Here is a 56,567-nt window from a genome sequence, read left to right as displayed (position 1 = left end):
GGCGTAGAGCAGGCGCAGGTAGTCGTAGACCTCGGTGATGGTGCCGACGGTCGAGCGCGGGTTACGCGAGGTGGACTTCTGGTCGATCGAGACGGCCGGGCTCAGGCCCTCGATGAAGTCGACGTCTGGCTTGTCCATCTGGCCGAGGAACTGCCGGGCGTACGACGAGAGCGACTCGACGTAGCGGCGCTGCCCCTCGGCGAAGATCGTGTCGAAGGCCAGGCTCGACTTGCCCGACCCGGACAGCCCGGTGAACACGATGAGTGCGTCCCGGGGCAGGTCGAGACTGACGTCACGCAGGTTGTGCTCGCGCGCGCCACGGATGATCAGTCGGTCGGCCACGGTGCGTGTACTCCCGGGATAAGACGAAGCGAAGGATGTGTCCCGCTCTGGGCGGTCTTGAGCGGTCGTGCGGGCGCGGAAAACACGCCTCGGCAACTCTAGCCCCGAGGTATGACAGTTTCCCTCGCCCGCACATTCCCCCAGCTCAGCCCGGTCGGCCGCGCCGCCCACAAGCCCCCGGCCACCCGAAGCCCGGGGCACCCGAACACCCCGGGCGCCAGCGCGTCGGCGGGCGCCCGGTCAGAAGCCGCCGGGCGCCGGCGGACGAGCCGCCCGACGTCGGGCCGAACGCCACCCGCCGCGCCGCTCCGCCGCCACCCGGGCCTCCCGCCGTCGGCTCTCGTGGGTCAGCTCGCCCTGCAGCCGCCGCCAACTCTCCCACCGGCGGGTGGAGAGTTCGCCTGTGTGCAGCGCCTCCCGGACCGCGCAGGCGGGCTCGCCGTCGTGGCCGCAGTCGGCGTACCGGCAGCCCTCGGCCAGCCCGACGATGTCGGCGAACGCCCGGTCGAGCCCGGCCGCGCCGTCCAGCAGGCCGACCGCCCGCACCCCGGGCGTGTCGATCACCGCGCCGCCACCAGGGATCGGTACGAGGGCCCGCCAGGTGGTGGTGTGTCGACCCTTGCCGTCGACGCGTCGGATCGACTGGGTGGGCATCATCACCGCCCCGACGAGGGCGTTGACCAGGCTCGACTTGCCAGCACCCGACGGGCCGAGCAGGCCGAGCGTGCGGCCGGGCGTCACCTCGGCGCGCAGCGGGTCCAACCCGAGGCCACCTTCGGCGCTGACCGGTAGCACAGGCACCCCGGGGGCGACCGCGGCCAACTGACGGGCCAACGCGGCCGGATCGGCCGCCAGGTCCGCCTTGGTCAGCACGACAAGTGGCCGGGCGCCGGACTCGTGGACCAGGGCGAGCAGCCGCTCGATCCGGCCCACATCCGGCTCGGGGTGCACCGGCTCCACCACGGCGGCGGCATCGAGGTTGGCGGCCAGCACCTGGCCGCTGGCGTCCTTGCCGGCGGTACGCCTGATCAGTGCGGCTCGCCGCGGCAGCACCGCCTCCACGGTGACGCGGCGGTCCGGCCAGTGGGTGAGCAGCACCCAGTCCCCGGCGCAGGGCAGCGCGGACGGGTCCCGTGCGGCGGCGTTCAGCACCGCCCCACCCAGGCTGGCCCGGACCGGGCCGAGCGCGGTGAGCACCGTGCAGACCCCCCGGTCCACCCGGGCCACCCGGCCCGGCTGGTGCTCGCCGCGGCGCGCGGCGTACGCCGTCCGCTCGGCGTCCCAGCCGAGGGCGGTCAGATCGATCGTCATGGCATCCTCATCGGTGTAGAAGCTGGTGATGGCGGAACACGCGTGCCACGTCCGGCATGATCACCACCTCCGTCCGATGTCCCGGTGCCGCGTCTGCCGCTGACGGTAGGTCGCGCGTCGACGCGCCGAAAGCGATTTCCCCGGCGACGGCGCGACGGCGGACCGCTAGGGTCGACGGGTGACCACGGATCCGCTGCTGCTGATGGGCGAGGTGGACGCGGCCACGAGCCGACTACTCCGTACCGCCGCTTCTTTCGACGCCGCGGACCTGGCGGCGGCGTCGCTGCTGCCCGGCTGGACGCGCGGCCACGTGCTGGCGCATCTGGCGCGTAACGCCGACGGCTTCGTCAATTTGCTCACCGCGGCCCGCACCGGGGAGGCGCTACCGATGTACGCCTCGCTCCAGGCCCGCACGGCGGACATCGAAGCCGGTTCGCGCCGGCCACCGGCCGCACACCTGGACGACCTGCGACGCACCGCGGACCTGTTCTCCGAGGCGGTGGCGGCGATGCCGGCCGAGGCCTGGGCGGCGACGGTGCAGGCGCGGAAGGGACCGTGGCCGGCCGCGCTGCTGGTCTGGGGCCGGCTGCGCGAGATCGAGGTGCACCACCTCGATCTGGCCGCCGACTACCGGGCGGCGGACTGGTCGGAGACGTTCGCCCACCGCCTGCTGCGCGAGGCGGCCAGCCATCACGCCACGGGGCCGACACCGCCGTCGGTGGTGCTCCGCCTCGACGGCAGTGGGCACGAGGTGGTGATCGGGGAGCGGGTCGGTGCCCCGATCGTCGCCGGTCCCGCCCCCGACCTCGCCGCCTGGCTGATCGGCCGAGCCGACGGCGCCCCGCTCTCCGTCACCCCCGACGGTCCCCTGCCTACTCCACCGGAATGGATATAGAAACGTCATGACATACAGCGGAGACGTCACGCACGGCGGCGCACCTGCGGTTCGGGAGCTGGACGGGCTGACCATCAGCAAGCTGTCGGTGGGCCCGATGGACAACAACGCCTACCTGCTGCGCTGCACGGGCACCGGTGACCAGGTGCTGATCGACGCCGCCAACGAGGCGCCCCGGCTGCTCGACCTGATTGGTGACGGCGGCCTCACCGCCGTGGTGACGACCCACCAGCACATGGATCACTGGGTGGCGTTGGAGGAGGTCGTCGCCAAGACCGGCGCCCGGGTGCTGGTGCACGCCGATGACGCGGCGGGGCTGCCGATCGAGGCGGAACGGCTGGCCGACGGCGACACCGTGGCGGTCGGTGACTGCGCGCTGGAGGTCATCCACATCAACGGGCACACCCCGGGTTCGATCGCGCTGCTCTACCGCGACCCGGCCGGCACCCCGCACCTGTTCACCGGCGACAGTCTCTTCCCCGGTGGCGTGGGCAACACCGACAAGGACCCGGAGCGCTTCGCGGCGCTGATCGGCGACGTCGAGCAGAAGCTGTTCGACCAACTGCCGGACGACACCTGGTTCTATCCGGGCCACGGCAAGGACAGCACCCTGGGCGCCGAACGCCCCGCCCTCCCCCAGTGGAAAGCAAGAGGCTGGTAACCCCACCACCAGACAGACGACCCAACGTCGACCAAGAACCACCAAGATCATAACCAAACCGACGGCGGCGGCACCCCCACGCAAACCGGAACCACGACGGGGGCGGGGCCCGCCGTGCCGGCGCAGGGATCAAGCCTGACCGCCCGGAGCCGGGCACGGCGGGCCCCCGCCCCCACCCACCGCAACCCGGCCCCAGCGCCCCCACGCCCCCGTGCCCCCCCGGGCACGAAGACAACTCAGCCAACGACGGAGAACAACCGCCGCCGCGCCCCCAGCACCGCGACGGAGGCCAGCACCAGACCGACGCCCATCGTGACCAGCAGCGGGCTGGGGTCGCCCGGCAGCAGCGCGGCCATCGACCGTGACGCGGTGCCCAGGGCGAGGTAGAGACCGGCCCAGGCCGCCGCGCCGATCGTCGCGCAGCCGAGAAACCGGCGGTACGACATCCGCAGCCCGCCGGCGGCCAGTGGCAGCAGCGCGTTGAAGACGGGCAGGAACGGCGCCACGACCATCATCCGGCCGCCGCCGCGGCGCAGGATCCCTTCCGCCGCCGCCCACCGGGTCTCGCCGATCCAGCCGCCGACGCGGCTGCGGCGCAGTCGGTCGGAGTAGCGCCGGCCGATCAGGAAGCTCAGCGACCAGCCGGCCAGGCAGCCGACCAGCACCGCGGTGAAGGTGGCCAACCCGGTGCTCGGGCGGCCGACCCCGACCGCGGCGAGGATCGCCACGTCGCCGGGGATGAGGACACCCAGCAGGGGTACGGCGTCGAAGAGCATGACGAGCCCGAGCGCACCCATCAGCAGCAGAACCGGTAGTTCTCCGATCTGGGCCAGCCATTGCGTCATGCGTCGACGCTATGGCCGACGTGCCACTTCGGACATCGGGCCGTAGCCCCCAGTGACCCCTGGTATCCGTCTCAGGGTCGCCCCTGACGTGGGACCCCGGCTCAGGCGGGGCGCAGCACCTGCACGTGGCGCAGCGACGAGTCGACCGACGGTTCGGTGGTGGGCACCGGGTAGTCGGCCAGCACGGTCAGGCGGTCCGCCGGCAGGTGTCCGCGGCCGGGGTCACCGACCAGCACGTCGGTGCCCGCGGCCGCGGCCCGCTGCAGGAACGGCAGCATCCGGTCGGCCATCGCGCGGTCGTAGAAGACGTCTCCGGCGACCACCAGGTCGACCTTCGGCTCGGTGCTGTCGAGCAGGTCGTCCCCGGTGGCGTCGACGGCGACGTGGTTGGCCCGCGCGTTGACGGTGACGGCGGCGACGGCGTAGGGGTCGATGTCGTTGGCGATCACCTCCGAGGCGCCGGCCAGCGCGGCGGCGATGGCCACCAGCCCGGACCCGGCGGCGAGGTCGAGCACCCGGCGACCGGCGACCAGCTCCGGGTGGTCCAGGAGGTGGCGGGCCAGGGCCTGCCCTCCGGCCCAGGCGGACGCCCAGTACGGCGCCGGCAGCGCGTGCCCGGCGGCGGCCTCCATCCGGGCCCACCAGACGATCGCGTCCTCGGCCAGGTGCAACCGCACCTCGGGGACGAACGGGGTGGGCATCAACCGGAGCCGGTCCAGACCGGCGCCGGGCGCGTGAATCTCGCGTTCCAGCTCGGTCAGCGCGTCGGCTGCGGCATCCTTCATCGGCGCAAGCATGCCCCAGCGGCGGTTGGTCGGGGCGGGTTTCGCATGCCGCCGCGCAGAGTTCACCCGAGTTCAGTCAAATACCTACGGCACTTCGGCCAGCGGATCGGGGTTTTGCCCGTTACTGTCGAACAGGTACGGGCGATCATCGGCCAGAGGCCGAGGGTCAGCCGCTTTGAACAGGGAGAGATGCATGGCAACCGGCACGGTTAAGTGGTTCAACTCGGAAAAGGGCTTCGGCTTCATCGAGCAGGACGGTGGAGGGCCGGACGTGTTCGTCCACTACTCCGCCATCGCTTCGAGCGGCTACCGGGAGCTCAACGAGGGCCAGAAGGTCGAGTTCGAGGTGACCCAGGGGCAGAAGGGTCCGCAGGCGGACAACGTCCGCCCGATGTAGCTCCGTGCCGGTGACGGCGGTCGGTCTCCGGCCGCCGTCGCAGCGCACTCAAGACGCCGCCGGGGCGGCGGGCAGGTCCCGCCGCCTCCGGATTGGCCCGACGAACAGAATCAACGGGGTGAGCGCCAGCCAGGCGGTCATCACGACAATTGCCGTCCCGACGCCGTAACGTGCGCCGATGGCACCGGCCAGCACGGCCGCCAGCGGGATCGTGCCGTAGTTGAGCAGATGCATGCTCACCGTCACCCGGCCCAGCAGGTGGTGCGGCGTGTAGGTCTGCCGGAAGGCACCCTTGACCACGTTGCCGATGGCCACCCCCAGACCGATCAGCAGGCCGCCGAGGGCTGGCCAGGCCAGCCCGACGCCGGGTGCGGCGAGCGGGATGAGCAGCGCGGGCGGGCCGGTCAACGCCGCCGCGATCAGCAGCGCCCGTGCGGTGCCGCAGCGCCGGGCCACGGTGGTGGCGAGCAACGCGCCGATGATCCCGCCGGCGCTCATCACCCCGACGAGCCCGCCCACCAGGCCCGGTTCGAGACGCAGTTCGCGGACCAGGAAGACCACCAGGACGGCCTGGTAGCCGGTCAGCCCGATGTTGCTGGCCGCGCCGAAGAGCGTGAGCACCCGCAGGTACGGGTCCCTGATGACGAAGCTCAGCCCCTCGGCGATGTCGCGGCGCAGTGAGCGGGACTGGTCCACTCGGCGAACGCGCGGTTCGACGGTGCGGATCCGCAGCAGGCACACCGCGGAGACCAGGAAGCTGATCGCGTCCAGCAGCAGAGCGGTGACCGCACCGATGAGCTGGGCGATCAGACCTGCGACACCGGGGCCGACGACATAGCTCGCGGTCTGGGCGGCGTGCAGCTTCGCGTTGCCCTCCGGCAGTTGCTCGGGTCGCAGCAGCACCGGCAGGTACACCTGGTCGGCTGTTTCGAAGAAGACCCGGGCGACGCCGGCGCTGAGCGCCACCAGGAGCAGGTGCCAGACGGTGAGCCGGTCGAGTGCGGCGGCGAGCGGCACGCTGAGGAAGAGCAGGACGCGGAACAGGTCGCATGCCACCATCACGGGCCGGCGGGGCAGCCGATCCACCCACGCGCCGGCCGGCAGGCCGATCAGCAGCCAGGGCAGCCAGGCCGCGGCGGTGAGCACCGCCACCTGGAAGGTGCCGGCGTCCAGGACGGCGACCGCGACCAGCGGAAGTGCGACAGTGGTGACGTTGCTGCCGACGCTGCTGACCGTCTGGCCGGTCCAGAGCAGCCGGAAGTCGCGGTGCCGCAGCAGGCCACCGGCCTGGCGCACGGGGGTCGGGTCGCTGCGGGTGGCGGTGGTCACGGTCGGGCCGGCACGCCGTGGACGAACACGAAGACCGGTCTGCGGTCGGCGTCGTCGTCGGGCAGGTCGCGGTCGGCCCAGCGCCTGAGAAGGTCGATCATCTCGTGGCTCAGCTCGGCCAGTTCTTCGGGTGTGAGGCGCAGCCAGTGGTCGGTGGAGAACGCGGCGTCGTTCCAGGAGGCCTGCTCGGTCTCGTCGGCGGCGTGCCAGGCCCGGGCCAGGGCGACGTGCCGGTCCAGGTTGAGCGAGGTGGCGGCGTCGGCGACCGCTCGGGCGGCCGGGTCGGCGTCGAAGTCGACGTTGGACCAGCGCAGCGCCCGGGTGACCAGGCGCCACCACCGCTCGCGACGGTCCCGGGCCAACTCGGGCGCCTCGGTGACCAGGTCGGCGGCGGCGAGGACCTTGAGGTGGTGGCTGACGTTCGCGGGGGCCTGGTCGGTGCGCTCGGCGAGCAGCCCGACGGTGGAGGGCCCGTGGACCTTGAACACGTCCATCAGCCGGCGCCGAAGCGGATGGGACATGGCGGCCAGCACCCGGGAGTCGGTGATCTGGCGTACGTCGGAGCTGTCCATGCCGACAGGATCACATTCGCAACGGCTCTTGCGCAATGTTTATTGCTCAACAGCCGTTGCAGAATGCGTCAAGAGGGGCGGCCCGGCGGCCTCGGGCCGCCCCTCGCTCAGGCGACCAGCCGGCGGGCCAACTCGTCGGCGACCTGCTTGGCCACGGCGGGCGGGATGGCTGCGGCGATCCTCTCCGGCGTCAGCGACGCCAGGACCCCCTGGACGATCGCCGGCTCGTCGGTGAGGTCCCGGTTGGACAGCGCGGTCAGCGCCGCCTGCAACGCGCTCAACTGGGCGCCGAGCGACTCCAGCGTCGGGTGCACCGAGACGAAGTTCGGGACTGTGGCATCCTCACCCATCGCCATCCGGGTGTAGATCTGCCCGATCGGGTTGCGGCCGTCGAGCACCGTGAGGTTCTTGTGGACGGTGGCCAGCCAGTTGTGTTCTTCGGGGGTCATGTCGTCGTCCTCCAGGAGTCCGATGGAGCTGAGGTAGCGGCGGAACAGGGGCCGCTGGTCGCGGCCCGCCTTGGTGGCGTCACGAAAGAAGCTGAAGTGGGTGTGCCAGCGGTGTGAGCTGTCGCCGCTGGTGCGCTTGCCGAGGCGATCCCACCGCTTCACAGTGCTGCCGTCGGGGCTGTAGATGATCTCCCGGATGTCCCGGGTGTCGGCGGCGTTCGCGGCGCACTGCGCGACGCACCAGACCGAGAAGCTGGCCAGGGTGTTCGTCCGACCGCCGGAGCGAACATCGAACTGGCCGACGTCCAGCGCCGCCGCGTCGAGGGTCAGCCCGGCCCGGTCCCGGGGCGACTCGACCACCGAGTAGTCGTTGGGAACGACCCGGTCCGATCCGCAGTGGTAGCCACCCAGGTGGGCCGAGTCGCCGACGATGCCGACCTCGCCGGGATCCAGGTCGTCCGGCCCAGGGGCGTTGTCGAGGTGAGTGAGAAGGAGGCTTCGGACGGCCAGAAGATTAGCTGGGGCCCGGGTCATGGGGTCCCCCTTTCCGAACGGCGGGGACCGGGCACGACATCACACCGCGTACGCGGTGTTGGGCTTTGGACGAACCCGGCCTACTGATGCACGGCACCGGGCGTTGACTCCACCATAGCCCGCGTTTCCGACAAACGCCCAGCTCAGGATGGGTTTGTTCAGAATGGAGACTCAGGCGGGGCAGAGGGGACGATCGGCAGCAGCAGCGCCGAGGGGTAATCCGGGTCGTGCAGGATCTGCCGCCGACCGGCACGCAGCGTCACCGCCGTGCCGAGCGGCTCCCCGGTGCCGGGGTTGCGGGCCCACCGTGGATGGGCACCACCGGAGACCTGCACCCGCAGTCGGTGCCCGGCGGCGAAGCGGTACGCGGTCGGCCAGAGCGGCACCGGAATCCGCAGCACCCCGAAAGGGTCGGCCGGAAAGCGGTCGGGTGCGACCCGCACCAGACCGTCGCACACGTTCCACGAGCGACCCCGGCGGTCCACGTCGCACAGACGGACGAAGACGTCCAGGTACGGCAGGTCGCTGTGGACGTGGATCTCGGCGCGGACCGGGCCGATCACCTCGACCGGCCCGGTCAGCGGGGCGCTGGTGTAGGTCAGCACGTCGGGGCGCGCCTCGACGCGCCGGTTGTCCACCGGGCCGGCCCGCTGGCCGACGAGCAGTGGCCCGCCCAGCGACGGGGTGGGGTCGGCGGGGTCGTAGCGGAACGCGTCCGGAGTCGACACGACAGGCGGGCGCGCCGCCAACTCGCCACCGGGTTGCAGGTGCCAGGCGGTCTCGACCGCCGGTGGTGGCCACTCCGGCAGGTCCCGCCAGCCACCGCCAGTACCGCTGACGTGCAGCCGGACGGGCGCCATGGCAGGTCGCGCCCGTCCGCGCGGTCGAGGCCCGGCCGGCAGGTGCTCGTCGAGCCAGGCCATCCCCTCGCGCAGCGCGGCCACGAACAGTCCGGGGCTGCCGTGCGTCCACGGGCCGATCACCAGGCGCGGCGGTGTGCCGGCGGCGCGCAACACGGCGTGGTCGTCGAGCTGGGCGGGCAGGAAGATGTCGTGCCAACCGCTGACCATGACCACCGGCGCCCGCACCTTCGCGACCTGGTCGGCGAAGACCCTCCTCCGCCAGTACGCGGCCTGCGGGGTGTGGTGGCGCAGCCACTCCTGGAAGAACGGGATGGTCACGCCGGTGGCCACCCGGTCGGCGTCGGCCAGGGGGAGGTGCTCCAGCGCGGCGGCCAACCGGGGCTGCCCGCGCTTGAGCTCCCACTGCCGGGCCAACCACGGCACGGTCTGCGCGTGCAGCAGCTCCGCCCAGGTCAGCACGGTGTCCAGGGCGAAGGACTCCCCCGCGTACGTCGAGTCCCGGGTGGCCGAGGCGGTCACCACGGCGACCATCGCTCGCAGCTCCTCGCCGGCGTCGGCGGCCAGCGCCCACTGCGCGAAGCCCTGGTAGCTGACCCCGAACATGCCGAGGCGCCCGGACCACCAGGGTTGGCGGCGCAGCCAGTCCAGGGTGTCCACGCCGTCGTCGCGTTCGTGCACCAGCGGAGCGAAGGTCCCACCGGAGCCGCCGGTGCCCCGGCAGGACTGGATCACCGCGTGGCGACCCCGCGTGGCGAGCAGCCGACCGAGCAGCCGCAGCGGTCCGCCCCGCCCGTAGGGGGTGCGGATCAGCACGGTCGGCGCGCCACGGACGCCCGGGGCGTAGTGATCGGTGCGCAGCACCACACCGTCGCGGGCCCGCACCGGGAGGTCACGGCTGACCCGCACCGGGCCGGTACGGGTGGGAGGCAGGCGCAGCGCGGCGCTGGCGAGGCGGGTGACGAGCCGGGCCGGCACCGGTCAGCCCGTCGGGCGGCGGGGTGGTTCCGGCCGGGCGGCGCGCACCGCGTCCCGGTGCCCCCGCAGCGACTCGCTCATCTCCGCCATGAACCGGTGCACGACCTCCAGCTCGTCCTCGCTGAAGCGGGCCATCACCGTGTCGGTACGGGCGCCCAGCGGCTGGAAGAACTCCATGGCCAGGGCGGCGCCCTGGTCGGCGTAGTGCAGCAGCACCTTGCGCCGGTCGACGGTGTCCCGGTCCCGGCGGATGTGCCCGGCCCGTTCCAGCCTGTCGATCAGGGCGGTGACCGAGCCGGAGGAGAGGTTCAGCTGCGCACCGAGGCGGCCGGGGGTGATCGGGTCACCGAGCAGCTCGGCGTCCATCACCGCGATCAACGCCTGCAGGTCGGTCGGGTTGAGGCCGTGCAGGTTGGCGAAGGCGTGGCCGACCTGTTGGGCGTCCACCGCGTACCGCCGAAGGTTGTTGGTGATCTCCGCGACCAGCTGCTCGCGGCGCGTGTCGCGCCGTCGGTACATGCCGTGAGTCGCCACCTCGCGCCGCTCTTCCCGTCGTCGGTCCCCCGGGTTGCAGCATAGAACAGCTCCCGATAATCTCGGCAATCAAGATACTCGACTGACGAAAGACCTTGGGGTCCCCTGATGTCCGTGTTCACCAGAGTCGCTCGCGGCCGGCTGGCCGCCTGGCTCACCGTGGCCGCCGCGATCGTCGTGGGCGCGGCCGTCTTCGGAACGCCCCAGCCGGACAACCCGGCGCCGGTCTCCGCCACCGGCCTGTCCGTGCGCTGGCAGTCGACCCAGGTGCAACGTCTCCAGGACCAACTGCCGTCGCGTGACGTGCAGCCGGCCGTCGTGGTGGTCAGCCGGGGCGACGGCGGCGCGCTGAGCGACGCCGACCGGGCCACCGTCGGCGCCCGCGCCAACGACCTGCGCCGCTTCGCGGTGGGCGGGCAGGTCAGCCCCGCCCAGGTCTCGCCGGACGGCGCGGTGGCCCTCGTCGCCGTGCCGCTGGACACCGCCAGCGGGCAGGAGGTCGTCACCGACACGGTGACCCAGCTACGCGCCGCCCTCGCGGACCTGCCCGACGGGCTGACCGCCGAGGTGACCGGTGCCCCGGCCTTCACCGCCGACCTGTCCTCGGTGTTCGACGGCGCCGACGTCACCCTGCTCGCGGTGACCGCCGCCGTGGTCGCGCTGCTCCTGCTGATCACCTACCGCAGCCCGTTCCTGTGGATCGTGCCGCTGGCCGTGGTCGCCGCGACCGAGCAGCTCACCCTGCGCGCGGTGGACGTCATCGTGCCGGGCGTCGGCATCAACCTCCAGCAGGGTCAGGTCACCGGCATCGCCAGCGTGCTGGTCTTCGGGGCCGCCACCGACTACGCGCTGCTGCTCATCGCCCGCTACCGGGAGGAGTTGCGCCGCGAGCAGGACCGGTACGCGGCGATGCGCGCAGCGCTGCGCCGCACCGCGGAGCCCATCCTGGCCAGCGGCGGCACCGTCGTGCTCGGCGTCCTCACCCTGCTGCTCAGTGAGCAGGAGACCAACCGGGCGCTGGCGGTGGCCTGCGCCACCGGCGTGGTCTTCGCCATCCTCTCGGCCCTGTTCGTGCTCCCCGCCGTGCTGGTGCTCCTCGGTCGCGGCCTGTTCTGGCCGTTCGTACCCCGGGTCGGCGGCCCGGCCCGCGAGGGCCGGCTCTGGGGTCGACTCGGCGCCGCCGTGCAACGCCGCCCGGTGGTGGTCGCGACGCTGGCCACCCTGCTGCTCGGCGGCCTGGCACTGGGTGGGCTGGGCATCCGCACCGGCCTGTCCGAGACCGAACAGTTCCGGGCCGAGCCCGAGGCGGTGACCGGGGCGCAGACCCTGGCGCGGGCCTTCCCGGCCGGCAGCACCCAACCCGTCGCCGTGATCACCACCCCGGCGGCGGTGCGGGCCGTCACCGACGCCGCCACCGCCGTACCCGGTGTCGCCTCGGCACGCCCCGGCGACGCCGGCGCGGCCGTCGCCCAGGTCGACGTGGTCCTCGACGCCGAACCCGGCACCACCGCCTCGGACCGGGCGATCGAGGCGCTGCGCGCGGCCGTCGCCGCCGTGCCCGACTCCGCGCCGCCGGCCGCCGCCGGTGCCGACGCCCCGTCCGGGGCGATCGTCGGTGGCTCCGTGGCCGCCACCTACGACTCCGACGAGGCCAACGACCGGGACCTGCGCCTCATCCTGCCGATCATCCTGCTGCTGGTCGGCGGCGTGCTCGTGCTCCTGCTGCGTGGCCTGCTCGCTCCGCTGCTGCTGGTGCTCACCGTGATCGCGTCGTTCTTCGCCAGCCTCGGCGCGGCCTGGCTGCTCTTCGACCACGTGCTGGGCTTCCCCGCCCTGGACAGCGGTGTGCTGCTGCTCGCCTTCGTGTTCCTGGTGGCGCTCGGGGTGGACTACAACATCTTCCTGGTCACCCGGGCCCGGGAGGACGCCCGCACCGCAGGCACCCGCGCCGGGATGCTGTCCGCCCTGCGGGTCACCGGCGGCGTGATCACCAGCGCCGGAGTCCTGCTCGCCGCGGTCTTCGCCGTGCTCGGCGTGCTGCCGCTGATCACCCTGACCCAGATCGGCATCATCGTCTGCATCGGTGTCCTGCTCGACACCCTGCTGGTCCGCACGGTCCTGGTGCCGGCGCTGGCGTTCCTGCTCGGCGACCGCTTCTGGTGGCCGGGCCGCGTCGCCCGCGACCCGGTGACGGCCACCCCGAGATCGCCCGAGCCGGTCGCCGCAAACGACTGACCGACGCGTCGGGGCCGTGGCGTGTCCGTCACGGCCCCGTCGAGGTCAGTACGACAGGCAGACGCACTCGCTCATCAGCGCCCGCACGTTGCGCACGTAGGACGGGTTGGGGATGGTCAGCGGCTTGCCCTCCTGCGCCACCGCGCCGTGCCCGAAGTTGTACGCGGCGATGACCGCGTTGAGCAGGCAGGAATTCAGCGCGCTCGTGCACAGCGCCGGGTCGAGACGGAAGTCGGACTCGAAGTACATGTCGCCGATGTACTTCGTCGCCCAGGCCAGGTAGGTGGCGCCGAGGTAGGCGTTGTCCTGGTAGTCGTCGATCTTGTAGCTCTTCTCGAACCGCTGGTTCATCCAGCTCGCCGTGTCCGGCATCACCTGCAACAGCCCGACCCCACCGTCGCAGGCGTAGATGTTGGACTGCCAGCCGCTCTCCTGCCAGGCGGTGGCCTTGAGCAGGGTGAGCGGGATCTTGATGTCCGGCGCCGAGACCGGCCAGTAGGTGCGGTCGGCCGCGTCGGTCAGCGCCGCCTTCACCTCGGCCCGGGTCGCCTTGGTGCCCTTGTAGGTCGGCTTGCAGGAACTCGGCGCCGGCTTCGGGGGCGCCGGCGGGACCTCGGTCTCGGTGGGCGGCTTCGGCACCGCGCGCGGTTTCGGTGCCTGGGTCGGCTTCTTCGTCGGCTTCGGCTTGGGGGTCGCGCCACGACTCGGCGCGGCGCCCATCGACTCCACGGCGCTCACCGACGGGCTCGGTTCCCCGCTGACCTCGTCGGACGGGGCTCCCGTCGGCCCGTCGGTGACGGCGACCGGCGCGGCCACGTCCTGCGGGCTCTCCCCCTTGCCGGCGCAGCCGACCAGCGTGCTCGCCAGCAGGAGCCCGGCGAGCACCGCGGCGCCCAGCCGATCGGTCCGTCGAACCATGCCGTTGCCTCCCCCGGTGTGATTGTCGCCGCACCCTAACAAGGCTCGACCGGTCGGCGGTGCCCCTGCGACGGCTCCCGGGACTGGTCCACCGGCGGCTGACGATCCCCCACCGCCCGGTCCCGGGTCGCCCAGGCGACCATGAACACCACAGTCCAGAGCACCCCGAGCAGCACCGCCGCGGCGGTGCCGCTCGCCGTTTCCAGCCCGAGGTAGAGCCGCGCGCCGCCGATGCCGAGCACCCCCGCCGCGGCGGTGGTCCAGGCGGCCACGGCCACCGGCCAGTGGGCGCTGCGCGACACCAGCCAGGCCAGGGTGCAGAAGCTCGCCGCGACCACGGCGTTCTGGGTCGAGAACGGGGCCGCCTCACCGCCGCCCGGGGCGGTCCCGTTCGGGCCGGTCAGCTCGGCCACCACGGCCAGCACCACCAACGGCACGAACGCGCCTACCGTGCCGACCACGCTGAGCAGATCCGCCCGCCAGGGTCGGTTGCGCCACGCCAGCACCGCCGCCACCACGGCCACCAGGAGGATCAGCACCGATCCCCGTACCACCGACACCACGACCAGCGTGGCGTCGGCGGCGTCCGGGGTACGCCGGGCGGCGAACCACCCCGCGATGGCGCCGTCCAGCGCGGCCAACCCGCTGTTGCGGACCGCCACCGCGAGCAGACCGGCGATGGCGAGCCCGGCGGCGAACAGCAACAGCAGCCCGGCGGCCAGATTGAGCAGCAGCGTCCAGGCCGGGCCGATCCGCATGGCCACCAGGAAGAACAGCACCCCGTAGCGGGCGGTGAGCCACCGCACCGGGGGCACCGCGCCCGCCCGGGACAGCAGCGCACGCACCGGGTCGGGGTTACGCCCCAGCCACCGACCGACGAGCACCACACCCACCAAGCCGGCCAGCAGCAGGAGCGCCACCCCGGTGGCCCGACCGAGCAGCCGGGAGACCGTGTCGTACGACTCACCGGCGAGGTGACCGAGCAGCACCGAGCCGCCCACCCAGGTCGCCGCCCCGGCCAGGTTCCACAGGGCGAACCGCCGGTACGGCATGCCGGCCGCACCGGCCAGCCGCGGGACCAGGGTGCGGGCGAAAGCCACCCATCGGGCGGCGAACACCCCCCGCCCACCGAGGCGGGCGAGCATGGCGTCGGCGCGGGCCCACCGCGCGGGCCCGACCCGGTGACCCAGGCCGGCGCGCAGCCGAGGCCCGTACCGCCGCCCGGCGCGAAAGGCCAGCCCATCGCCGAGGACCGCCGCGACGATCATCGCGAGCAACGCCGGCCCGAGCCGCAAGGTACCGTTGTAGGTGAGGAAGCCGACGAGCAGCAGGGTAGCCTCACCCGGCACGAGCAGGCCGAAGATCACCGCGGTCTCGCCCGCCACGATCAGCGCGGCGACCAGGTAGATCCACAGGGTGGGCAGACCCTGCACCCAGGTCAGCAGGTCGTGCACTCAGGCCCCCGGGACACGGGAGCCAGCATGCCAGCCGGACGAACCACCGGCACAGCGGTTTCACCATAGATCAGGGGCACCTGGGGGTGACCCCGACGCAGCCTGCGCGAGCGCAGGCGGAAGGATAGAGGGTATGCAGCTTCGCACCGACCTCCGCAACGTCGCCATCATCGCTCACGTCGACCACGGCAAGACCACCCTGGTCGACGCCATGTTGCGGCAGGCCGGCGCGTACGGCGCCCGCGGCGAGAACACCGAGCGGGTGATGGACTCCGGAGACCTGGAGCGGGAAAAGGGCATCACGATCCTGGCCAAGAACACCGGCGTGCGCTACCTGCCGGCGGACGGCTCCGACCCGGTCACCATCAACATCATCGACACCCCCGGCCACGCCGACTTCGGTGGCGAGGTGGAGCGCGGCCTGACCATGGTCGACGGCGTGGTGCTGCTCGTCGACGCCAGCGAGGGCCCGCTGCCGCAGACCCGCTTCGTGCTGCGCAAGGCGCTGCGGGCCCGGATGCCGATCATCCTGGTGATCAACAAGGTGGACCGTGCCGACGCCCGGATCAAGGAGGTCGTGGACGACACCTACGAGCTCTTCCTCGACCTGGACGCCGACGAGGAGCAGATCGACTTCCCGATCGTCTACGCGTGCGCCCGCGACGGCATCGCCTCGCTGACCCAGCCCGCCGACGGCTCGGTGCCCGATGACAGCACCTCCCTGGAGCCGCTGTTCCGCACCCTGCTGGACACCATCCCGGCACCCTCGTACGAGGACGGCGCGCCGCTGCAGGCCCACGTCACCAACCTCGACGCCTCGCCGTTCCTCGGCCGGCTCGCGCTGTGCCGGGTCCGCCAGGGCACCATCAACAAGGGTCAGACGGTGGCCTGGTGCCGCACCGACGGCAGCACCCAGCGGGTCCGCATCTCCGAGATGCTGATGACCGAGGGCCTGGAGCGCACGTCGGCCGAGACCGCCGGCCCGGGCGACATCATCGCCGTCGCCGGCATCCCGGAGATCATGATCGGTGAGACCCTCGCCGACGTCGAGAACCCGGTCGCGCTGCCACTGATCACCGTCGACGAGCCGGCCATCTCGATGACCATCGGCACCAACACCTCGCCGCTTGTCGGTCGGGTCAAGGGCGCCAAGGTCACCGCGCGGATGGTCAAGGACCGGCTCGACAAGGAGCTGATCGGCAACGTGTCGCTGCGGGTACTGCCCACCGAGCGCCCGGACGCCTGGGAGGTCCAGGGCCGCGGCGAGCTGGCGCTGGCCATCCTGGTCGAGCAGATGCGCCGGGAGAGCTACGAGCTGACCGTCGGCAAGCCGCAGGTTGTCACCAAGGAGATCGACGGCAAGGTCTGCGAGCCGGTCGAGCGGCTGACCATCGACGCCCCGGAGGAATACCTGGGCGCGATCACCCAACTCCTCGCCACCCGCAAGGGCCGGATGGAGCAGCTGGTCAACCACGGCACCGGCTGGATCCGGATGGAGTGGCTGGTGCCGGCGCGCGGCCTGATCGGCTTCCGCACCGAGTTCCTCACCGACACCCGGGGCACCGGCATCCTGCACCACGTCTTCGAGTCCTACGAGCCGTGGTTCGGTGAGCTGCGTACCCGTAACAACGGCTCGCTGGTCGCCGACCGGGCCGGCGCGGTCACCGCCTTCGCGATGACCAACCTGCAGGAGCGCGGTCAGCTCTTCGTCGAGCCGACCACCGAGGTGTACGAGGGCATGATCGTCGGGGAGAATTCCCGCTCCGACGACATGGACGTCAACATCACCAAGGAGAAGAAGCTCACCAACATGCGGCAGTCGACCTCCGACGAGACCGAGAAGCTGGTCCCGCCGCGCAAGCTCACCCTGGAGCAGGCGCTGGAGTTCTGCCGTGAGGACGAGTGCGTCGAGGTCACCCCGGCCACGGTGCGCATCCGCAAGGTGGTGCTCGACCAGCAGCTGCGGGGCCGGGCCACCGCCCGCCGCAAGCACGCCGGCTGACCCCACCAGCACCCGACACCGGGCGCGTCGGCCGCTTGCGGCCGGCGCGCCCGTCCGCTTTCCCACGACGGGTACGCGAGCCCGCTCACCCGTGATCGGCTACGGTCACCGGCATGACCTGGGATGATCTCGACGCGCACCTGGACCGGGTGCCCGGCACCGTCTCGGCGTACGTGGGGCGGCTCCACGCGCCCCCGACCTGGACCCGCCACGCGGACGCCAGCCACTACGCGGCGAGCACCATGAAGGTGGCGGTGCTCGCCGCGCTGCACCGCGCCGCCGAGGCCGGCACCCTGGACCTGGACGCCCCGGTTCCGGTCGTCAACGACTTCGCCTCCGCCCAGCCCGGCGCACCCCGCTTCGCCAACGCGCAGCCCTACGACAACGACGACGCGGTCTGGGACCGCCGCGGGGGCACCGCGACGCTGCGCTGGCTGGCCGACCGGATGATCGTGCGTTCCAGCAACCTCGCCACCAACCTCGTCCTCAGCCACGTCGGGCTGCCCGCGGTCGCCGAGGTCTGGGCGCTCGCCGGTGCCCGCAACAGCGTCACCGGCCGCGGCATCGAGGACTTCGCCGCCCGCGAGGCCGGCATCACCAACACCGTCACCGCCGCCGACCTGGCCGCCCTGCTCGGCGCCCTGGCCACCGGGACGGACACCCCCGGCCCACTCGCCTCACCGGCCGCCTGCACCACGATGCTGGACGTCCTGCTCGCCCAGGAACACCGCGAGGACCTGGCCGCCGGCCTGCCCGAGGGCACCCGCATCGCGCACAAGAACGGTTGGGTGAGCGGTGTCCGCCACGGCGCCGGCGTCGTCCTGCCCGACGACGCCCCGCCGTACCTGATCGCCGTCTGCACCACCACCGACCTGGCCGGCGGCGACGACCAGGTCGAGGACGACGCCTGCCTGCTGCTCGCGCACATCTCGGCGCAGGTCTGGGCCGCCCGCCACCAGCTCTGACCCCCAGCCTCGGCGGCGAGGCCAGCGCCCCCGACTCCGGTTAGGCTGCTCGCACCCCACCCCGGAGCCGCCGATGCCCCGCAGTCGCACCGTGCTGATCGCCTTCCTCGTCGTGACGGCGGCGAACCTGCTGGCCAACGCCACCGGAGGCGGCGTGGCCTTCCTGCTCACCAAACCTCTGCTGATGCCGCTGCTCGCCGCGTATCTCTGGCGAGCCGGCGCCGAACGCGCGGCCCGACCGGACCGGCTGGTCCTCGCCGGGTTGGCCTTCGCCACCGGCGGCGACATCGCCCTCATGATCGACGGCACCTACTGGTTCCTGGCCGGCATGGCCTGCTTCCTCGGCACCCACCTCTGCTACCTCGCGGCCTTCACCCGACACGGCGCCGCGGCCGCGCTGCGCCGCGCGCCGCTGGTCGCCGTCCCCCTGGGGTACGCGGTGCTCACCATCGTCGCCCTGAGCTGGATGTGGGCGGGGCTCACCGACGCCGGCCTGGCCGTGCCGGTGGCCGGCTACGCGCTCGCGCTGGCCGCGATGGCAAGCACCGCCGCCACCCAGGGCTGGCGGGTCGGTCTCGGCGCCGCGCTGTTCCTCGGCTCCGACCTGCTGATCGCCGCCGGGGTGGCCGAGGTGGCCCAGCCACCCGGCGCGCCAGTGCTGGTCATGGCGACCTACGCCGCCGGCCAGGCGCTGATCGTGACCGGCCGCGCCGCCCGCGTCGGCACACCCACCGGCGCACCTGTCACTCCAGCAGTTGCGCCCGCAACGCCCTGAGGTCGGAGTCGGCGAGCCCCAGCCCGTCGCGCAGGTACGCGTCGAACGAGCCGTGCACCCGACGCACCTCGGCGTACGCGGCGTCGAGATACTCGGCGCGAACCTCCAGCACCGGCAGCACCGCGTCCACGTCCAGCTCGGGATTCCGCCGGCGCATCGCCTCGACGATCACCGCCCGCAGGCTGTCGGTCAGCTCGTCGTTGCGCAGGTACTCGGCGCGGATCGCCGCCTCGTCCACCCCGAGCGCCGTCAACAGGATGACGGTCAGCCAACCGGTGCGGTCCTTGCCGGCGGAGCAGTGGTAGAGCAGGGGCAGATTCTCCGGCCGGGCGGCCAGCCGGACCGCATCGGCGAAACCGACCCGGGCCGACTCACCCGTGACGAACCAGCGGTAGATCGCCGCCATCGCCCCCGCGGTGCCCTGCCGAGCCAGCTCCGCGTACGCGTCCAGGTCGTGACCGAGCAGCACCGCCGAGACGTACGTGAAGACCGGGTGCTCCGGATCGTGCACCGGAAGGCGCACCACCCGTGGCTCACCGGCCAACCGGTCCTCCGGGGCGACCTCGATCTCCGTGATGGCGCGCAGGTCGACCACACACGCCGGCCCCAGCTTCGCCAACACCGGTAGGTCCTCGTCGGTCAGCCGACCCAGCGCCGGAGTGCGGATCAGCTGGCCGACGCGGACCCGTCGCCCGTCCGCGCCCACCAGCCCACCCAGGTCACGCGCGTTCGGTGCACCCACCAGCTCCCAGCCCTGCCCGGTCATCCGGTCTCCCCTCCCATCGTGAACCTCCGTATAGGGTGCCTGACATGACGATCTCGGCGGTACGCACCCACCGGGTTTCCGCCCCCTTACACACCCCGTTCGTCACCGCGCTACGCCGCACCACCACAGTGGACACCCTGGTCGTCGAACTCGTCGACAGCGACGGCCGCTCCGGCTTCGGCGAGGCGCCCCAGGTCTGGCAGGTCACCGGCGCGTCGGTCACCGGCGCACAGGCGTGCGTCCGCGAGTTGCTCGGCCCGCAGCTGATCGGCCGTGACCCGGACGACCTGGTGACCCGTTGCGCCGAGGTGCAGCGCGCGGTGGTCGGCAACGAGGCCGCGAAGGCGGCGGTGGACGTCGCTCTGCACGACCTCGCCGCGCGGCGGCTGGGCGTGCCCCTGGTGCGGTTGCTCGGGGGCACCACGCTGCGGGTCCCGACGGACGTCACCCTCGCCGCGGGCGACGCGGTGGACCTGGCGGCCGCGGCGCGGCAGCGGCAGGCCGACGGCTTCGGCGTACTCAAGATGAAGGTCGGCACCGACGCGGCAGGCGACCTGGACCGGGTACGAGCGGTGCGGGCGGCCGTCGGCCCGGGCATCCGGATCCGGCTGGACGCCAACCAGGGCTGGACGCCCCGGGAGGCGGTCCGGGTGATCCGCGGCATCGAGGACGCCGGGCTCGACGTGGAGCTGGTCGAGCAGCCGGTGATCCGCTGGGACCTGGACGGGCTGGCCTGGGTCAGCGACCGGGTGTCGGTGCCGATCATGGCCGACGAGGCGGTCTTCGGGGTCCGTGACCTGGTGGAGGTGATCCGTCGCCGGGCCGCCGACCTGGTAAACGTCAAGCTGGCCAAGTGCGGTGGGCTGCACCCGGCCCGTACCCTCCTCGACCTGGCCACCGCCCACGGGCTCGGCACGGTGGTCGGCTCGATGATGGAGAGTCAGGTCGGCCTCGGGGCGGCGGCGAGCCTGGTCGCCGCGTACGGCACCACGGCGGTCGCCGACCTGGACGCCGCCTGGTGGCTCGCCTGGTCACCGGTGCAGGGCGGGATACGCTACGACGGGGCGACCGTGGTGCTGCCGGACGCCCCTGGCCTGGGCATCTCCGGCCTCGCTGAAGCAAAAGTGCAGGCTGGTGGTTGATGACCGGCGGTTTCTTTCATAGAGTTCGCCCTCGACAGCCGACACGATCTGGGGGTTGACGTGGAGCTGCAACCGGGCCGCGAGGCCATCGTCCGGGTCGCCGTGGCGACGCTGTGGACCTCTCCCGAGGCAGTCCGCCCGGTCGACTGCCCAGCGCTGACCGCCGGCGTCGACATCCCGACCTGGGTCTCCGGAATGGACACCGACCAGCAGGTCGGCGACTGCGTGCTGAGCCAACTCCTGCTCGGCGAACGGGTCCTCGTCAGCGAGCTACGCCCGGACGGCTGGGCCCGGGTCGTCGCCGTCGAACAACCAGCCGCCAAGCTGGACCCCCGCGGCTACCCGGGCTGGCTCCCCGCCGGGCAGTTGGCCGTACCCCACCCGGCCCACACCAGCGCCGACCACCCACTGGTGGTGGACGCCACGATCACCGAACTGCACGCCGCCCCGAACGGGCCGGTGGTGCTGCCCGGCGTCGTCGTCGGCACCCGCCTCGTGCCGGCCGGTCCCCCGCGCGGCGACTGGCGGCCGGTGCACGTCCCCGGTCAGGCCACCCCCCGCTGGCTGCCCGACGCCCACCTGGTCCCGGCGCCGGCCGCGTCGCCGACCGCCGAGCAGGCGCTCGCGGTGGCACAGCGACTGCTGGACGTGGTCTACATCTGGGGCGGTCTCTCCGCGCACGGCATCGACTGCTCGGGGCTGGTGCACCTGGCCTGGCGGCGGTTCGGGGTGCTGCTGCCCCGCGACGCGGACGACCAGGCAGTGGCCACCACCCCACTGCCGTTGGGCGCGGAACGGCCCGGCGATCTCTACTTCTTCGCCCGCCCCGGCCGCAAGATCCACCACATCGGCATCGTCACCGCCCCGCCCGGCGACGGCGGCCAGCGCCGGATGCTGCACGCCTGTTACCGACGGCGGCGGGTCATCGAGGAGCCACTGCCGGCCGACCGGACCGCCACGCTGGTGGGCGCCCACCGGGTCTAGGGCATGTTGTGGACGTGTCGGTCGACCAGCACTTCCGCAACACGCCTTCACCGGCCGGGCGCGTGTCCGCACCCGGCCGGCGACAGGTCAACGCCGGGCGTCGGCTAACTCGCGACGCCGGTCCCGGGAAGACTTGACCAGGCTGGCGGCGGTGGCGATGCCCAGGGTGCCGATGATGACCAGCAGCGACAACCAGATCGGGATGTGCGGCGCCCAGCCGACGTGCTCGCCACCGTTGATGAACGGCAGGTTGTTGTCGGCAAGCGCCTCCAGCACCAACTTGACCCCGATGAAGCCGAGCACGACCGCCAGGCCGTAGCTCAGGTAGATCAGCCGGTCGAGCAGGCCACCGAGCAGGAAGTAGAGCTGACGAAGGCCCATCAGCGCGAAGACGTTCGCGGTGAAGACCAGGTACGGCTCCTGGGTGATGCCGAAGATCGCGGGGATCGAGTCCAGTGCGAAGATCAGATCGGTGGTGCCGATCGCGATCATCACGATCAGCATCGGGGTGAACAGCCGCCGGCCGGTGGCGTGGGTGGTGAGCTTCGCGCCGTCGTAGTCCTTCGAGATCGGCAGCGCCTTGCGGCTCCACCGGATCAGCACGTTCTCGGAGAACTCGTCCTCGTCCGGTTCACCCTGCCGGGCCAGGTTCACCGCGGTGTAGATCAGGAACGCGCCGAAGATGTAGAAGACCCAGGAGAACTGCGTGATCAGCGCCGCGCCGGCGGCGATGAAGCCGCCGCGCATCACCAACGCCAGCACTATCCCGACGAGCAGCACCTTCTGCTGGTACTGCCGAGGCACCCCGAAGCGGGCCATGATGATCACGAAGACGAAGAGGTTGTCCACCGAGAGGCTGTACTCGGTGAGCCAGCCGGTGTAGAACTGGCCGGCCGCGCTGGCCCCGGAGGTCAGCCAGACCCCCGCGCCGAAGATCAGCGCAAGGCCGACGTAGAAGGCGACCCAGAGGCTCGACTCCCGCACACTCGGCTCATGCGGGCGCCGACCAATGATCAACAGGTCGACGAGCAGGACCGCAGTCAGTGCGACAAGCGTCCCCGCCCACACCAATCCGGACACGTCCAACGTTCATTCCTCCGGCAGACACGCGGCGTCGGGCACACCGTACGCCCCCGGAAGGGCCGGCGTGCCGCTGTCGCTCACTCTGGTGACTGTCGGAGGTCTCTTCCGCCGTCGCCCCGTGCGGGGCGGCGACCTACGGGGCCGGGTCGGGCCGCCGTGGTTCCGGCGATCGACCGTGCTGACGACTCCGTTGCGGGGGAATACTCCCCTCCTCGGTGACCATTGTTGCCCACCACGCCCCGTGATCACACCCCGGGCAGCCGGTGGCGCCGGACACCCGCCCGACGTCACACCCGCTGGGGCTTCCTAGGAGGCTAGTGCAGGTCGGGTGCGGGGATCGATCGGGTCGGCGAGGCCGTCACCGGAACAGACCCCGCGACGCCGACTGCCCCGACCGCCATGGGAGGCTGTCCGACATGGTGCTTGAGGTCGCGCTGATCGATGTACTCCCCGGACACGAGGACGCGTTCGCCGCCGCGTACGCCGAGGGTCACCCGGTGCTCGCCGGGGCGACCGGCTGCCGGTCCGTGCGGATGACCCGAGGAATCGAGTCGCCAACCCGCTTCGTGCTGCTCGTCGAATGGGACTCGGTCGAGGCGCACGAGGAGAACTTCCGGGCCACCGAACGGTTCGCGCAGTGGCGGGCGTTGATCGGACCCCACTTCGCGGGACCGCCCGTGGTCGAACACTTCCTCGACGTACCGGCCTGAGCCGAGCTGTCGTACCCCGCGGTTATCGTGCCGTGCGCACGCGCCGGCCGCCGGTCCCGACGGGCTCGGGGGCGCCGGGCCCGGTGGCCGCGCGGCGCGTCACCCTGGGCACCCGCAACCGTCACTCGCCGGCGCGGCGGGCCAACACGGTGATCGTCTCCTCCGCTGACAGCGCCGCAGCCAGCAGCGCCTCGGTCATCCGCTCGTAGCGGTCGACGTCGAGCACGGTGGCCAACCGGACATCGGTGGTCAACGCCTCGAGCATCACCGTCCGCGGGTCCGCCGGGTCGGGAAAGGCATAGCAGGAGTACGGGGTGAGCGGGTGCAGCCCGCCACCGGCCGCCCCGCGTGGCAACAGCCGCACCGTGACGTGGGTGAGCCCGGTCACGGCGACCAGGTGCCGCAACTGTTCCCGCCAGACCGCCGCCGGTAGGTCGCCCGGGTCGCAGACGGCCTCGGCGAGCACGGCCGTGTAGCGCGGCGGATAGGCCCGCCGCAGCACCTCCTGCCGCAGCGCCCGGGCGCGCACCTCGGCCTCCACGTCGACCTCCGGCGTGAGCTGGGCGCCGGCCGCGACCAGCACCCGGGCGTACGCGGGCGTCTGGAGCAGCCCCGGCACGACCGACGGCTGATACTCGACGATGTCGGCGGCGCCCGCCTCCAACTCGGCGTACGTGCGCTGCCGTTCGCTCATCTCGCCCAGCGTCTTCCACCAGCCGCGACTGGTCGCCGCGTCCCGGGCGATGACGATCAGCGCCTCCCGGGCGGGCGTCGGCACCTTGTAGACGTCCAGCAGGTCGAGCACGTCGGCAAGGTCGGGGCGACTCTGGCCCAGCTCGATGCGGGACAGCTTCGACGTCGAGGCCCAGCCCAACCGGTCGCAGACCTGCTCCAGGGTCAGCGACTCGCGCCGACGGAGCTGGCGCAGTTCTGCGCCGAGACGTGCACGTCGAATGACAGGACTTGTTGGCAGCGGCATCCCGGCCTCCCCACCGAGGGAGACTACGCAGGACGATCACCCAGTGCAATAGCTTGCTCGCACACCGCAACAGGGCGCGCGTTGCCGTCGACCAGTCAGCCCGGCCCGAACCTACCGTTTCCGCAGGTCAACTGTGGTTACGGGCCACGAAGCCCCGCCCCGACGGGGCGCGAGCCCCATTCGGCTGGGCTGGGCTCAGGGTCGGTAGGTGCCGAAGGACCAGACGTTGCCATCCAGATCTCGCGCGGCGTAGTCACGGGAGCCGTAGTCGGTGTTGTACGGCTCGCGGGTGATCTCGGCGCCGGCCGCGCGGGCCTGGGCGCAGTGCGCGTCGACGTCCGGCACGGCAACGTAGACGGACCAGTCGTCGTCGGCCGGCCGGGGCGCTGCGTCGGCCCGACCACCGAGCATGATCATGCCGGTGTCGAGGACCAGCTCGGCATGCGCGACAGTGCCGTCCGGCGCCTCGTGCACGGCATGCACACGGAAACCGAAGGCGGCGCCGAGCCAGTCGATCGCGGCGCGGGGATCGGAGTAACGGAAGATCGGATAGATGGTTCGCATGACTCGATTCTGCGGCCCGCGGCCCCGATCCGGATTGGACGATTGTGACCTCCGCTGCCCCGGACAGCCGAACACGAGTGCGGGTCGCCGTCGCGACCGCGGTCAGCCGGCCGTCGTCACCCGGCGGTGAGCAGCGCGGCCGGCGTCGCCCCCGCGAACTGGTGGAAGTCCCGGATCAGATGGGACTGGTCGTAGTAACCGCAGCTCGCCGCCACCGCGGCCCAGTCGACGGCCCGCCCGGTCGAGCCGGCCTGGGCCGACACGGCGTGGGCCTGCTGGAAACGCAGCAGTCGGGCCGCCATCTTGGGCGGCAGGCCGACCTCCTGCCGAAACCGGGACGCGAGGTGCCGCCGGCTCCAGCCCAGCTCGTCGGCGAGCACACCGACGCTCCCCCGCCCACCGTTGGCGACGAGCCACCGCCACGCCCAGTCGAGCCGCGAGTCCACCGGCGGGGACGCCGCCAGCCGGGCGGCGAGCACCCTGTCGAGCAGGGCGAACCGCTCCGGCCAGCCGGGGGCCTCGGCGAGCCGGTCACGCAGCCGCTCCAGCCAACGGCCCGGGAGCTGCCCGACGCCGACGGCCCGATTGGTCAGCTCGTTCAGCGGCAGGCCGAGGAGCCGGCGGGCGGCCAGGGGGGCGAGCAGCAACTCGACGCCCTCCCCCACACCCACCGTGCGGGTGGTGCACCAACCGTCGAAGGTGCCGGCCACGAACGAGTCGACAGCGGTGACGCCGCGCTCCGCGCTGCGCGGGTCGGTCACGTCCAGCGGATCGCCCCAACCCACGATCAGCACCACGAAGACGCCCGCCGACTCCCGGCGGACCAGTGGCACGTCCGCCCGTTCCCGGTAACCCACGTACCGGTCGACGAACGGACGCAGGCTGGCGTCGGGCAACCCGAGGACCATCTCGCCAATCGGTGTCGTCAACCGTGCCCGCCCTTCGCGTACCCCGGTCGGCCGAGCCCGAGCGGAGCCCCGGGCGTGGCCGACCGGTTGGCCGTCACTTCACGCCGGCGGCGTCCATGCCGCGCAGCTCCTTCTTCAGGTCGGAGACCTCGTCACGGATCCGGGCCGCCAACTCGAACTGCAGCTCGCGGGCGGCGGCCAACATCTGGTCGCTGAGCTCCTGGATCAGCTGGGCGAGGTCGGCCCGGGCCATCCCCTCCCGCGACGTGGTGGTGGCGGCGGACCGGCTGCGGCTGCGTGTCTCCTTGACCGGCGCCTTGCCCCGGGAAAGCTGACGCACCGCGCCCCCGACCCGGGAGTTCTCGGTGTCCTCCGCCTCGCGGTAGATGTCGTCCAGGATGTCGTGGATCTTCTTGCGCAGCGGCTCCGGGCTGATGCCGTGCGCCTCGTTGTGCGCGATCTGCTTGGCCCGACGCCGATCGGTCTCGTCGATCGCCGCCGCCATCGACGGAGTGATCTTGTCGGCGTACATGTGCACCTGACCGGAGACGTTACGGGCGGCCCGGCCGATGGTCTGGATCAGCGACCGGCCGCTGCGCAGGAAACCCTCCTTGTCGGCGTCGAGAATCGCCACCAGCGACACCTCGGGCAGGTCCAGACCTTCGCGGAGCAGGTTGATGCCGACGAGCACGTCGTAGTCGCCCTTGCGCAGCTCGCGCAGCAGCTCCACCCGGCGCAACGTGTCGACCTCCGAGTGCAGGTAGCGCACCCGGATGCCGTTCTCCAGGAGGTAGTCGGACAGGTCCTCGGCCATCTTCTTGGTCAGCGTGGTGACCAGCACCCGCTCGTCCCGGTCGGTCCGCAGCTTGATCTCGTGCATCAGGTCGTCGATCTGACCCTTGGTCGGCTTGATCACGACCTCCGGGTCGATCAGACCGGTGGGTCGGATCACCTGCTCGACGAACTCGCCCTGGGCCTGCTCCATCTCCCAGGTGCCGGGGGTCGCGGAGAGGTAGACCATCTGGCCGACCCGCTCCAGGAACTCGTCGAAACGCAGCGGCCGGTTGTCGGCCGCGCTGGGCAGCCGGAAGCCGTGGTCGATGAGCATCCGCTTGCGCGACGCGTCGCCCTCGTACATGCCGCCGATCTGCGGGATGGTCACGTGCGACTCGTCGACCACGGTGAGGAAGTCGTCGGGGAAGTAGTCGAGCAGGGCGTGCGGCGGGCTGCCGGGCAGCCGCCCGTCCATGTGCATCGAGTAGTTCTCGATGCCGGAGCAGAAGCCCACCTGCCGCATCATCTCGATGTCGTAGGTGGTGCGCATCCGCAGCCGCTGCGCCTCCAGCAGCTTGCCCTGCCGCTCCAGCTCGGCGAGGCGCTCGGCCAGCTCCACCTCGATGTCCCGGATCGCCCGTTCCATCCGCTCCGGACCGGCCGCGTAGTGCGTGGCCGGGAAGATCACCAGCTGGTCGACCTCGCGGACCACGTCACCGGTCAACGGGTTGAGGTAGTAGAGCTTCTCCACCTCGTCACCGAACAGCTCGATGCGGATCGCCAGTTCCTCGTACGCCGGGATGATCTCCAGCGTGTCGCCGCGAACCCGGAAGGTGCCCCGCTGGAAGGCCATGTCGTTGCGGGTGTACTGGATGTCGACCAGCCGGCGCAGCAACTGGTCGCGGTCGAGATCCTGCCCGATCTGCACCTTCACCGCCCGGTTGAGGTATTCCTCCGGGGTGCCGAGACCATAGATCGCCGAGACGGTCGCCACCACGATCACGTCGCGGCGGGTGAGCAGCGACATCGTCGCCGAGTGCCGCAGCCGCTCCACCTCCTCGTTGATCGAGGAATCCTTCTCGATGTAGGTGTCGGTCTGCGGGATGTAGGCCTCGGGCTGGTAGTAGTCGTAGTACGACACGAAGTATTCGACGGCGTTGTTCGGCAGCAGCTCGCTGAACTCCTTGGCCAGCTGCGCGCAGAGCGTCTTGTTCGGGGCGAGCACCAGGGTGGGTCGCTGCAGTCGCTCGATCAACCACGCCGTGGTGGCGCTCTTGCCCGTGCCGGTCGCGCCGAGCAGCACGGTGTTGCGGTCGCCGCGCCGAACCCGGCGCTCAAGATCGTCGATGGCCGCCGGTTGGTCACCGGCCGGCTGGAAGTCACTGACGACCTGGAAGCGGCCGTCGAGCCGGGGAATGTCGAGCGCCATGCCTTCAACGGTACGCCGGAGGTCCGACAGGAACCGCCGTCACGCCAGGTGTGTGATCGGCTTCAATATCCCCATTGTGTGGCCCATGTCACCGGGACTACCCTCTTCATGTAGGCCGCTCGCGGCGGCCGACCGGCCCGGTGGCCAGGCCAACATCACGGCCGGTCACCCCCGGCACTGCGGTCGCAGCACCCGGCTCGTCCGGCGTGCGCACCGTGTGGTCGCGCTCGAGGCGCAGACCGGCCGCCGCGAGCGCCCCTGCTCGTCACCCCGGTGCCTCCCCGCCCGTTTCCACTCCGTGGACACCTCTGCAACCCCGCCGCCCGACACCCCCCGCACTGCCACACCCCGGCCGGCCGACACGAGCACCGGCGGCGACCCCGGCAGCAGCGGCGGCCCGACCAGCCGCAGCGGCCCAGCCAGCGACGGCGGCCCGGCCGGCGGCACTGGGCGGCACCGCACCGGCCCGGACATCGCCGACAGCACCGAAGCCGCCGACACCACCGGCCCGGCCCCGGCCGGCCGTCGTCGGCGTACGGTGCTGCTGCTGCTCGGTCTGACGGCGGTGACGTCCGCGACGGCGTTGGTGCTCGGGTTGTTGAGCTGGGCGCCCGACCCGCCCGAGCCGGCCCGGCCGCTGACCGTGACCGAGAGCGAGCGGCTGGCCGCCGTGCGGGTCACCAACCTGCGGGACCTGCGCGCCGGGGTACGCGTCACGGCCGGCACTGGCGCCGCCCGCGTCGAACTGGTGGGCTGGGTGGACTGGTCCCGTTCGCTGCTCTATCTCGACGTGGGTGGGCCGGGTGCCGGCGCCGAACGCGGGCTGTTGCAGAGGAGTGGTCCGGTGCTGGTGATCCGGCCGGATCCGGCGGCGGTGCCCACTCCCGCCGCACCACCACTGGTGCCCCCGGCGGATCGGTGGCGGCTGCACCGACTGGCTACCGGGGCGCACCTGGCGCCGGTGCTCGACCTGCTCCTCGATCTCGCCGCCGACCGCCCGGACGCGACTCGGACGGCACCGTCCAGCGGGGCGCGCTGGATAGCCCGGGACACCGTGCCGGCCGGCCCACTGGACGTCATACAGGCACCGCTGTCCACAGGCGTGCCGGCCGCCAGCACGGCGCCCGGCACCCCCGCTGCCGCGACGCCCGTCCCGGACGGACAGACCCGGTACTGGCTCGACCAGGATGCCCGGCTGCACAAGCTGGTGACCCAGCTGCCCGGCACCGGCCCGGTCGCGATGATCTTCAACCGGGCGGACCGGCCGACACTACGGCCGGTGGACGCCCTCGGCGGGCGGCCCGGTCTGCCCCGCGCGCTCACCGACGCCGAGCAGCGTCGGCTGGATCGGCTGCCGACCCGGCTCCGGGCCCAGGGTGGCGCCACGGTGACGCTGAACGCGCCAGTGGGCGAGGACACGAACCTGCGGGGCGCCGGCTGGTTGAGCTGGACCGCGCGTACCGCGTACCTCGCGGTCGCCGACCTTGGCGTGCCGGATCGCCGGACCCTGCTGCGACGCGACACCGTCGGTCTGGCCCGGACGGACCTGCCGGCGGCCGCCGCTGGTGGCGGCACCGCGGAGGCGCCCGCCCGGCCGCCGTTGCCAGCCCCGGCCGGGGCCTGGCGGATCTCCCGACCCGGCGCGGACGACCTGAGCGTGCTGGTCGACGCCGCGGTGGCCGCCGGGTCCGTCGGGCACCGCGGCGCGGCCGTGCGGGTACGTGAGGACGTCGTCGCCGGACGGACCGTGGACGTCATCGAGTCGGGTCCGGCGGGCGGGCGGCTGCGTTACTGGATCGACCGGGACGGGTCGCTCCGTCGGCTCGAGTTGCGGACCGACGCCGGCGCGTGGGCGCACCTGGATCTCCAACCCGCCGTCGTGCCCCGACTGGCCGTCAACCCTCGGCCCGCCACCCCTCGACCGTCGGCCCCTCGGTCGCCGGCCCCACGGCCCGGTGCCCGCTGACCTCAGGGGCGCCAGCCGGTCTGCGCGGCCCACTGCTCGGCCCGCAGGTACTCCTCGTCGAACCACGGGTTGCGGGCCGTGCCGGAATCGCCGGCATCCGGTGCCGCGTCGACCAGGTCCCGCTTGAGCAGCAGGTACGCGGCCCGCTGGTCCGGGTCGGCCCGCAGGTGGTCGCGCATCAGCAGCGCGTACCGCCAACCCGGCGAATCCGCCACCCGCACGTGCAGGCGAACCGGGCGGGCCGGGTCCGCACTGCCGTGCAGCCGCTTCTCCCACCGGTCCCTACCGGCCGGGCGCGGGTCATCCCACCACTGCCCGGGCACCCGCGGGAACCCGGCGCTCGCCAACCGGTCGACCAGTGGCCCGTCGGCGTCGGCGAGGCTGGAGACCGCCACCTGCACGTCGATGACGTTCTGGGCGGCCAGGCCGGGCACCGCCGTCGAACCGATGTGATCGATCCGTAGGGCATCCGGACCGAGCGTGTGCTGGATCCGGGCGGCCAGCCGCGCGTACTGCTCCGGCCAGCTCCCGTCGGCCCCGGCCAGCTCGGTCGGGGCCGGCGGGACCACCCGCCGCTGGCGCAGGTTGTCCTCGTAGGGCGTCAGCCGCTGCTTCCACAGCACGTCGACGGCGTCGTGCAGCGCCGTCAGGCTCCCGTCGTTGGTCAGCACCACGTCCGCCGCCGCCCGGCGGCGGGCGTCGTCGGCCTGGGCGGCGATCCGCCGCTCGGCCTCCGCGCGACCCATCCCCCGGTCGCGCGCCAGCCGCTCCAGTCGGGTCGGCACGGCCGTCTGCACCACGATCACCAGGTGGTACGTCGGCGCGAGACCCACCTCGACCAGCAGCGGTACGTCGTTGACGACTATCGCGTCGGGTGCCGCCGCGGCGGCCAGCTCCGCGGTGCGGGCCCGGACCCGGGGGTGGGTGATCGCCTCCAGCCGACGCCGGGCGGTCTCGTCGGCGAACACCACCGCTCCCAGCGCGGCCCGATCCAGTGCGCCGTCGTCGTCCAGCACCGCGTCGGAGAAGGCGGCAACGATCTCGGCCAGCCCGTCCGTACCCGGCGCCACCACCTCTCGGGCCACCTGGTCGGCGTCGATGAGCACCGCGCCCCGTTCGACGAGCCGCGCGGCCACCGCGCTCTTGCCCGAACCAATCCCGCCGGTCAACCCCACCCTCAGCACCCGAACAGTCAACCGGATCCACAAGCCCGTCGCCAAACCCGCCCCAGGATCGTGCTCGAACCAGGATTGAGTGGTGTGCGGCGTCCGGGAGGCCCCTACATCATGGATCGAGGGCGATCTTGGCGGTCGGTGCCCGGCCGCGCGCCCGCCGCGGCGCGCTTGTCCCGACTCGCTCCGGGCACGCCACTCACCCGGGGCGTCATGCGGGTACGGCGAAGGCCCCGCCCCCAGCGATCCGGAGATCGCGGGGACGGGGCCTGTCGTCGTTCAGCGGGTCACTTACCGCCGGCGAGCTTCTCCCGCAGAGCGGCGAGCGCCTCGTCGGTGGCCAGCGTGCCGGCCGGCTCCTCGGCCTGCCGGCTCGGGGCCGGGCTGGACGAAGAGGTGGTGCCACCGCCGCCGCCACCGGCAGCGGCCGGGACGACCGGAGTCGGGTTGGCAGCGGCCTCGGCGTCGGCGGCCCGAGAGGTCTGCACCTGCTTGGTGTGGGCCTCCCAGCGCAGACGAGCCTCGGCGTACTGGTTCTCCCAGGTCTCGCGCTGCTTGTCGTACCCCTCGAGCCACTCGCCCGTCTCCGGGTCGAAGCCCTCCGGGTAGATGTAGTTGCCCTCGGTGTCGTACGTCGCGGCCATGCCGTAGAGGGTCGGGTCGAAGTGCTCCTCGCCCTCGACGAAGCCCTCGTTGGCCTGCTTGAGCGACAGCGAGATCCGCCGACGCTCGAGGTCGATGTCGATGACCTTGACCATGACCTCGGAGCCGACCTGGACGACCTGCTCCGGGATCTCCACGTGGCGCTCGGCCAGCTCGGAGATGTGGACCAGACCCTCGATGCCGTCGTCCACACGGACGAACGCACCGAACGGCACCAGCTTGGTGACCTTACCCGGCACGATCTGCTGGATCGCGTGGGTGCGGGCGAACTGCCGCCACGGGTCTTCCTGGGTCGCCTTCAGCGACAGCGAGACCCGCTCGCGGTCCAGGTCGACGTCCAGGACCTCGACCTCGACCTCCTGGCCCACCTCGACGACCTCGGACGGGTGGTCGATGTGCTTCCAGGACAGCTCGGAGACGTGCACCAGACCGTCGACGCCGCCCAGGTCCACGAAGGCGCCGAAGTTGACGATCGAGGACACGACGCCCTTGCGGACCTGGCCCTTCTGCAGCTTGTTGAGGAACTCGGTGCGCACCTCGGACTGCGTCTGCTCCAGCCAGGCCCGGCGGGACAGGACCACGTTGTTGCGGTTCTTGTCCAGCTCGATGATCTTGGCCTCGAGCTCCCGCCCGACGTACGGCTGCAGGTCGCGCACACGACGCATCTCGACCAGGGACGCCGGCAGGAAGCCGCGCAGCCCGATGTCGAGGATGAGGCCGCCCTTGACCACCTCGATGACCGAACCGCGGACGACGCCGTCCTCGTCCTTGATCTTCTCGATCGTGCCCCAGGCCCGCTCGTACTGTGCCCGCTTCTTGGAGAGGATCAGACGACCCTCCTTGTCCTCCTTCTGGAGGACCAGGGCCTCGATGTGGTCGCCAACCGTCACAACCTCGGCGGGGTCCACGTCGTGCTTGATCGACAACTCCCGAGAGGGGATGACACCCTCGGTCTTGTAGCCGATGTCGAGCAGGACCTCGTCCCGATCGACCTTGACGACGGTGCCTTCGACAATGTCGCCGTCGTTGAAGTACTTGATGGTCTCGTCGATCGCGGCGAGGAATGCCTCCTCGGAACCGAGATCGTCGTGGGTGACCCGGGTGGCGCTCGAGGGGGCCTCGATGCTGCTCGTCATGTGGGCGGTTGCTCCGGTCGGTGGGTTGTCACAGCAGGCTGGTGTGTCGCAGTGACCTGTTCGCGCCAGCGGATCCGTCGCCGGGCACACCGAACGATCGCCTAGTGAGATCATGATGTGGCTCCGTCGACCGCGCACCTGCTCCCTGCCGAGGCAACGCGATCCGCGAGCGCATCGTCTAGCCTACCGTGCGCATTACCACAGCGTGCAAGCCCTCCCGGCTTCTCTCCGTGCGATGACCTGCGAAAGCCGACCAATCGCCCGGAAAACACCCCTGCTGTCTCCTGCGTCACAGCAGACCCAGGCGTGCCACCGCCGCACCGCACTTGATCGACTCGGTTCTCCTGACGTCAGCCACACAGGTCGTGGACGCGCCGCCGTACCCAAGGGGGTGGGCGGGGCCTAGCGTGGGCGCGTGGATGACGACAGCCGGGTTACCCGGCGCCGGGTGGGTGACGCCGAGGCCCGGCGCGCCAACCGCGGCTGGTGGGACACCGACGCCGACGACTACCAGGCCGAACACGGCGCGTTCCTCGGCGACGTGGACTTCGTGTGGTGCCCCGAGGGCCTGCGCGAGGCCGACGCCCGGCTGCTCGGCGACGTGTCGGGGCGGCGGGTGCTGGAGGTGGGCGCCGGCGCCGCGGCCGCCGCCCGCTGGCTCGCCACCCAGGGTGCCCGGCCGGTCGCCTTCGACCTGTCCGCCGGCATGTTGCGGCACGCCGCCGAGGCCGCCGACCGCAGCGGGGTACGCGTACCGCTGGTGCAGGCCGACGCGCTCGCCCTGCCGTTCGCCGACCTGTCGTTCGACGTCGCCTGCACCGCGTTCGGCGCGATCCCGTTCGTGGACGACTCGGCGGCGCTGCTCGCCGAGGTGCACCGGGTGCTGCGCCCGGGCGGCCGGTGGGTGTTCTCGGTGACCCACCCGATGCGGTGGATCTTCCTGGACGACCCCGGCGAGGGCGGCCTGACGGCCGTGCACTCATACTTCGACCGCTCCCCCTACGTGGAGCAGGACGAGACCGGCGTGGCCACCTACGTCGAGCAGCACCGCACCCTCGGCGACCGGATCCGTGAGCTGGTCGGCGCCGGGTTCCGGCTGCTGGACCTGGTGGAGCCGGAATGGCCGGAGGGACACGAGGGGATCTGGGGGCAGTGGAGCCCGCTGCGCGGACGACTCTTCCCCGGCACCGCCATCTTCGTCACCGAGAAGCCCGCCGGCTGAGCGCGTCGCACCCGCAGTCCGACATGCGTTCCATCGATCGCCGGTAGGCTGAGCCCCATGAGCGCGGAGCCCATCCCGACATCACCTGGCCCCTGGTGTCCGGACCCGATGCGGCAGCAGCGTGCCGACTACACGCTGGAGGACCTGCTCACCCTGCCGGACGACGCCCCCCGCGTCGAACTCGTCGACGGAGTTATCCAGGTGACCCCCTCCCCCACCCTGGGCCATCAAGACATCTCGTTCCTCCTACGTCTTTGGCTTCACTCACGCGTGCCGGACCATCTCCGAGTCGCCCAGGCGGTCGGAGTGGGGCTCAGCCGCAACACCAGCCGGCAACCAGACCTGTTGCTCTGCCGCGCCGACGTGCCGTCCGACCGGTCCACTCTGCGGCCGTCGGACGTCGCGCTCGCGGTGGAGATCGTCTCCCCCGGCACGCGACGGATCGACAGGTTCGCGAAACCTGGTGAGTACGCCGCCGCCGGCATCCCGTTCTACTGGCGGATCGAGCAGGATCCGGTGCACGTGTACGCGTACCGGATCGGCGACCGGGTGGGGCCGGGCGGTGAGCGGCAGTACGAGCTGGTCGCCGACGGGCCCGACGTGATCGAGCTGACCGAGCCGTTCGACATCAAGCTGCCGATCGCCCAGATCACTCCGTAGTCGTTTCGCCCCGACCGGGTCGGGTAGCCGAGGACCATGGCCGAGCAGAGATTCCACCAGGGCGACCCCGCCCCTCGCCCCGAGGCGCTGCGTCATGAGCAGAAGTGACGACGGCCGGGACACCTACCGGGAGTTCACCGAAGCGGTGAACATGAAGCCCGGCGAGCTGTCCACGTGGTTGGAGACCGACGATTCGAAGCAGGTCGGCTGGCACAAGGGCGGTCACGCTGGTGGTGGCGAGTCCGTCGGGCACGAATCCGGCCGGAAGATCATCAACCTGCTCCGCCGCAAACGCGGTGACCTGTCCGAGGGCGACTACAAGCACATGCGCAAGGTCGTCGGCTACGTACGCCGGCACATGGCGCAGCGCCCCTCCGGCAACGTCCGCGACACCAGGTGGCGCTGGTCGCTCATGAACTGGGGTCACGACCCCCTGAAGTGACAGGTCACCGCCGCAAGATCCACCACCGCAACCAGAAAACGATCAGTGATCGGCGCTGTTCCAGTCCCGGCCCAGACCGACGGACACCTCCAGCGGCACCGACAGCGGGTAAGCCCCGCCCATCTCCCGCCGGACCAGCGCCTCCAACGCCTCCCGCTCACCCGGGGCGACCTCGAAGACCAGCTCGTCGTGCACCTGCAACAGCATCCGTGAGCGCAGCCCCGCCTCGCGCAGCGCGGTGTCGACGTGCAGCATCGCCACCTTGATGATGTCGGCCGCGGAGCCCTGGATGGGGGCGTTGAGGGCCATCCGCTCGGCGATGTCGCGGCGCTGCCGGTTGTCGCTGACCAGGTCGGGCAGGTAGCGACGCCGACCGAGGATGGTCGAGGTGTAGCCGTCCTGGCGGGCCCGGGCGACGACCTGCTGGAGGTAGTCGCGCACTCCACCGAAGCCGGCGAAGTAGTTCTCCATCAGCCCGCGCGCCTCTTCGGTGCTGATGGTGAGCTGCTGGGACAGGCCGAAGGCGCTGAGCCCGTACGCCAGGCCGTAGTTCATGGCCTTGATCTTGCGGCGCTGGTCGGGGGTGACCTCGTCGAGGGGCACCCCGAAGACCGACGAGGCGGTGGCGGCGTGGAAGTCGGCGCCGGAGTTGAACGCGTCGATCAGCGCGTCGTCCGAGCTGAGGTGCGCCATGATGCGCATCTCGATCTGGCTGTAGTCGGCGGTGAGCAGGCACTCGTAGCCCTCCCCCACCACGAAGGCCCGTCGGATCCGACGGCCCTCCTCGGTGCGGATCGGGATGTTCTGCAGGTTGGGCTCGGTGGAGGAGAGCCGACCGGTGGCCGCCACGGTCTGGTTGAAGGTGGTGTGGATCCGGCCGTCGTCGGAGACCGACTTGAGCAGCCCGTCGACTGTCGACTTGAGCTTGGCCACGTCCCGGTGACGCAGCAGGTGGGCCAACACCGGGTGCGGCTGCTGCGCGTAGAGCCACTGCAGGGCGTCGGCGTCTGTGGTGTAACCGGTCTTGATCTTCTTGGTCTTCGGCAGGCCCAACTCGGTGAAGAGGATCTCCTGCAACTGCTTGGGCGAGCCGAGGTTGAACTCCCGGCCAATCTCGGCGTAGGCATTTTGCGCGGCGGTCTTGACCTCACCGGCGAAATGCGCCTCCAACTCGTGGAGATAGTCGTTGTCGGCGGCGATGCCGGTGCTCTCCATGGTGGCCAGCACGCGCATCAACGGCAGCTCCACGCCGGCCATCAGCCGGGCGGACTGCTCGCCGTCGCGGGACAACTCGGCGTCGATCGCGTCGGCCAGGTCGAGGGTGGCCCGGGCCTGGAGCATCAGGTTCTGCTCGATGACCCCTTCGTCGCCGAGGCCGTCCAGGGTGAGCTGGCCGGACTCCGGCACATCCACCCGCAACTCCCGGTGCAGGTAGCGCAGCGCCAGGTCGGTCAGGTCGTAGGAGCGCTGGTCGGGCCGGGCCAGGTACGCGGCGATCTGGGTGTCCCGGACGATACCGGCGAGCTGCCAGCCGTGCGCGGCGCAGGCCAGCACGGCCGGCTTGCTGTCGTGCAGCACCTTGGGTCGCTGCGTGTCGGCCAACCAGCCGGCCAGGGCGCCCTCGTCGGTCGGGTCGAGCCCGGCCGGGTCGACCCAGGCCGCCGCGCCGCCGGCGGTGGCCAACGCGAGACCGGTGATCGAGGCGGTGTGCCGACGGTTGGGGCCGGTGTCGAGTTTGACCGCCAACCCGACCGGGGTGCCGGTCGGGACGTGCGTGGTCAGCCACCCGGCCAGCGCGCCGGGCTCGGTGAGCACCTCGCCGGTGAGGTCGAAGCCGGACTCGGCCTCCGGCTCGACCGACTCGAGGTACTGGTAGAGACGGTCGCGCAGGATGCGGAACTCCAGGGTGTCGAAGACCTGGTGCACCGCTTCGCGGTCCCAACCCGTCCAGCGACTGTCCTCCGGGCGCAGCGGCAGCTCCAGGTCGGAGACGAGGCAGTTGATCTCGTAGTTGCGGATCACGTCGGCGAGCCGCTCCCGCAGGCTGTCGCCGGCCTTGCCCTTGATCTCGTCGGCCCGGGCGATCACGCCCTCCACCCCGCCGTACATGGTGATCCACTTGGCTGCGGTCTTCGGGCCGACGCCCGGGACGCCGGGCAGGTTGTCACTTGTCTCGCCGACCAGCGCGGCGAGGTCCCGGTACTGCTGTGGCGGGACGCCGTACTTCGTCTCGATCGCCGCCGGGTCCATCCGGGCCAGGTCGGAGACGCCCTTGCGCGGGTAGAGGACGGTGATCTGATCGTCGACCAACTGGAACGCGTCACGGTCACCGCTGCTGATCAGCACCGACATGCCCTGGTCGCGAGCCTGGCAGGCGAGCGTGGCGATCACGTCGTCGGCCTCGAAGCCCTCCTTCTCGACCACCGGGATCTGCAGCGCGGCCAGGACCTCCTTGACCAGGCTGACCTGGCCCTTGAAGTCGGTCGGGGTCTCGCTGCGGCCGGCCTTGTACTCCGCGTACTTGTCGGTGCGGAAGGAACGGCGGGAGACGTCGAAGGCCACCACGATGTGGGTCGGCTGCTCGTCGCGCAGCACGTTGATCAGCATCGAGGTGAAGCCGTACACCGCGTTGGTCGGCTGCCCCGTCGTGGTGGAGAAGTTTTCCACAGGCAGGGCGAAGAAAGCCCGATATGCCATGGAATGTCCGTCGACGAGAAGCAGGCGCGGTGTCGTAGCTGTCACGGCAGCGACTCTAGCCCGCCACTACGACAGGACGGGACACCGGCACGGCGCCCGGCGCGGCCGTCGGACGGCCGCGCCGGGCGCCGGCTCAGAGCACCTTGGCCAGGAACGCCTTCGTCCGGTCGTGCCGGGGGTTGGCGATCACCTCGCGCGGCGCGCCGGACTCCACCACCACCCCGTCGTCCATGAAGATCAGCGAGTCGCCGACCTCCCGGGCGAAGCCGATCTCGTGGGTCACCACGATCATCGTCATGCCGTCGCGGGCCAGGTCCTTCATCACGTCGAGCACCTCGCCGACCAGCTCCGGGTCCAGCGCGCTGGTGGGCTCGTCGAAGAGCATCAGCTTCGGCTGCATCGCCAACGCCCGGGCGATGGCCACCCGCTGCTGCTGCCCGCCGGAGAGCTGCCCAGGGTAGTTGCCCAGCTTGTCACCGAGCCCGACCCGCTCGAGCAGCGCGGCGGCCCGGTCCCGGGCGGCGGCCTTGCGCTCCCGGCCCAGCAGCACCGGCGCCTCGGCGACGTTCTGCAGGGCGGTCATGTGCGGAAAGAGATTGAACCGCTGGAACACCATGCCGATCGCACGGCGCTGGGCGGCGACCTCCTTCTCCCGCATCTCGTGCAGCTTGCCGCCGCGCTCCCGGTAGCCGATCAGGTCGCCGTCCACCCGGATCCGGCCGGCGTTGATCTTTTCCAGGTGGTTGATGCACCGCAGGAACGTCGACTTGCCCGAGCCGGAGGGCCCGAGCAGACAGCAGACCTCGCCGCTGCGGACCTCCAGGTCGATGCCCTTGAGCACCTCCACCGACCCGAACGACTTGTGCACCTGCTCGGCCCGGACCATCACGCCGTCGCCGGCCGTTCCCTCGGCACCCGCCGGTGTCGTCACCTGCGTCATCCCCGACCCGCCTCGCTCGCGCTACCGCCGGCCTCCGCGGCGATCCCGCGCAGTCTGATCTTCGCTTGGGCGCTCTTGCCGAACCCCTTGGAGAAGTGCCGCTCCAGGTAGTACTGCCCGGCGAGCAGCACGCTGGTCAGCAGCAGGTACCACAGGCAGGCCGCCACGTACATCGGGAAGACCTGGAAGGTCCGGTTACCCACGGCCTTGAGCTGGAAGAACAGCTCGGTGGAGACCGGCACGAAGGCCACCAGCGAGGTGTCCTTGAGCATCGCGATGGTCTCGTTGCCGGTCGGCGGGATGATCACCCGCATCGCCTGCGGCAGCACGATGCGGCGCAGGATCTGGGTGCGGCTCAGGCCCAGCGCCTGCGCCGCCTCGGTCTGCCCCTCGTCCACCGACTGGATCCCGGCCCGGACGATCTCGGCCATGTACGCCGCCTCGGAGAGCCCGAGCGCCAACATGCCGGCGACGAATCCGGTGAGGATCTCCAGCGCGGAGAAGCCGAAGAGACGTGCCTCGAAGTCGTCCACGCCGAACAGCGCGCCGAGCTGCCGATCGAACGGGAGCCCGAACTCGATCCGGGCCCAGAGGATGCCGAGGTTGCCGAAGAGGATCGCCAGCACCAGCCGGGGCACCGCCCGGAAGAACCAGGTGTACGCCCAGGAGACGCCGCGCAGGATCGGGTTCTCCGACAACCGCATGATGGCGATGACGACGCCGAGGCTGACGCCGATCACCATCGCCAGCACGGTCAGCGCGAGCGTGCCGCGCAGACCCTCCATGATCGGCGGCCGGAACATCTCGTCGACCATGAACGACCAGTTGAACGCCTTGTTCGTCACCAGCAGGTGGACGAACATGGCCACCAGCACCCCGATCACGGCGACCGCGACCCAACGCCCAGGATGCCGGACGGGCACGGCCTGGATGGGTTCCGGCCGTGCCCGTTCGGTTGTGTCCGTTTCTGACGACATGCGTCAGTTGGCGGGGTTCAGCGCCGAGGAGGTGATGGCGCCGCCGTCGACGCCCCACTTCTTCAACGCGGTCTGGTACGTGCCGTCGGCGATGACCGCCTGGACGGCCTCCTTGAGCACCTCGGCGAAGGCGGTCTGGTCCTTCTTGACCGCGTAGCCGTACGGGGCGGACTCGTAGATGTCGCCGACCAGCTCCAGCCCGCCGTTGCTCTGCTTCACCGCGTACGCCCCGACCGGCGAGTCGGCCAGCATGGCGTCGTTCTTGCCGCTGAACACGGCGGCCGTGGCGTCGCTCTGCGCCTGGTACTGGTCGATGGTGATCGCCGGCTTGCCGCCGGTGGTGCACTTCTTCGACCGGGCGGTGATGTCGTCGAACTGCACGGTGCCGGTCTGCACGGCGATCTTCTTGCCGCAGGCGTTCTCAATGTCGATCTTGCCGGCGTTGCCGGCCTTCGTCGCCCACTGGGTGCCCGCGGAGAAGTAGCTCACCATGTTGACGCTCTTGAGCCGCTCGGCGTTGATGGTGAACGACGACACACCGATCTCGTACTTGCCGGAGTCGACACCGGGCAGGATCGAGTCGAAGGGCGACGACTCGTACTCGGCCTTGAGACCGAGCTTCTGCGCCACCGCGTTGAACAGCTCGACGTCGAAGCCGACCACCGTCTTGCCGTCGGCGTCGAGGAACTCCGCCGGGGCGTACGTCGAGTCGGTGCCGACCTTGATCACACCGTCGGCCTTGATGGCGTCGGGCACCTTCCCGGCCAGCGCCGAGTCGGCCGCCGCCGTGACGGTCGGACCGGCACCGGGCGAGCCGGTGTTCTCCTTCTCCCCACACGCCGTCAGCGAGAGGGCGAGCAGCGCCACACTGGCGGCGCCGAACGCCGCCCGGCGGGCACCGATGGTATTGAACATGTCTCTGCACTCCTTGCGTGAGGGGTGTGACGGCCGCTCAGGCCACGCCGAGGTATGCCTCTTTGACCGCCGGGTCGTGCAGCAGCTCGGCGCCGGTACCGGTCTTGACGATCCTGCCGGTCTCGAGCACGTACGCCCGGTGCGCTCGGGCCAGCGCCTGCTGCGCGTTCTGCTCCACCAGCAGGACTGTGGTGCCCTGCTCGTTGATCTCCTTGATGATGTCGAAGATCTGTTGGATCAGCATCGGCGCCAATCCCATCGAGGGCTCGTCGAGCAACAGCAGCTTGGGCCGGCTCATCAACGCCCGACCGACCGCCAGCATCTGCTGCTCGCCGCCGGAAAGGGTACCGCCGGCCTGCTTACGTCGCTCCGCCAGCCTGGGGAAGAGGTCGAGCACCCGGGCCAGGTCCTCGGCGATCCCGGCCCGGTCCCGCCGGGTGTACGCCCCCATGTCCAGATTCTCGAGCACCGACATGCCGGGGAAGATCCCCCGACCCTCGGGCGCCTGGCAGAGCCCCCGCCGGACCCGCAGGTCCGCCCGGAGCTTGGAGATGTCCTCGCCCTCGAAGCGGATGCTGCCGGTGGCGATCGGCCGGATCCCGGAGATCGCCCGCATGGTGGTCGACTTGCCGGCGCCGTTGGCGCCGATCAGCGCGACGATCTCACCCTCGGCCACGGTCAGGCTGATGCCGTGCAACGCCTGGATCCGTCCGTAGAGCAGGCTCACATCGTCGATCTCAAGCAACATCGTCCGGGACCCCCAGGTACGCCGCGACCACCTTCGGGTTGTCCCGCACCTCGGCGGGCAGCCCCTCGGCGATCTTCTTTCCGAACTCCAGCACGACGATCCGGTCGGTGACGCCCATGACCAGGCGCATGTCGTGCTCGATCAGCAGCACGGTCACGCCGGTGTCCCGGACCTGCCGGATGAGCTGGAGCAGCTCCTCCTTCTCCGCCGGGTTGAAGCCGGCGGCCGGCTCGTCCAGGCAGAGCAGCACCGGATCGGTGGCCAGCGCCCGAGCGATCTCCAACCGCCGCTGCTCCCCGTAGGAGAGGTTGCGGGCGAACTCGTGCAGCCGGTGCCGGATGCCGACGAACTCCAGCAGCCGCTCGGCCTTCTCCCGGCCCTCACGCTCCTCGCGCCGGTGCCGAGGCAACCGGAACAGCGCGGAGAGCACGCTGGTCTTGTGGTGCGCGTCCGCGCCGACCTGGACGTTCTCCAGGGCGGTCATCTCCGGGAACAGGCGGATGTTCTGGAACGTCCGGGCCATGCCCAGTTGGGTGATCTGGTGGCGCTTCTTCCCGCTGATCTTGCCGCCACGGAACCGGATCTCGCCCTGGGTGGGCTGGTAGATGCCTGTCATCGCGTTGAAGCAGGTGGTCTTGCCAGCGCCGTTCGGGCCGATCAGCCCGAGGATCTCCCCCTTGTAGAGGGTGAAGTTGACGTTGTCGAGCGCGACCACGCCGCCGAAGCGCAGCGTGACGTTGTCGACCTCCAACAGCGGCTCCCGACTCGGGACCGCCTCCATCGCCGGCGCGCCGGCCTGCGCCGGAACAGCCGGCGTCTGATCGGTGTCACTCACCGACGATCACCTCCTTGCGACGGTCTTTGAACTCCGCCGCCCGTCGTCGGTTCGGAATCAGGCCCTCCGGCCGGAAGATCATCATCACCACGAGGACCAAGCCGAAGATCAGGAACCGGTACTCGTACAGCTCCACGCCGAACAGCTCGATGCCGCGGAACCGCTCGATCATGTACGCCACCAGGCCGCCGCCGACGATCGCGCCGACGATGTTGCCCGAGCCACCGAAGATCACCGCAGCCAGGATGATGATCGAGTTGAGCAGCTCGAAGTTCTGCGAGTTGACGAAGTTCTGCTTACCCGCGAAGAGCGCGCCGGCCAGGCCGGCGATCGCGGCACCCGAGGCGAACGCCCAGAGCTTGAACTTGAACGTCGGCACACCCATCAGCTGGGCGGCGTCCTCGTCCTCCCGGATCGAGATCCAGGCCCGACCGACCCGACTGTTCGTCAGGTTCCGCACACCGATCACCACCAGGATGATCAGCGTGAGCACCAGCCAGTAGTACGGCCGGGCGTCCAGCACGCCGAAGAACGGCTTGCCGTCGGCGTACTTGCCGGGCGGGTGCGGGATCTGGTTGAAACCCCGCTGACCCTTGAGGAACTCCGAGCTGACCGCGGCGATCCGGATCATCTCGGCGAAGCCGAGCGTCACGATCGCCAGGTAGTCACCGCGCAGACGCAGCGTCGGCGTACCGAGCATCACACCCGAGAGCATGGTCAGCCCGATCGCCAGCGGCACCACGAGCAGCCACGGCCAGAGCGTCTTGACGTTGCTGCTCGGCGAGGTCAGCACCGCGACGGTGTACGCGCCGACGGCGAAGAAGCCGAAGTAGCCCAGGTCGAGCAGGCCGGCGAAACCGACAACGATGTTCAACCCGACGGCCAGCAGCACGTAGATCGAGACGGTGAAGAGCACCTGCGTGAAGTTCGCACCGGGGGTCGGGATCGGCCCGAGATACTGGTAGAACTCCCTGTTCGGCAGCGCGTAGAAGAACGCGATCACCGCGACCAGCAGCGCCCAGCGCACCCAGCGCGGCGCGCCGCGCCACCGTTCTCCGGCCGCCTCGCGGCCGGAGCGCACCCTCTCCAGGACGGTCGTCATGCCCGTGCCCTCCCCAGCGATTCGCCCAGCAGACCGGTCGGCCGGAACATCAGCAGCACCACCAACACCGCGAAGGCGGCGAAGTCCTTCCACTGACTGCCGAACAGACCGGCGGCGTAGTTCTCCACCACGCCCAGCAGCAGGCCACCGATCAACGCGCCGCGCAGGTTGCCGATACCACCCAGCACCGCGGCGGTGAAGGCCTTGAGCCCCAGCAGGAAGCCGACGCTGTAGGTCAGGGTCTGGATCCGCACGTCGTAGAGCAGACCCGCCACGCCGGCCATGGAGCCACCGGTGATGAAGACCATCAGGATGATCCGGTCCTTGTTCACACCCATCAACGCGGCGGTGTTGGCGTCCTGGGCCACGGCCCGGATGCCCCGGCCGGTACGGCTGCGGTTGATGAAGAGGTCCAGCAGGACCATCATCAGCAGCGCCGCGCCAATCGTCAGCAGCTGGATCGAGTCGATCGGCACGCCGAAGACGTGGAACAGCGGCTTGCTGCTCACCAGACTGGGCGCGCCCTCCGGCAGTCGGCGGGTCCAGATGCCGAAGGCCTCGGAGATCGCGATCGAGGCGCCGATCGCGGTGATCAGGAAGGCCAGCGGCGGGGCGTTGCGCTTACGCAACGGCCGGTACGCCACCCGCTCGATCACCGTCGCGGTGCCCGCCGAAGCGATGGCGGCGACGATCATCGCCACCAGCAGGTAGAACAGGATCGAACCGATCCCGCTGACCTGTGAGTTCTGGTCGAGTCCAAAGCCGTTCCAGGTCCAGATCGCCGCGAACGCGCCGGCGATGAAGACCTCGGAGTGAGCGAAGTTGATGAGTCTCAGCACGCCGTAGACCAGCGTGTAGCCGAGCGCGACCAGGGCGTAGATCGCGCCCTGGGTCAGGCCGGTCGTGGTGAGTTCCCCGAAGTTGGAGAACAGTCCATTGAAGTCCAAGGGAGGGACGCTCCATCACGTCTGGAGAGAAAATTGGGGTGCGGCCGGGAGCGAGCAGCTCCCGGCCGCACCCGCGATCACAACTCAATCGCCGAAGCAGCGACCAACATCAGGACTTCGGGATCTCCTGGTCCGGGACAACCTTGCCGCCGGTGACCTTGAACGCCCAGACCTTGACCTGCGCCGGGTCCAGCTCGCCGGTCTCGGTGAACTTGTAGCTCGCCGCGACACCCTCGCCGCTGTAGCCCTTCACGAACTCCAGCAGGCCCTCACGGGTGTTCTTGCCAGCCTTGATACCGGCCAGCAGGATGTTCGCCGCGTCGTAGGCGGTGTCGCTGTAGGTGCCCGGGTCGGTGCCGTTGAGCGCCTTGAACTCCTCCACGAAGGTGCCCCGGGCCTCAGCGGCCGGCTGGCACGGGCAGGTGAGGATGGTGCCCTCGGCCGCCGCCTGACCAGCGGAGGTGATGTACGCACCGTCGTTGACGCCGTCGCCGGCGACCAGCGGCGCGGTGACCCCGGCAGCGGTGAGCTGCTTACGGATCAGGCCGGCCTCCTGGTAGTAACCGCCGTAGAAGACCGCCTTCACGTTGGCGGCCTTGACCTTGGTGACCACGCCGGAGAACTCGGTCTGCTTGCCCTCGCCCTGGACCTTGTCCGAGCCGACAACCGCCGGGCCGAGCAGCTTCTTGACCTCGTCGGCCAGGCCGGCGCCGTACGCGGACTGGTCGTCGATGACGTAGACCTTGTCGGCCTTCATCACGTTCTTCATGTAGTTGCCGGCCGCAGGGCCCTGGCTGAAGTCGTTGCCGACCGCGCGGAAGAAGGTCTTCCACTTCTGGTCGGCAAGGCTGGGCCGGGTCGCGGACGGGGTGATGGTCACCAGGCCCGCCTCGCTGAACAGCGGGCCGGCGGCCTCGGACTCACCCGAGTAGGCCGGGCCGACGACGCCGAGGATCTTGGTGTCGTCGATCGCCTTCTGCGCCAGACCAGGTGCCTGGTCGGGGCTGCCCTGCGAGTCCAGGGACGCCAGCTCGACCTTGCAGTCGGCGTTCGCCTTGTTGTATTTGTCAACGGCGAGCTTGACACCGTTGTTCTCGTTGATGCCGAGCGCGGCCGAGCTGCCGGTCAGCGCGCCGAAGAAGGCGATCTTGCTGCCGCAGGCGTCACCGCCGCCTGCCGCATCGTCGCCACTGGAGCATGCGGTTCCGCCGGCGACGAGCGCCACCATGGCGACCCCACCGATAACGCGCGCGAGCTTCTGCCTCAAGGCCCGAACCCTCCTCGTCCCATGGTCCGAACCACCCGCTGGCTATTGGCCCTTGCGGGGGCGGACGAACCAGACCGTCGTCGCCGGTCTGGGGCCGGACGTTATCCCACCGTGGAGCTGTGACGTAAGCCCCATCGGAGCGGGTTGACCGAACCGTTACACACTGTGGCGGATCAGAAGCCATCCCTGTAAGAACCATCGGCCGCGAGGCGGTTTCACAGTTGTTTCTTCGGTAAGTCATCAACAGCTACATGACCGTTACCGATCGAGGCCTGACAACGGCAGCCACCAGGCACGCGGCGTTTTCTCGCCGCCCGTCGGCACCAGCAGTCGATCTTCCGGAGGGGTCGCTGCGGCGGCTGTGTCCCGACTGTCCGAAACCGGCCAGGGCGACACCATCGCCCCTCATGAATCACCCGCATCGACCGGAAGCCACAGTCCGTGACGGCCCCCGCCCCGGGTAACCGCCCCACGCTCCGCCCGCGGGCCACCACACGCGATGGCCCGCCGTCAGCCGGGCCACGCCGCCGACCGCGGCCTCTCCCCCTCGGGCCGACCCGAAAACCGACGGGCGGCAACCAGCACGGCGGAGCGCCGAGACCAGCACCCCCACCCGCCGCGACAGGACCGACGCCGGTCAGGGTGCCGGCAGGGTCACCTCGCCGCCGGCGGTCTCCGCGAGGATCCGCTCAGCGACCTCTTTCATCGTCATCCGGTGGTCCATCGCCGTGCGCTGGATCCACTTGAACGCCTGCGGCTCGGTCATCCCGTACGTGGTCATCAGCGCGCCCTTGGCGCGCTCCACCGACTTACGGATCTCCAGGCGGTCGGTCAGGCTCGCGACCTCCGCCTCCAGGGCCGCGACCTCCGAGTAACGCGACAGCGCGATCTCCACCGCCGGGACCAGGTCGCTCTTCTGGAAAGGCTTCACCAGGTACGCCATCGCGCCCGCCGCCCGTGCCCGCTCCACCAGATCACGCTGGCTGAACGCAGTCAGAATGATCACCGGAGCGATCCGGGCACCGGCGATGCGCTCGGCGGCGGCCAGCCCGTCCATGATCGGCATCTTGATGTCGAGGATGACGAGGTCGGGCTTCAACTCCTCGGCGAGGCGCACGGCTGTCTCGCCGTCGCCGGCCTCCCCCACCACCTCGTAACCCTCTTCGACGAGCATCTCGGCGAGGTCCAGCCGGATCAGCGCCTCGTCCTCGGCGATCAGTACGCGCCTACGCTCGGCATCCGTCGGCATCTCAGCCACCAGCCCTACCCCCACCAGTCATAAGCCGACACCAACCCGACCGGGTGTCGCCGCCCTCAGCGTAGTAGGTAACCTATGGGAGGCCACCAGAGCATTCGGCCAAGCGTCCCCGTATTCCAACCGGCAGAGAAGCGGAGCTCAAACCTCCGACAGTGTGGGTTCGACTCCCACCGGGGGCACCAAAAGTGTCGTACGGCTGTTCCAAAATCGTCATGTGCATCCACCTGACCTACGCATTCGCGCGCGGCAGCAGCACCTCGCCGGCAGTACGGTCGCCGAGGTTGCCAGACGTCTGAGACTTCCGTACCCAACGGTCAGGGGCTAGTGCAAGAACCCGGCCGAGCCGAGACGGGCCGGCAGTGAGCTTCGTTGCTTTCGCTGCCGGCCCGAGGTCAAGAATCAGACAGATCCGTCTGCATACCTCTACCTGCTCGGTCTCTACCTGGGCGACGGGCATCTCGTCACCTCCGCACGGGTACCGGTGCTCCGCATCGCTTGCAGCAGTAGTTGGCCGGGCTTGATCGAGGCGTGCGACGCCAGCATGCGGCAGGTGCTCGCGGCGAAGGTCCAGCGCGTCCAGCAGCCTGGTTGCGTCAGCGTGCAGAGCTCCGGCAAGCACTGGCCATGCCTGCTTCCCCAGCATGGTCCCGGCAAGAAACACGAACGTCCGATCGTTCTCGCCGATTGGCAACGGGACATCGTCGCGACGCATCCGGGCGACTTCCTGCGCGGGCTGTTCCACTCCGACGGCTGCCGGTTTGCCAACCGGGTGACCGTGCGCGGCAAGGCGTACGTCTACCCGCGCTACATGTTCGTCAACGAGTCGGCCGACATCATGGGGCTCTGCCAGTGGAGCCTCGACCTGCTCGGCGTGGCCTGGCGGATGAACCGACGCAACTCGCTGTCGGTGGCGCGGCGCGACGCTGTCGCCACACTGGACCGGCACGTCGGCCCGAAGTCCTGACCGTTACCGCGCGGATCACCCCTGCCGTGGGAGCCTGGCTGACGCGCGGGCGGATGGCCGGTGGCGTAAGCGGCGACGGGGGTGGGTTCCGATGCGGGTGGTGGTCTTCGGTGCGACCGGGATGGTCGGTCAGGGCGTGTTGCGCGAGTGCCTGCTCGCCGATGACGTGCGGGAGGTGCTGACTGTCGGTCGGCGGCCGACCGGCCGGCAGGATCCGAAGCTGCGGGAGCTGACGGTCGCCGACGTGGGCGAGTTGAACGCGGTGCGCGCCGAGTTGACAGGTGTCGACGCGTGTTTCTACTGCCTGGGTGTGTCCTCCTTGGGCTTGGACGAGGCCGCGTACACGCGGGTCAGTTACGACTACCCCCTCGCTGCGGCCCGGTTGTTCGCGGAGGTGAGCCCGGCTGTCACGTTCGTCTACGTCTCCGGTCAGGGGACCGACTCGTCGGGTCGGGGTCGGGTGATGTGGGCGCGGGTCAAGGGTCGCGCCGAGAACGCGATCATGGATCTGCTGCCCAACGGTTACGCGGCGCGGCCGGGGTTCATCCAGCCGACGTACGGGGCGGTGTCGAAGACGGGGTGGTACCGGTTCGGGTACGCGGTCACGCGTCCGCTGTTTCCGGTGTTGCGTCGGTTGCTGCCGAACCAGGTCACCACGACCGACGGGGTCGGCCGGGCGATGCTGCGGGTGGCTCGGCAGGGTTCGCCAGTCCGGGTGTTGGGCAACCGCGAGTTGCGCTGATCGGTCAGACGATCGTGTCGAGGGCGTGGGCGAGGTCGGCGCGTAGGTCCTCGGGGTCCTCGAGGCCGACCGAGAGGCGCAGCAGGGCGGCGGCGGGTTTGGCGTCGCCCTCGACCGGCCGGTGGGTGAGCGAGGCGGGGTGCTGGATGAGGGTGTCGACGCCGCCGAGGGACACCGCGTGGGTGATGAGGCGGCAGGCGTCGGCGACGGCGGCCGCGGCGGGCGCGCCGCCGCGTACCTCGAAGGCGAGCAGGCTGCCGGGTCCGGCCATCTGCCGGCCGACCAGCGCCGCCGGGTCGTGCACCGAGGGGTGGTGCACCCGGTGTACGGCGGGGTGGCCGGCGAGCCAGCCGGCGAGTTTCTCGGCGGTGGCCTGTTGGGCGCGGACCCGCAGCGGCAGGGTTTGCAGGCCGCGGTGCAGGAGGTAGCCGCCGAGGGGGTGCAGGATCGCGCCGGTTACCGCGCGGACCTGGCGTAGTCGCGCGGCCCAGGTGTCGTCGCAGGCGACGACGCCGGCGAGCACGTCGCCGTGCCCGCCGATGCTCTTGGTGGCGCTGTGCAGGACGAGGGTGGCGCCGTGGCGGGCGGGTTGTTGCAGTACGGGGGTGGCGACGGTGTTGTCGACGAGCAGTGGGGTGTCGCCGGCCGCGGCGGCGAGGGCGGCGATGTCGACCAGGTCGAGTGTGGGGTTGGCGGGTGTCTCGACGATGATCAGTGCGGTGTCGGGGCGGATGGCGGCGGCGACCTCGTCGGGGCGTGCCCAGGTGACTGTGGTGCCGAGCAGGCCGGTGGCGAGGACGTGGTCGGTGCCGCCGTAGAGGGGTCGGACGGCGACGACGTGTCGGCGGTCGTCGCGGGCGGCGGCGAGCAGGGTGGCGGTGAGGGCGGCCATGCCGCTGGCGAAGGCGACGGCCTGGGTGGTGCCCTCCAGTTCGGCGAGGGCGTTTTCGAAGCGGGCGACTGTGGGGTTCCAGAGCCGTTGGTAGACGGCGCTGCTGCCGGTGGGTAGGGGGCCGCCGGTGGCGAGTTGCTCGTACGCGGCGCCGCCGTCGTCCACGGAGGGCAGTGGGTTGGTGGTGGACAGGTCGATGGGTGGTACGTGCACGCCGAGGGTGCGGAGGTCGTCGCGGCCGGCGTGCACGGCCCGGGTGTCCATCGTTGTCATGGCTGAAGCGTCGAACATGTGGCCGCTGACAGGCAACAGTTCGGCAGATCATTCTGTGAACGGGGTGGTTTCCGCGCCGGGTTCGGGTGAGGATGGCGGAATGTCCCCTGAGCCGAATGATGTGCGGTCGTATCCGGCCCTGGACGAGGTGGACCGCGCGATCCTGACCGAGCTGGCGGCGGATGGCCGACTGCCGAACAACGCTCTCGCCGAGCGGGTGGGAGTGGCGCCGTCGACGTGCCTGACGCGTACGCGGGCGCTGCGCGAGCGCGGCGCGATCCGTGGTTTCCACGCCGAGGTGGATCCGGCGGCGCTCGGTCTGCCGTTGCAGGCGTTGGTGTCGGTGCGGTTGACCGCGCACGAGCGGGCGGCGGTGGACGCGTTCCGGGCGCGGTCGGTGCGGCTGCCGGGGGTGGTGTCGGTGTTCCACGTGGCCGGTGCGGAGGACTACGTGTTGCATGTGCGGGCGGCGTCCGGCGACGCGTTGCGGGACTTCGTGCTGGACCACCTGGCGGTCGACCCTGTGGTGCAGCACACGCAGACCAGTCTGATCTTCGAGCAGGCGCGCGGGATGGGCTGAGCGGCGGGGTGAGGTGGCCGACGAAAACCCGCATGCCGGAACAAAGCCGGCCGGTGACGGGTTGGCTGACCGTGTGATCACCGTACCGTTGTCTGTTCTTGATCTTGCTCCGGTCGCCAAGGGCACCACCGCTGGCGCCGCCTTGCAGGCCACCACCGAGCTGGCCCGTCGCACCGAGGAGTTGGGCTACCACCGGTTCTGGGTGGCCGAGCACCACAACATGCCGGCGATCGCCAGCTCCGCCCCCGCGGTGCTGCTGGCGCACCTGGCGGCGAACACGTCGACGATCCGGTTGGGGTCGGGCGGGGTGATGCTGCCCAACCACGCGCCGCTGGTGGTCGCCGAGCAGTTCGGCACCCTGGAGGCGCTGCACCCCGGTCGGATCGACCTGGGCATCGGGCGGGCGCCGGGCACCGACCAGGTGACCGCGCTGGCGTTGCGGCGCACCATGGAGGGCCTGTCGGCGGAGGGTTTCCCGCGCGAGTTGACGGACCTGATGAACTACTTCAGCGGGGAGAAGCCGGGGCAGATCATCGCCACGCCGGGTCGCGGTGAGCAGCCGGCCGTCTGGCTGCTGGGCTCCAGCGGCTTCAGCGCCCAGCTCGCCGGCCTGCTCGGTCTGCCGTTCTCCTTCGCGCACCACTTCAGCTCGGCGAACACCCTGCCGGCGTTGGCCCTGTACCGGCAGAACTTCCGGCCGTCGCAGTGGCTGGACAAGCCGTACGCGATGGTGGCGGTCAACGCGGTGTGCGCGGAGACCGACGAGCGGGCCGAGTGGTTGGCCGGGCCGAGCGCCCTGTCGTTCCTGAAGCTGCGCTCCGGGCGGCCGGAGCCGCTGTCGACGCCCGACGAGGCGGCGGCCTACCCGTACTCCGAGATCGAGCGGGAGTTCGTCGTGGCGCGCCGTGACGGTCAGGCGATGGGCTCGCCGGAGACGGTGCGTCGGCAGCTGACCGAGTTGGTGGAGCGCACCGGCGCGGACGAGCTGATGCTCACCACGCTTGTGTACGACGTGCAGGACCGGGTGCGGTCGTACGAGTTGATCGCCGAGCAGGTGGCGGGCGGTCTGCGCCGGAGCGCGTGAAACACGATCTTCACGTCAGCGTCACCCTGCCGACCCGGACGGTGCCTAATGTTGGTTCCGGTGGTGGTACGGCATTCCCGGTCGGGACGGGTTGGGAATGCCGCGGTGTGGCGCACCGGGCCGGAGCTGAGCGGATTCCGCGGCTGCGGCCCGGTGCCTGCCACCCTAGGCGACCCCGCTCGGGACCGCTAGGGGTTGCATCAACGTAGGTGGATGTCCGGCGTGGGTGGGGTGCCCATTCCGTTGCCGATGAAGAACCCCGGGTGTGGCGGTTGGTTGTAGGCGGTGTTCTGCCACGCGATCGCCACCCGATACTGCGGGTCGTGCATCAGCGTGTAGATCCGGGTGCTGGTCGGAGTGGGTGTGCTATAGATGCGCAACGCCCGACTGTCGGTGGTCCGCCAGAGCACCTCCTCGCGCCAGTCGCCCAGGATGTCGCCGGAGAGCGCCGGCGTGGACTTGGTGCCGTTGTTGGACGCCACCCCGCTGCCGTCGAGCAGCCGGGTCTCACCGCCGGTGCCGTACTTGTCGATCTTCGTGCCGTCGAGCAGTTCCCGCACCGGGTCAGCGTCCCACCAGGCGAGGAAGTTGGCCGAGGACGGCTTGCGGCCGACGTTCTGCCCCCTGGTGTTGGCCAGTCCGGCGACCGCCGACGACCACGACTCCGCGCCCGGGCTACCCGCCCAGATGTCCGCGGAGACACCCCGGCCGTTGTCGCCGGACGCCGGCGTGGACCAGAGGACCTGACCGGTACGGGCGTCGGCGAAGTAGGAGCTGGGCTTGCTGCCGTCCTCGTCGACCTTGAACACCTCCAGGCCGGCGCGGCCCGGGTCCAGGTCGCCGACGTGCATGGCGTCGCCGTGGCCGTTGCCCGTCGAGTGGAGCAGCCGGCCGTTGTCGTCGATGGTGGCGGCCCCGTACACGATCTCCTGGCGGCCGTCGGCGTCGACGTCGGCGACGGAGAGCTGGTGGTTGCCCTGACCGGCGGCGGCGCCGTTGCCGGAGGAGTTCGAGTCGAACGTCCACCGCTTGCGCAGCGTGCCGTCGCGGAAGTCCCAGGCCGCGATCACCGCGCGGGTGTAGTAACCCCGCGCCATGACCAGCGAGGGGCGCTGCCCGTCCAGGTACGCGGTGCCGGCGAGGAACCGGTCCACCCGGTTGCCGTACGAGTCACCCCAGGACGACACCGTGCCGCGCGGCGGGTCGTAGGTGACGGTGGAGGCGATCGCACCGGTCTGACCGTTGAACATGGTCAGGTACTCCGGGCCGGACAGCACGTAGCCGCTGGAGTTGCGGTAGTCCGCCGACGACGAGCCGATGAGCTGACCGGTGCCGGAGCGCGTGCCGTCGGCGGTCTTCATGGCCACCTCGGCGCGGCCGTCGCCGTCGTAGTCGTACACCTGGAACTGGGTGTAGTGGGCGCCGGCCCGGATGTTGCGGCCCAGGTCGACCCGCCACAACCGGGTGCCGGTGAGTGTGTACGCGTCGACGTAGACGTTGCCGGTGTAGCCGGACTGGGAGTTGTCCTTGGCGTTCGACGGCTCCCACTTGAGCACGATCTCGTAGGTGCCGTCGCCGTTGAGGTCACCGACGGAGGCGTCGCTGGCGCTGTAGGTGTAGCTCTCGCCGCTCGGGGTGCTGCCCCCGGCCGGGACCTGCAACGGCACGTCCAGGTAACCCGCGCCGAACTGCAACGCCGGCACCGACGCCGCCTGCTCGGCGCCGCCCACCACGGCCCGCACCGTGTACGCCGAGCCGGCCGCCGCCCCGCTGTCGAGGTAGTTGGTGGCGCCGGTGATCGGGCTGGCGTTGACCCTTGTGGAACCCCGGTAGAGGTTGAACGCCACCCCGGAGGTCTCGGTGCCGAGCAGCCGCCAGGACACCAGGTTGCCGCCGCCGGAGCGGACGCTGATCAGCCCTCGATCCAGCTTCTCCATCTGCAGCACGCCGGCCGACGTCGGTGGCGGCGTGGTGGGTGGCGGCGTCGTCGGCTCGTCGGTGGGTGGCGGGGTGGTCGGCTCGTCGGTGGGTGGGGCGCCGGTGCAGGTGGTGCCGTTGAGCGCGAAGCTGCTCGGCACCGGGTTGCTGCCCGTCCACGAACCGTTGAAGCCGAACGAGGCGCTGCCGTTCGTGGCGATGGCGACGTTGTGGTCGACGTTGCGCGCGGTGACCTGGGCACCGGACTGGGTGACGGCAGCGTTCCACGCCTGGGTGACCTGTTGGCCCGCTGCGTACGCCCAGGTGACGGCCCACCCGTTGACCGGGTCGCCGAGGTTGGTGACTGTGACGTTGGCGCCGAAGCCACCCTGCCACTGGTTCGTGATCTGATAGTCGACCCGGCAGCCGACGGCGGCGGCCGAGGCGACGACCGCGCCGAGGGTGCCGGCCACGACGGTGGCCGCCGTCGTGGCGGCGAGCAGGATCAGCCGATGTCTGGACGGGTGCATGCACTGCCTCCGGGGATCCGGTGGTGATCGCTGCGGCCCACCGGCCCCGCCCGGGGCGGCACAGTGGACCGGCCCCGCCGCGACGGCGGCGGACGGCGATCTGATCGGGGGTGAAACGCCCTGGAACTCACGGATCCGACTCACCGCGCATCGTAAGGCAAGCGCTTTCCGACGCGCAACATCGATGACCGTGGCTTGACCGGGTCTTGCCCCCGCGAGCAATGGCTGATCGACTCGTTCGGATGAACGCTCACCACATGGACCCCGCCGAGTTTCGTCGCGCCGGCCACGCCGTCGTCGACTGGATCGCCGACTACTGGGCGACAGTGGACCAACGACCGATCGTCCCGGCCGATCCCCCCGGCACGGTGGCCGCCGCCCTGCCCAGCACGCCTCCCACCACCGGCGGCGAACCGGTCGAGGCGATCCTCGCCGACCTGGACTCGATCGTCGTACCAGGCCTGACCCACTGGCAGCACCCGGGCTTCTTCGGCTACTTCCCGGCCAACACCTCCGGCCCGAGCGTGCTCGGCGACCTGGTCAGCTCCGGGCTGGGCGTGCAGGGCATGCTCTGGGCGTCCAGCCCGGCCTGCACCGAACTGGAGACTGTGGTGATGGACTGGCTGGCCCACCTCCTGGACCTGCCACCGCGATTCCACTCCGCAGGCAACGGCGGTGGCGTCATCCAGGACTCGGCCTCCTCGGCGACGCTGGTGGCCACCCTGACCGCACTGCAACGCGCCAGCGGCGGCCGCTGGCACCAGAGCGGCATCGACCGGCGCTACCGCGCGTACACCTCCCTGCACGGACACTCGTCCATCGAGAAGGCGGCACGGATCGCCGGGCTGGGCAGCGACGGAATCCGGTCGATCGAGGTGGACCCGGACACCCAGGCGATGCTGCCGGGCGCGCTGCGGGCCGCGATCGAGGCCGACCTGGCCGCCGGTGACACACCGGCCATCGTGGTGGCCACAATCGGCACCACCTCCACCACCGCCATCGACCCGCTGCCGGAGATCGGGGCCATCTGCGCCGAATACGGAATCTGGCTGCACGTGGACGCCGCGTACGCGGGCTCTGCCGCCGTCTGCCCCGAACTGCGGTGGTCGCACGCCGGCCTGGAGTACGCCGACTCCTACTGCTTCGACCCGCACAAGTGGCTACTCACCGGCTTCGACTGCGACGCGTTCTGGGTGGCCGACCGCGCCGAACTGATCGAGGCGCTGACCGTACTGCCGGAGTTCCTGCGCAACGCGGCCACCGAATCCGGCGCGGTGATCGACTACCGGGACTGGCAGGTGCCGCTGGGCCGCCGCTTCCGGGCCCTCAAGCTGTGGTTCGTGCTGCGTTGGTACGGCGCCGAGGGGCTACGCGCGCACATCCGCTCCGGAGTGGCGCTGGCCGAACGGTTCGCCGAGCGGATCCGCGCCGACGACCGGTTCGAGTTGGCCGCGGCGCACCCGTTCTCACTTGTCTGCTTCCGACTGCGCGCCGACGACGACGCCAACGCGGCATTGCTGGCCTCGGCGAACGCCACCGGACGGGTGTACCTGACGCACACCCGCGTCGCCGGCCGTTACACGCTGCGGCTGGCGATCGGCTCGCCGCAGACCACCGAGGCGCACATCGACGAGGCATGGACCCTGCTCTCCGAAGCAGCCGCCGCCCTGCCCACCCCCTAACCCCGCCCCGCCCCCGCCTCGCCCGCCCCGCCCCGCCCCGCCCTCGCCTCGCCCGCCCTCGCCTCGGGATCTGCGCAACTTCCCCGTTGTTGCTGCCTCCGAGGCGCGGGATACAGCAACATCCCTGATATTGCGCGGATCGCGGCGACGAACGTCGTCCCGAGAGGCCGGGAGCGGGGTTTCGGGTGCCCGCGGCCATCAAGGTCGTGCTCGATCGTGGATGTAGTGGCATCCCGGCGCTTCGTGGCCACTACATCCACGATCGAGCGCGACCTTGGCTGGCTCAACCTCGGCAAGCACGACGTTCGACGGGGCATCGCCGCGCTCCACCCCGCACGCCGCCGCCCACCCCACCCCCCCACCCACCCCCGCACCCCACCCCCGCACGGCACCCGGGCACGGCACCCGGGCACGGCGCCCGGGCACGGCGCCCGCGCACGGCGCCCGCGCACGGCCCTCGCGCTCGGCCCTCGCGCACGGCCCTCGCGCACGGCACTCGCGCGTCGATCATGGAGTTGTGGTGCCCGACAAACCGCATCGACGGCGACATTCATCCCACCACAACCCCATGATCGACGCGGTCACGACGTCGACGTCCTGTCCGACCAGCTGCGGTGATGGGGTTGGGGCGGACGTGAGCGCCCCGCCCTGCCGTGGAACTGGCGGCGCGAGCGGGGGCCGGTGCGCGGGGCCGGAACGCGGGGCCGGAACGCGGGGCCGGAACGCGGGGCCGGAACGCGGGGCCGGAACGCGGGGCCGGAACGCGGGGCCGGACC

General features: G+C 71.1%; 49 protein-coding genes, 1 tRNA gene and 1 pseudogene (1 of these 51 only partly in view). 20 read left to right on the top strand and 31 right to left on the bottom strand.

Translation table 11 applies throughout. The features are described 5' to 3' along the window. Both uvrA and rsgA read right to left on the bottom strand, forming a co-directional pair. Positions 1-342: the start of an excinuclease ABC subunit UvrA gene (gene uvrA, locus ACLQ3B_RS03130; RefSeq protein WP_425777147.1), read on the bottom strand. It extends 2,604 nt beyond the left edge of the window; 342 of the gene's 2,946 nt are visible here — the first part of the coding sequence; it begins with the start codon at positions 340-342; the stop codon falls past the left edge of the window. Positions 343-582: 240 nt separating this feature from the next. Beyond that, entirely contained in the window at positions 583-1,653 is a 1,071-nt protein-coding gene (gene rsgA / locus ACLQ3B_RS03125; RefSeq protein WP_425777145.1) for a ribosome small subunit-dependent GTPase A, read from the bottom strand. A gap of 178 nt (positions 1,654-1,831) precedes the next feature. Here rsgA and ACLQ3B_RS03120 point away from each other — a divergent pair, with 178 nt between their 5' ends. Both ACLQ3B_RS03120 and ACLQ3B_RS03115 read left to right on the top strand, forming a co-directional pair. Continuing rightward, positions 1,832-2,548, top strand: a complete 717-nt coding sequence (locus ACLQ3B_RS03120) for a maleylpyruvate isomerase family mycothiol-dependent enzyme (protein ID WP_425777143.1) — start codon at positions 1,832-1,834, stop codon at positions 2,546-2,548. Positions 2,549-2,555: 7 nt separating this feature from the next. Continuing rightward, a complete protein-coding gene (locus tag ACLQ3B_RS03115; RefSeq protein WP_425777141.1) occupies positions 2,556-3,209 on the top strand; it encodes an MBL fold metallo-hydrolase in 654 nt (217 codons plus the stop codon). 236 nt (positions 3,210-3,445) lie between these two features. On the opposite strand, the gene ACLQ3B_RS03110 is transcribed toward ACLQ3B_RS03115, so the two are convergent. After that, positions 3,446-4,054: a DedA family protein gene (locus ACLQ3B_RS03110; protein ID WP_425777139.1), complete on the bottom strand. Its 609-nt coding sequence runs from the start codon at positions 4,052-4,054 to the stop codon at positions 3,446-3,448. A 101-nt stretch (positions 4,055-4,155) separates the two neighbouring features. Further along, positions 4,156-4,839: a class I SAM-dependent methyltransferase gene (locus ACLQ3B_RS03105; RefSeq protein ID WP_425777137.1), complete on the bottom strand. Its 684-nt coding sequence runs from the start codon at positions 4,837-4,839 to the stop codon at positions 4,156-4,158. A 193-nt stretch (positions 4,840-5,032) separates the two neighbouring features. Between ACLQ3B_RS03105 and ACLQ3B_RS03100 the strand changes: the two genes are divergently transcribed. After that, positions 5,033-5,236, top strand: coding sequence for a cold-shock protein (locus ACLQ3B_RS03100; RefSeq protein WP_007462771.1), 204 nt, complete (start codon positions 5,033-5,035; stop codon positions 5,234-5,236). 48 nt (positions 5,237-5,284) lie between these two features. Here ACLQ3B_RS03100 and ACLQ3B_RS03095 read toward each other — a convergent pair whose 3' ends face one another. The 5 genes from ACLQ3B_RS03095 to ACLQ3B_RS03075 all read right to left on the bottom strand — a co-directional run bounded on the left by ACLQ3B_RS03095 (position 5,285) and on the right by ACLQ3B_RS03075 (position 10,477). Then, entirely contained in the window at positions 5,285-6,565 is a 1,281-nt protein-coding gene (locus tag ACLQ3B_RS03095; protein WP_425777135.1) for an MFS transporter, read from the bottom strand. Continuing rightward, entirely contained in the window at positions 6,562-7,137 is a 576-nt protein-coding gene (locus ACLQ3B_RS03090) for an ArsR/SmtB family transcription factor (protein ID WP_425777133.1), read from the bottom strand. The genes ACLQ3B_RS03095 and ACLQ3B_RS03090 overlap by 4 nt, the downstream gene beginning before the upstream one ends. 107 nt (positions 7,138-7,244) lie before the next feature. Further along, positions 7,245-8,120 (bottom strand): hypothetical protein, encoded by an 876-nt coding sequence (locus ACLQ3B_RS03085; protein WP_425777131.1) that lies wholly within the window; start codon positions 8,118-8,120, stop codon positions 7,245-7,247. 158 nt (positions 8,121-8,278) lie between these two features. Continuing rightward, positions 8,279-9,958 (bottom strand): CocE/NonD family hydrolase, encoded by a 1,680-nt coding sequence (locus ACLQ3B_RS03080; protein ID WP_425777129.1) that lies wholly within the window; start codon positions 9,956-9,958, stop codon positions 8,279-8,281. Positions 9,959-9,961: 3 nt separating this feature from the next. Next, a complete protein-coding gene (locus ACLQ3B_RS03075) occupies positions 9,962-10,477 on the bottom strand; it encodes a MarR family winged helix-turn-helix transcriptional regulator (protein WP_425777127.1) in 516 nt (171 codons plus the stop codon). Positions 10,478-10,600: 123 nt separating this feature from the next. Here ACLQ3B_RS03075 and ACLQ3B_RS03070 point away from each other — a divergent pair, with 123 nt between their 5' ends. Continuing rightward, positions 10,601-12,727, top strand: a complete 2,127-nt coding sequence (locus tag ACLQ3B_RS03070; RefSeq protein WP_425777125.1) for an MMPL family transporter — start codon at positions 10,601-10,603, stop codon at positions 12,725-12,727. Positions 12,728-12,772: 45 nt separating this feature from the next. Here the strand turns inward: ACLQ3B_RS03070 and ACLQ3B_RS03065 are convergent, their stop codons facing one another. After that, complete coding sequence (locus ACLQ3B_RS03065; RefSeq protein ID WP_425777123.1) at positions 12,773-13,645, bottom strand: transglycosylase SLT domain-containing protein; 873 nt, start codon at positions 13,643-13,645, stop codon at positions 12,773-12,775. A 35-nt stretch (positions 13,646-13,680) separates the two neighbouring features. After that, the gene (locus tag ACLQ3B_RS03060) at positions 13,681-15,099 is read right to left on the bottom strand and encodes a DedA family protein (protein WP_425777121.1); all 1,419 of its coding nucleotides are present in this window, start codon (positions 15,097-15,099) and stop codon (positions 13,681-13,683) included. Positions 15,100-15,232: 133 nt separating this feature from the next. On the opposite strand from ACLQ3B_RS03060, the gene typA reads away from it, so the two are divergent. From typA to ACLQ3B_RS03045, 3 genes are all read left to right on the top strand, one after another. Beyond that, the gene (typA, locus tag ACLQ3B_RS03055; protein WP_425777119.1) at positions 15,233-17,101 is read left to right on the top strand and encodes a translational GTPase TypA; all 1,869 of its coding nucleotides are present in this window, start codon (positions 15,233-15,235) and stop codon (positions 17,099-17,101) included. Positions 17,102-17,214: 113 nt separating this feature from the next. Then, complete coding sequence (locus ACLQ3B_RS03050; protein ID WP_425777117.1) at positions 17,215-18,066, top strand: serine hydrolase; 852 nt, start codon at positions 17,215-17,217, stop codon at positions 18,064-18,066. A 73-nt stretch (positions 18,067-18,139) separates the two neighbouring features. Next, complete coding sequence (locus tag ACLQ3B_RS03045; RefSeq protein WP_425777115.1) at positions 18,140-18,841, top strand: lysoplasmalogenase; 702 nt, start codon at positions 18,140-18,142, stop codon at positions 18,839-18,841. On the opposite strand, the gene ACLQ3B_RS03040 is transcribed toward ACLQ3B_RS03045, so the two are convergent. Beyond that, a complete protein-coding gene (locus ACLQ3B_RS03040; RefSeq protein WP_425777113.1) occupies positions 18,810-19,607 on the bottom strand; it encodes a tyrosine-protein phosphatase in 798 nt (265 codons plus the stop codon). The two genes, ACLQ3B_RS03045 and ACLQ3B_RS03040, sit on opposite strands and share 32 nt — an antisense overlap. 44 nt (positions 19,608-19,651) lie before the next feature. Between ACLQ3B_RS03040 and ACLQ3B_RS03035 the strand changes: the two genes are divergently transcribed. Both ACLQ3B_RS03035 and ACLQ3B_RS03030 read left to right on the top strand, forming a co-directional pair. Next, complete coding sequence (locus tag ACLQ3B_RS03035) at positions 19,652-20,749, top strand: mandelate racemase/muconate lactonizing enzyme family protein (RefSeq protein WP_425777111.1); 1,098 nt, start codon at positions 19,652-19,654, stop codon at positions 20,747-20,749. Positions 20,750-20,809: 60 nt separating this feature from the next. Beyond that, the gene (locus ACLQ3B_RS03030; RefSeq protein WP_425777109.1) at positions 20,810-21,733 is read left to right on the top strand and encodes an NlpC/P60 family protein; all 924 of its coding nucleotides are present in this window, start codon (positions 20,810-20,812) and stop codon (positions 21,731-21,733) included. Positions 21,734-21,820: 87 nt separating this feature from the next. Here the strand turns inward: ACLQ3B_RS03030 and ACLQ3B_RS03025 are convergent, their stop codons facing one another. Next, positions 21,821-22,819 carry a TerC family protein gene (locus tag ACLQ3B_RS03025; RefSeq protein WP_425777107.1) on the bottom strand — a complete coding sequence of 333 codons (999 nt, stop codon included), beginning with the start codon at positions 22,817-22,819 and terminating at the stop codon, positions 21,821-21,823. 413 nt (positions 22,820-23,232) lie between these two features. Here ACLQ3B_RS03025 and ACLQ3B_RS03020 point away from each other — a divergent pair, with 413 nt between their 5' ends. Beyond that, positions 23,233-23,526, top strand: a complete 294-nt coding sequence (locus ACLQ3B_RS03020) for an antibiotic biosynthesis monooxygenase family protein (protein ID WP_357379526.1) — start codon at positions 23,233-23,235, stop codon at positions 23,524-23,526. A 121-nt stretch (positions 23,527-23,647) separates the two neighbouring features. Here ACLQ3B_RS03020 and ACLQ3B_RS03015 read toward each other — a convergent pair whose 3' ends face one another. The 4 genes from ACLQ3B_RS03015 to uvrB form a co-directional block, all read right to left on the bottom strand. After that, a complete protein-coding gene (locus tag ACLQ3B_RS03015; protein ID WP_425777105.1) occupies positions 23,648-24,505 on the bottom strand; it encodes a helix-turn-helix domain-containing protein in 858 nt (285 codons plus the stop codon). 195 nt (positions 24,506-24,700) lie between these two features. Then, entirely contained in the window at positions 24,701-25,069 is a 369-nt protein-coding gene (locus ACLQ3B_RS03010) for a VOC family protein (protein ID WP_425777103.1), read from the bottom strand. A 116-nt stretch (positions 25,070-25,185) separates the two neighbouring features. Beyond that, positions 25,186-25,998, bottom strand: coding sequence for a helix-turn-helix domain-containing protein (locus ACLQ3B_RS03005; RefSeq protein ID WP_425777101.1), 813 nt, complete (start codon positions 25,996-25,998; stop codon positions 25,186-25,188). Between the two features lie 73 nt (positions 25,999-26,071). Continuing rightward, the gene (gene uvrB / locus ACLQ3B_RS03000; RefSeq protein ID WP_425777099.1) at positions 26,072-28,180 is read right to left on the bottom strand and encodes an excinuclease ABC subunit UvrB; all 2,109 of its coding nucleotides are present in this window, start codon (positions 28,178-28,180) and stop codon (positions 26,072-26,074) included. Between the two features lie 298 nt (positions 28,181-28,478). Here uvrB and ACLQ3B_RS02995 point away from each other — a divergent pair, with 298 nt between their 5' ends. After that, entirely contained in the window at positions 28,479-30,146 is a 1,668-nt protein-coding gene (locus tag ACLQ3B_RS02995; RefSeq protein WP_425777097.1) for a hypothetical protein, read from the top strand. Between the two features lie 2 nt (positions 30,147-30,148). Here the strand turns inward: ACLQ3B_RS02995 and coaE are convergent, their stop codons facing one another. Then, complete coding sequence (gene coaE / locus ACLQ3B_RS02990) at positions 30,149-31,330, bottom strand: dephospho-CoA kinase (protein WP_425777095.1); 1,182 nt, start codon at positions 31,328-31,330, stop codon at positions 30,149-30,151. Positions 31,331-31,605: 275 nt separating this feature from the next. Then, on the bottom strand, positions 31,606-33,117 hold the full coding sequence (rpsA, locus tag ACLQ3B_RS02985; protein WP_124815727.1) for a 30S ribosomal protein S1: 1,512 nt from the start codon (positions 33,115-33,117) through the stop codon (positions 31,606-31,608). A gap of 415 nt (positions 33,118-33,532) precedes the next feature. Between rpsA and ACLQ3B_RS02980 the strand changes: the two genes are divergently transcribed. The 3 genes and pseudogenes from ACLQ3B_RS02980 to ACLQ3B_RS02970 all read left to right on the top strand — a co-directional run. Beyond that, positions 33,533-34,339: a class I SAM-dependent methyltransferase gene (locus tag ACLQ3B_RS02980; RefSeq protein WP_425777093.1), complete on the top strand. Its 807-nt coding sequence runs from the start codon at positions 33,533-33,535 to the stop codon at positions 34,337-34,339. A gap of 57 nt (positions 34,340-34,396) precedes the next feature. Beyond that, the gene (locus ACLQ3B_RS02975; RefSeq protein WP_425777091.1) at positions 34,397-34,999 is read left to right on the top strand and encodes a Uma2 family endonuclease; all 603 of its coding nucleotides are present in this window, start codon (positions 34,397-34,399) and stop codon (positions 34,997-34,999) included. Between the two features lie 94 nt (positions 35,000-35,093). Beyond that, positions 35,094-35,438 (top strand): annotated as a pseudogene (locus ACLQ3B_RS02970) (DUF3140 domain-containing protein); the annotation flags it as partial. 45 nt (positions 35,439-35,483) lie between these two features. Here ACLQ3B_RS02970 and polA read toward each other — a convergent pair. From polA to ACLQ3B_RS02920, 10 genes are all read right to left on the bottom strand, one after another. Then, entirely contained in the window at positions 35,484-38,183 is a 2,700-nt protein-coding gene (gene polA / locus ACLQ3B_RS02965; RefSeq protein WP_425777089.1) for a DNA polymerase I, read from the bottom strand. An 88-nt stretch (positions 38,184-38,271) separates the two neighbouring features. Further along, entirely contained in the window at positions 38,272-39,078 is an 807-nt protein-coding gene (locus ACLQ3B_RS02960; protein ID WP_425777087.1) for an amino acid ABC transporter ATP-binding protein, read from the bottom strand. Continuing rightward, positions 39,075-40,055 carry an amino acid ABC transporter permease gene (locus ACLQ3B_RS02955; protein WP_425777085.1) on the bottom strand — a complete coding sequence of 327 codons (981 nt, stop codon included), beginning with the start codon at positions 40,053-40,055 and terminating at the stop codon, positions 39,075-39,077. The genes ACLQ3B_RS02960 and ACLQ3B_RS02955 overlap by 4 nt, the downstream gene beginning before the upstream one ends. Before the next feature lie 3 nt (positions 40,056-40,058). Further along, on the bottom strand, positions 40,059-40,970 hold the full coding sequence (locus ACLQ3B_RS02950) for an ABC transporter substrate-binding protein (protein WP_425777083.1): 912 nt from the start codon (positions 40,968-40,970) through the stop codon (positions 40,059-40,061). A gap of 37 nt (positions 40,971-41,007) precedes the next feature. Continuing rightward, entirely contained in the window at positions 41,008-41,718 is a 711-nt protein-coding gene (locus ACLQ3B_RS02945; RefSeq protein WP_355007597.1) for an ABC transporter ATP-binding protein, read from the bottom strand. Further along, positions 41,708-42,499 (bottom strand): ABC transporter ATP-binding protein, encoded by a 792-nt coding sequence (locus ACLQ3B_RS02940; RefSeq protein ID WP_167492923.1) that lies wholly within the window; start codon positions 42,497-42,499, stop codon positions 41,708-41,710. The genes ACLQ3B_RS02945 and ACLQ3B_RS02940 overlap by 11 nt, the downstream gene beginning before the upstream one ends. Positions 42,500-42,545: 46 nt before the next feature. Beyond that, entirely contained in the window at positions 42,546-43,655 is a 1,110-nt protein-coding gene (locus ACLQ3B_RS02935; protein WP_425777081.1) for a branched-chain amino acid ABC transporter permease, read from the bottom strand. Next, entirely contained in the window at positions 43,652-44,602 is a 951-nt protein-coding gene (locus tag ACLQ3B_RS02930; RefSeq protein ID WP_210821374.1) for a branched-chain amino acid ABC transporter permease, read from the bottom strand. The genes ACLQ3B_RS02935 and ACLQ3B_RS02930 overlap by 4 nt, the downstream gene beginning before the upstream one ends. Positions 44,603-44,711: 109 nt before the next feature. Continuing rightward, entirely contained in the window at positions 44,712-45,869 is a 1,158-nt protein-coding gene (locus tag ACLQ3B_RS02925; RefSeq protein ID WP_425777078.1) for a branched-chain amino acid ABC transporter substrate-binding protein, read from the bottom strand. Between the two features lie 637 nt (positions 45,870-46,506). After that, positions 46,507-47,127, bottom strand: coding sequence for an ANTAR domain-containing response regulator (locus ACLQ3B_RS02920; RefSeq protein ID WP_112582684.1), 621 nt, complete (start codon positions 47,125-47,127; stop codon positions 46,507-46,509). A 105-nt stretch (positions 47,128-47,232) separates the two neighbouring features. Between ACLQ3B_RS02920 and ACLQ3B_RS02915 the strand changes: the two genes are divergently transcribed. The 3 genes from ACLQ3B_RS02915 (at position 47,233) to ACLQ3B_RS02905 (ending at position 48,833) form a co-directional block, all read left to right on the top strand. After that, positions 47,233-47,309: transfer RNA gene (locus tag ACLQ3B_RS02915), tRNA-Leu, on the top strand. A gap of 359 nt (positions 47,310-47,668) precedes the next feature. Continuing rightward, positions 47,669-48,091 (top strand): hypothetical protein, encoded by a 423-nt coding sequence (locus tag ACLQ3B_RS02910; RefSeq protein ID WP_425778016.1) that lies wholly within the window; start codon positions 47,669-47,671, stop codon positions 48,089-48,091. A 91-nt stretch (positions 48,092-48,182) separates the two neighbouring features. After that, positions 48,183-48,833 carry an NAD-dependent epimerase/dehydratase family protein gene (locus ACLQ3B_RS02905; RefSeq protein WP_425777076.1) on the top strand — a complete coding sequence of 217 codons (651 nt, stop codon included), beginning with the start codon at positions 48,183-48,185 and terminating at the stop codon, positions 48,831-48,833. Between the two features lie 4 nt (positions 48,834-48,837). Here ACLQ3B_RS02905 and ACLQ3B_RS02900 read toward each other — a convergent pair whose 3' ends face one another. After that, entirely contained in the window at positions 48,838-50,016 is a 1,179-nt protein-coding gene (locus tag ACLQ3B_RS02900) for a trans-sulfuration enzyme family protein (RefSeq protein ID WP_425777074.1), read from the bottom strand. Between the two features lie 82 nt (positions 50,017-50,098). Here ACLQ3B_RS02900 and ACLQ3B_RS02895 point away from each other — a divergent pair, with 82 nt between their 5' ends. Beyond that, positions 50,099-50,578 carry an Lrp/AsnC family transcriptional regulator gene (locus ACLQ3B_RS02895; RefSeq protein WP_425777072.1) on the top strand — a complete coding sequence of 160 codons (480 nt, stop codon included), beginning with the start codon at positions 50,099-50,101 and terminating at the stop codon, positions 50,576-50,578. A gap of 73 nt (positions 50,579-50,651) precedes the next feature. After that, entirely contained in the window at positions 50,652-51,662 is a 1,011-nt protein-coding gene (locus tag ACLQ3B_RS02890; protein ID WP_425777070.1) for an LLM class flavin-dependent oxidoreductase, read from the top strand. Positions 51,663-51,862: 200 nt separating this feature from the next. Here the strand turns inward: ACLQ3B_RS02890 and ACLQ3B_RS02885 are convergent, their stop codons facing one another. Next, a complete protein-coding gene (locus tag ACLQ3B_RS02885) occupies positions 51,863-54,109 on the bottom strand; it encodes a cellulose binding domain-containing protein (RefSeq protein WP_425777069.1) in 2,247 nt (748 codons plus the stop codon). 242 nt (positions 54,110-54,351) lie between these two features. Between ACLQ3B_RS02885 and ACLQ3B_RS02880 the strand changes: the two genes are divergently transcribed. After that, positions 54,352-55,791, top strand: coding sequence for a pyridoxal-dependent decarboxylase (locus tag ACLQ3B_RS02880; protein ID WP_425777067.1), 1,440 nt, complete (start codon positions 54,352-54,354; stop codon positions 55,789-55,791). Positions 55,792-56,567: the final 776 nt, after the last annotated feature.

Source organism: Micromonospora sp. DT53, from assembly GCF_049841535.1.
In the GTDB taxonomy this organism is placed as follows: Bacteria; Actinomycetota; Actinomycetes; order Mycobacteriales; family Micromonosporaceae; genus Micromonospora.
The sequence above is the reverse complement of the archived record's forward strand: the minus strand, read 5'-3'. Positions and strand labels throughout refer to the sequence as shown.

What these genes read in the sequence shown, in the direction of transcription:
- rsgA (WP_425777145.1), bottom strand. Translation starts at nt 1,653, where the DNA reads ATGACGATCGATCTGACCGCCCTCGGCTGGGACGCCGAGCGGACGGCG.
- ACLQ3B_RS03115 (WP_425777141.1), top strand. Translation starts at nt 2,556, where the DNA reads ATGACATACAGCGGAGACGTCACGCACGGCGGCGCACCTGCGGTTCGG.
- ACLQ3B_RS03110 (WP_425777139.1), bottom strand. Translation starts at nt 4,054, where the DNA reads ATGACGCAATGGCTGGCCCAGATCGGAGAACTACCGGTTCTGCTGCTG.
- ACLQ3B_RS03105 (WP_425777137.1), bottom strand. Translation starts at nt 4,839, where the DNA reads ATGAAGGATGCCGCAGCCGACGCGCTGACCGAGCTGGAACGCGAGATT.
- ACLQ3B_RS03100 (WP_007462771.1), top strand. Translation starts at nt 5,033, where the DNA reads ATGGCAACCGGCACGGTTAAGTGGTTCAACTCGGAAAAGGGCTTCGGC.
- ACLQ3B_RS03090 (WP_425777133.1), bottom strand. Translation starts at nt 7,137, where the DNA reads ATGGACAGCTCCGACGTACGCCAGATCACCGACTCCCGGGTGCTGGCC.
- ACLQ3B_RS03085 (WP_425777131.1), bottom strand. Translation starts at nt 8,120, where the DNA reads ATGACCCGGGCCCCAGCTAATCTTCTGGCCGTCCGAAGCCTCCTTCTC.
- ACLQ3B_RS03075 (WP_425777127.1), bottom strand. Translation starts at nt 10,477, where the DNA reads ATGTACCGACGGCGCGACACGCGCCGCGAGCAGCTGGTCGCGGAGATC.
- ACLQ3B_RS03070 (WP_425777125.1), top strand. Translation starts at nt 10,601, where the DNA reads ATGTCCGTGTTCACCAGAGTCGCTCGCGGCCGGCTGGCCGCCTGGCTC.
- ACLQ3B_RS03065 (WP_425777123.1), bottom strand. Translation starts at nt 13,645, where the DNA reads ATGGTTCGACGGACCGATCGGCTGGGCGCCGCGGTGCTCGCCGGGCTC.
- typA (WP_425777119.1), top strand. Translation starts at nt 15,233, where the DNA reads ATGCAGCTTCGCACCGACCTCCGCAACGTCGCCATCATCGCTCACGTC.
- ACLQ3B_RS03050 (WP_425777117.1), top strand. Translation starts at nt 17,215, where the DNA reads ATGACCTGGGATGATCTCGACGCGCACCTGGACCGGGTGCCCGGCACC.
- ACLQ3B_RS03045 (WP_425777115.1), top strand. Translation starts at nt 18,140, where the DNA reads ATGCCCCGCAGTCGCACCGTGCTGATCGCCTTCCTCGTCGTGACGGCG.
- ACLQ3B_RS03040 (WP_425777113.1), bottom strand. Translation starts at nt 19,607, where the DNA reads ATGACCGGGCAGGGCTGGGAGCTGGTGGGTGCACCGAACGCGCGTGAC.
- ACLQ3B_RS03035 (WP_425777111.1), top strand. Translation starts at nt 19,652, where the DNA reads ATGACGATCTCGGCGGTACGCACCCACCGGGTTTCCGCCCCCTTACAC.
- ACLQ3B_RS03020 (WP_357379526.1), top strand. Translation starts at nt 23,233, where the DNA reads ATGGTGCTTGAGGTCGCGCTGATCGATGTACTCCCCGGACACGAGGAC.
- ACLQ3B_RS03015 (WP_425777105.1), bottom strand. Translation starts at nt 24,505, where the DNA reads ATGCCGCTGCCAACAAGTCCTGTCATTCGACGTGCACGTCTCGGCGCA.
- ACLQ3B_RS03010 (WP_425777103.1), bottom strand. Translation starts at nt 25,069, where the DNA reads ATGCGAACCATCTATCCGATCTTCCGTTACTCCGATCCCCGCGCCGCG.
- uvrB (WP_425777099.1), bottom strand. Translation starts at nt 28,180, where the DNA reads ATGGCGCTCGACATTCCCCGGCTCGACGGCCGCTTCCAGGTCGTCAGT.
- rpsA (WP_124815727.1), bottom strand. Translation starts at nt 33,117, where the DNA reads ATGACGAGCAGCATCGAGGCCCCCTCGAGCGCCACCCGGGTCACCCAC.
- ACLQ3B_RS02975 (WP_425777091.1), top strand. Translation starts at nt 34,397, where the DNA reads ATGAGCGCGGAGCCCATCCCGACATCACCTGGCCCCTGGTGTCCGGAC.
- ACLQ3B_RS02960 (WP_425777087.1), bottom strand. Translation starts at nt 39,078, where the DNA reads ATGACGCAGGTGACGACACCGGCGGGTGCCGAGGGAACGGCCGGCGAC.
- ACLQ3B_RS02955 (WP_425777085.1), bottom strand. Translation starts at nt 40,055, where the DNA reads ATGTCGTCAGAAACGGACACAACCGAACGGGCACGGCCGGAACCCATC.
- ACLQ3B_RS02950 (WP_425777083.1), bottom strand. Translation starts at nt 40,970, where the DNA reads ATGTTCAATACCATCGGTGCCCGCCGGGCGGCGTTCGGCGCCGCCAGT.
- ACLQ3B_RS02945 (WP_355007597.1), bottom strand. Translation starts at nt 41,718, where the DNA reads ATGTTGCTTGAGATCGACGATGTGAGCCTGCTCTACGGACGGATCCAG.
- ACLQ3B_RS02940 (WP_167492923.1), bottom strand. Translation starts at nt 42,499, where the DNA reads ATGGAGGCGGTCCCGAGTCGGGAGCCGCTGTTGGAGGTCGACAACGTC.
- ACLQ3B_RS02935 (WP_425777081.1), bottom strand. Translation starts at nt 43,655, where the DNA reads ATGACGACCGTCCTGGAGAGGGTGCGCTCCGGCCGCGAGGCGGCCGGA.
- ACLQ3B_RS02910 (WP_425778016.1), top strand. Translation starts at nt 47,669, where the DNA reads ATGCGGCAGGTGCTCGCGGCGAAGGTCCAGCGCGTCCAGCAGCCTGGT.
- ACLQ3B_RS02905 (WP_425777076.1), top strand. Translation starts at nt 48,183, where the DNA reads ATGCGGGTGGTGGTCTTCGGTGCGACCGGGATGGTCGGTCAGGGCGTG.
- ACLQ3B_RS02900 (WP_425777074.1), bottom strand. Translation starts at nt 50,016, where the DNA reads ATGTTCGACGCTTCAGCCATGACAACGATGGACACCCGGGCCGTGCAC.
- ACLQ3B_RS02895 (WP_425777072.1), top strand. Translation starts at nt 50,099, where the DNA reads ATGTCCCCTGAGCCGAATGATGTGCGGTCGTATCCGGCCCTGGACGAG.
- ACLQ3B_RS02885 (WP_425777069.1), bottom strand. Translation starts at nt 54,109, where the DNA reads ATGCACCCGTCCAGACATCGGCTGATCCTGCTCGCCGCCACGACGGCG.
- ACLQ3B_RS02880 (WP_425777067.1), top strand. Translation starts at nt 54,352, where the DNA reads ATGAACGCTCACCACATGGACCCCGCCGAGTTTCGTCGCGCCGGCCAC.